Raw genomic sequence first — 55558 nt, forward strand, 5'->3', positions numbered from 1 at the left:
ACGCGTCGGCTGACAAGGCTGCAGCGGCCTATCTCCGTGTCGACAAGATCGCTCGATCGCTCAAGACGGGTGACGAGAAGCGAACTCTCGACCAGCTGCGCGCTGACGTCGCGATCGATCTGCTGCTCAGCGGCAAGGGCGGCGTTCCAGAGCAAACCGAGGTGTACCTCTATGTCGATCTGAAGACATACCTGGGCCTCAACGACAATCCCGCCGAACTGGCTGGTCACGGTCATATCCCCGCCGAGCTCGCACGCCACATCGCCACTGGTCCCGACACGATCGTCCGCCGAGTCATCACCGATCCGCTGACTGGACAAGTGATCGAGGTCGGCAAGTTCCGGTATCGGCCGAGCATCGATGTCGAAGAGTTCGTGCGGGTCCGTGATCGTGAGTGCCGCCAGCCCGGCTGCCCGCGGCCCGCGCAGAACTGCCTCACGGAACCCACCGGTCCTGATTCCGCGGACGCGGACTCGACGTTGAGCTATTGCCTACGCCACCGCCGGCTCAAGAATCGAGCTGACTGGAGCTACGAGATCATGCAGGACGGAAAGCTGATCGTCACGACACCGACAGGTGAGAAAGCTGAGAGCGCACCTCCGCCGCTGCACGATCCCCAACCCACGCCGGATCAACCAGAGGAGGAACGTCTAGGCGCTTAAGGAGATCAGCGCGTGCCAGAAATCTTGGCGCTGCCGAGCACGAGGTCGCCAGCCTGGTCGTCTTGCCGATAAAGGACAACTACCTGACCAGGTGCCACACCGCGCAATGGCTCGCGCAACTGGATGGAGACTCGTCCGTCTTCATCCGCTTCGGCGACTGCATCGGCGATGCCTCCGTGCGCGCGGACCTGAACGGTGCATTCGGTCGGACCGTCCAAGGGTCGTCCGCTCGGCCAGATCGCCCGGTCCGCGTCGATCGCCTGGACACCGAGGTCTGCCGACGACCCGACCTTCACCGTGCCCGAAACAGGTTCGAGCGACAGGACGTACCGCGGTCGCCCATCAGCGGCCGGCGCATCGATACCGAGGCCCTTCCTCTGGCCGACGGTGAACCCGTGCACGCCGGTGTGGTGCCCGAGCACCGCTCCTGTCTCTGCGTCGACAAGTTCACCAGGACGCTCGCCGAGCCGCTTCTCCAAGAACTTCTTGGTGTCGCCGTCCGGGATGAAGCAGATGTCGTGGCTGTCCGGCTTCCGCGCGACGGAAAGTCCACGCTGCTCCGCCTCCGCACGCACGTCCGACTTCCAGGAGTCGCCCAGCGGAAACATCGCATGACGAAGCTGCTCTGGCTGCAGTGAAGCCAGAACGTACGACTGATCCTTACCCTCATCCGCGCTCCGGCGAAGTTCCAGCTCGCCGTCAACAGTCGCTAGGCGCGCATAGTGGCCGGTCGCAACAGCGTCGAAGCCGAGAGCGAGCGCCTTCTCCAGCAGCGCCTCGAACTTGATCTTCTCGTTGCAGGTCACGCAAGGGTTCGGCGTACGCCCGGCCGCGTACTCGCCGACGAAGGTCTCGACGACCTCCTCGGTGAAGCGCTCCGCGAAGTCCCAGATGTAGAACGGGATGCCAAGGATGTCAGCAGCCCGGCGAGCGTCGTGCGAATCCTCGATGGTGCAGCAGCCGCGGGAACCCGTCCGCAGCGTGCCAGGTTGAGCCGAGAGCGCCAGATGCACTCCGACGACGTCGTGGCCGGCGTCCACTGCGCGCGCCGCGGCGACGGCCGAGTCGACTCCTCCGCTCATTGCGGCCAAAACCCGCATTTCCTTACACCTCTTGCTTCTGAGTCTGCTTGCGCATGCCGGCGAGACCGGCCTGTCGGGCACGGGTGACGACGCCGCCGATCTCGCGCGCCAGGGTGTGCACGTCATCCAGCGTCGACGTGTGGCCAAGCGAGAACCGGAGCGAACCGCGCGCTGCGGCGGCGTCTGCCCCCATCGCCAGGAGGACGTGACTTGGCTGCGCGACACCCGCCGTGCACGCCGAACCGGTGGAGCACTCGATGCCCTTGGCGTCCAGAAGCATCAGCAGGCTGTCACCCGCACAGCCGGGGAAAGTGAAGTGAGCGTGGCTCGGCAAACGCTCTCCGTCGCGACCGTTAAGAATCGCGTCCGGGACCTCGCGCAGAACCGCGGCGACAAGTTCATCGCGCAGCTTCTCGACCCGGTCGGCGTACTCCGCGCGCCCGCTGATCGCCGCTTGCACCGCAGCGGCGAAGCCAGCGATCGCCGGGACGTCGAGAGTGCCCGAGCGAACACTGCGTTCCTGGCCACCGCCGTGGAGGACAGGGACGCACGAGGTATCGCGGTCGAGGAGAAGTGCGCCGACGCCGTACGGGCCGCCAAGCTTGTGGCCGGTCAGCGTGAGTGCGGCTGCGCCAGATGCGGTGAAGTCAACAGGAACTGCGCCAACCGCCTGGACGGCATCGGTGTGCAGAGGAACCCCGTATTCGTTGCAGACTTCAGCGAGAGCGGCGACCGGATTGACAGTGCCGACCTCGTTGTTCGCCCACATCACCGTTGCCAGCGCAACGGTCTCCGGCGCCGACTCGATCGCAGCGCGGAGCGTTTCCGGCGCAACCCGGCCCTGGTCGTCTACTTCGAGCCAGGTGATCTCGGCGTCGGAGTGCTGCTCCAGCCACTCGACTGTGTCGAGGACCGCGTGATGCTCGACCGTGCTGCAAAGGATGCGACGTCGAGCCGAGTCCTCGCCGTGGCGGGCCCAAAAGATGCCTTTGACCGCGAGGTTGTCACTCTCCGTACCACCGCCGGTGAAGATAACCTCCGACGGCCGCGCGCCCAATGCGGCGGCGATCACTTCGCGTGCTTCCTCGACCGCGCGTCGAGCTCTGCGGCCCGAAGAATGCAACGCAGAGGCGTTGCCCACGGTGGACAAAGCCTCAGTCATCGCCGCAATGGCTTCGGGCAGCATCGGAGTCGTTGCCGCATGGTCGAGATAGGTCATCGCTCTATCAGGGTAGACCGATGCGGCCTGTGACGAAGCTCGCCCCAGGCCGCGGAGTGGCACGTCACACCTGTTTCGGCCACCTGCTCGTGAGGCGGACGCCGAGCAGCGCCAGCAGGACGAGGGCGATACTGAGCAGTCCCATCGCGGCAGAAGGCTGGGCAGCGGACGCGACGGCGGCCAGAAGCACCCCGCCGAGGCCGATGAGCAGCGCGGATCCGACCCAGTCGGCGAGCTGCATGACGGAGGTATTGAACCCCCGCTCCCCTTCCGGCGAGTAGCGCAGCAACAGGACCGAGATGGCGGGCATGGCGATTCCCATCCCGGCTCCTCCGACCGCGCAAACAGCGAAGGCCACCCAGGCGGGGAACCACGATTGGGCGACAAAACCGAAGCCGACCAGGCCAATCGCGACGAGCGCGAAGCCGGTGCGCAGCGATGCCTCGCGGGACCAGTCGAGGAACCGGCCTTGGAGGGCTGACGCGGCCGACCAGCCAAGCGCGGTGATGGTCAGCGGCAGGCCAGCGAGCGCAGGGCTGTAACCGTGAACGGTGGTCATGGTCAGCGGGAGGTAGGCCTCCATGCCCGCATATGCGCCGGCGATCAGGGCGCGAGAGGCAACCACCGTGGGCAGTCCGGGGCGAGAGGTCATAGTTCCGGCAGGCAGGAGCTTGCGCAATGCGACGGCTAGCCCGACCAGGCCCAAGGCCCCGTACGCGATCGCGGCGGGCGATGGGTGCTGAGCGGCCCAGCTCAGGGCAGCGACTCCAAGTGCCGCGACAACAGCGGCGACGACACCCGCGCGACGTCCGGCTGGCAGCGGCACATGGGCGGGCAAACGGCGAGTGATCTTGCAGAGGAGGACGACACCGATCCCGACCAGCGGAAGCAGCCCGAGGAAGACCCACCGCCAGCCCACGGTCACGGTCACCACGCCGGCGACCGACGGGCCGATGACCGCCGGAAGCACCCAAGCAGCCGCGTTGGCCGCGTAGATGACGGGACGTTCGCGGTCGGTGAACGTCAGGGCGATCAGGAGCGAGACGGACACCAGCAGGAACCCCGAGCCGAAGCCCTGGAGCGCGCGGCCGACCAGAAGCATCGGCATCGTCGTGGCGATACCGGCGACAGCTAGTCCCGCAGCGAACAGCACCGGGCCCACCAGGAGGGCGGGTGCCGGTCCTCGGCGGTCGCCCAGTCGTCCGGACAAGACAGTGGCGACCACGCTGGCCACCAGGAACGTGGTGAACGGCCAAGAGTAGAGCGCGAGACCGTGGAGTTCGGCGACCAGCGTGGGCATCGCGGTGGCGACGCCCATGTTTTCAAAAGCCACCAGCGTGACCACAAGCAACAGGCCGACGGTGACAAGGCGATGTTCGCGACTCCAGAGGACGCTTTTTCGAGGCTGTGCTTCGACGGTCTGGCTCATGATCGCGAGCTTGCAATCTCCAGCGCTATGGAGGTCAAGCCGCCATCTGGCCTTTCGGGGTGAGCGGCGGGGTGCATCGCGTCCAGGTGGAAATTCGAGGCCTCAGGATGATGGTTCGCGGCTCAGGCTGGATCTGTTGATGCCACATCCGGGCAATGGAGGAGCGCTCGCCGCAGGAAGTCGATGACGCGAGGTAGCAGGCGACGTCGTGACGGTCACCAGACCGATGAATCAGCCACTCTTGCGGCTATGGGGCGCACTGTCTGCGTCACAGGGCGGTCGAGCGCGACGGGGGTGCGCGCGTTGCCGTTGACTGGCGAATCGAGCGTGCGGCTCGGAATGCGCCGGAGGCTGGTTGGCTTTAAGTAGGACGTACCGCGACCAAAGGAGAGCGAACCGAGATGCGAGCCATCACATTCGCCGAGTACGGCGGGCCTGAAGTGCTGCAACTGAAAGAGGTTCCGGTGCCGGAGCCCGGCCCGGGGCAGGTCCGGGTCGCAGTCCGGCGAGCGGGGATCAACCCGATCGACTGGAAGATTCGTTCGGGAGCGATGGCCGGAGGTGCGGCGCTCGAAGGTCCGCGGATCCCAGGGCTGGAGATCGCCGGAGTGGTCGACGCGGTGGGCGACGGAGCTGAGTTCAGCGTCGGCGATGAGGTGTTCGGTTGGTCGGCGACTGGCGGATACGCGGAGTTCGCGCTCGGCGGGGCGATCGTTCGCAAGCCGGCCGATCTCTCGTGGGATGACGCGGCGGCGTTGCCGGTTGCTGGCGAAACTGCGTTGCGCGTATTGCGGCTGCTCGACGTCAAAGCGGGCGAGCTGCTGGTTGTCCACGGAGCGAGTGGCGCTGTCGGTCGTTTCGCGACACAGATCGCGGTCGCGTTGGGAGCGACGGTGATTGGAACGGCTGGGCAGCACAATCTCGATGAGGTGAAAGCTCTGGGCGCGATTCCGGTGCGTTACGGCGACGGGTGGCTGGAGCGTGTCCGTGAAGTGGCGGACCGACCGGTCGATGCGGTGTTCGATGCGTCCGGTCATGGTGTTTTGCCGGAATCTATCGAGCTTCGCGGGTCGAAGGATCGCATCGTGACTATTGCCGACGGTGCGGCGTTCCAGCTCGGGCTCCCGTTCTCGTCTGGTGGCCAGGACGGGCAGACCCAAGAGGTACTGAACGAGATCCTCGGGTATGTACATAATGGACTGCGGATTGCGCAGGGGAAGACCTTTCCGCTAGAGGAAGCAGCAGCTGCACAGGAAGAGAGCCGGAACGGCCACCCCGGAGGGAAGCTGACTATTGCCGTTTCCTGACCACGTTCGTCGACTAAGCTGGGGAACGGTGCAGCTTTAGGTACCAGTTGGTGTCGCCATTTCGTGGCAACCGCGGCAAGCGGGTCGTTGCCTCTCAGTGGCGAAAAGGCTGAGCGCCGCGAGCAGACGCGCCGAGGCAACGGTGTCGCCACTCAGCGGCGACAAATCCGGAGCGCAGAAACCAGGCGCGTCGACGTAAGTGATTCTTGTCGCGAGGCGGGCGCGGATGACCCGACGGGTTACCGGCACCGAGCCGGATAGCCGTAGCCATTCAGCGGAGAGGCAAGACGGGTGGCTGTCGCCGCTGAGTGGCGAAAGAGCTGGCTATGGTCAGCCGAAAGGCGAACCGGCGGGGGTCGGAGAGCTGTGGAAGGGTGTCGCCAAAAAACGGCAACACCCGTCCACGGCCCGCTGACCAGGGCGTTCGTCAGTGTGCGACCGGCTGGGAGGACGCCGGACGGCCGACCAGAACCCGGCGACGCTGCGGCGGGATGCGAACCGTGCCGAGGGCCGAGTGGACAGCCGCCTCGGCAAGGGCGGCCAGCGAACGGCGGTCTTCGGCGCGGCCCGGGGCGATCTCCGGGCACACGTGCACTTCCAGGACCAGACCGCGCAGCGCGGCGACCCGGCGCAACGACGCGATGAGCGACTCCGGTCCGATGAACGCCGGCTGGCTGGTTTCGCGACCGTCGGCGAGGCGGTAGCGCAAGGCGATCGGCCGGACCGGCACGCCGCCGTCGATCGCGGCTTGGAAGGTGGCCGTGGTGAAGCGGCCGGAGGCCAGGCCGCACCAGGTGGTGCCCTCCGGGGTGACGTTGACGAGCGCGCCGGCGCGGAGGCTGTCGGCAAGTTCGGCCATGGTGCCTGGCAGGGTGCGCAAACGGTTGCGGTCCAGGAAAATGCTGCCGCCTCGACGCACGAGCGTGCCCAGGACCGGCCAGGAACCGATCTCGATCTTCGCGAGCGCGCGCATCGGGCGCAGTGCATTGATGGCGACGATGTCCAGCCACGAGATGTGGTTGTTCACCACCAGCGCACCGCGGCCTGCCGGAGCGGCGAGGAAGTCCGCACCGCCTACGACAGACATCCGCACGCCAAACGCCCTCAGCACGGCACGGAAAATCCGGCGCACCAAACGTTCCCTGCTCCGGCCGCGGATCACCAACAGCGCCGGCGCGAGCAGCAGCGCCGCGAAGACTACCGAAATCGCTGCGGTGAAACGCAAAATCCGCCGAGGCAAGCCGACTGTCGGCGCGCCCTCGGTGAGGCAGCCGTCACCGCAGGGCGACGTCGGCATCCATGCGTGACTCATCCTTGCGCTCCGAGGAAGAACTTCAAGTACCGCTCGTCGACCTGCTGCAAATCGAGAAGAACAAAGAAGTCCGCGACACCGAAGTCGGTATCGAGGGCCGGCGGGCCGCACACTTTGGCTCCAAGCCGTACGTAACCCTTGATCAGCGGCGGAAGCATGGCCCGGTCAGGACGCGCGATCGCGCTCGGGTCCCATGGGTTCAACGGCGAGACGCGCAACGAGTCGTCGGCGTGATGCTTGGTACGGAGGACATCCCAGACGCCCGCGGCGTAGCTGCCGCCATCGTTCAGCGGGACCGAAGCGCAGCCGGCGAGATAACGGTGTCCGGAAAGGAGCATGTAGCGAGCGATGCCGGCCCACACCAGGCTCACGACGGCACCGCTGCGGTGGTCGGGGTGAACGCAGGACCGCCCGGTCTCGACCAAGGACGGCCGCAGATCGGCGAGCGTCGTCAAGTCGAATTCGCTGTCGGAATAGAGCTTTCCGGCCTGCGCGGCACGCTCCGGCGGGAGCATGCGGTAGCAGCCGACGATCTCGCCGGTGTTGTCGTCGCGGACCACGAGGTGATCGCAGAATTCGTCGAAGTAGTCGACGTCCCGGCCGGGCTCCGGGGAATGCAGTTCCGCCCCCATCTCCTCGGCGAAAACCCGGTATCGCAGTTTCTGTGCGGCGAGCACTTCATCGTTCCCGTTGGCGACCAGAAGCGAATACCGCGGCGCGCCTGCGGGAAGGTCGGCACCCGCCTGATCAGTACTGACGAGGAGCTGTGACGACGTCATGGTCAAGGTGTACCTGCCGGTAAGCGGCCTCGGAGAGTGCCAATCGATGACCGGTCAGTGCACGTTGAGTTAATTGCGGGTTCTCAGGTTCTTCTCAGACTGCCGAGACGCTTCCGGAGAACGCGGAAGGCCGCCGCGTGGCGAGCACGCGGCGGCCTTCCGAGCGAACGAGAACGTCAGCCCTTGCGCTTGTCGACAGCCTCGGTCAGCTGCGGCGCGACGTTGAACAGGTCGCCCACCACACCGAAGTCGGCGATCTCGAAGATCGGGGCCTCGGCGTCCTTGTTGACCGCGATGATCGTCTTCGACGTCTGCATGCCGGCGCGGTGCTGGATCGCGCCGGAGATGCCGAGGGCGATGTACAGCTGCGGCGACACCGTCTTGCCGGTCTGGCCGACCTGGAACTGCGCCGGGTAGTAGCCGGAGTCGACCGCGGCACGGGAGGCGCCGACAGCCGCGCCGAGCGAGTCGGCCAGCTTCTCGACGACGTCGAACTTCTCCGCCGAGCCGACGCCGCGACCGCCGGACACGACGATCGACGCCTCGGTCAGCTCCGGACGGTCCCCGCCGACAACCGGCTCGATGCCGGTGATCTTGGCGGACTTCGCCGGGTCCTGCGCCGGGATCTCGACGGTCTCCTCGGCGGCCGCGCCATCGGCGGCCTCCGCCTCGACCGCACCCGGACGCACCGACACGACCGGCGCGCCCTTGGCGGCCTTAGACTTCACCGAGAAGGCGCCACCGAAGATGGACTGTTCCACGGTGCCGTCGGCGTTCACACCGACCGCGTCGTAGAGCAGACCGGAGCCCAGCCGCAGCGCGACCCGCGCGGCCACCTCCTTGCCCTCGGCGCTGGCGGCGACGAGCACCGCGGCCGGGGAGACCTGCTCGGCGAGCTTCGCGAGCACGTCGACCTTCGGGGTCACCAGGTAACCGGCAGCGTCGTCGCCCTCGGCGACGTACACCTTCGCCGCGCCGTGGCCGGCGAGCGCTTCCTTGGCCTTCGCCGCGGTGCCGGTCGGGCCCACCACGACGGCGGAGGGCTCGCCGAGAGCGCGCGCGGCGGTCAGCAGCTCGAGCGTGACCTTCTTGACATCACCGTCGACGTGGTCGACGAGGACGAGTACTTCAGCCATTTTCCGGAATCCTCCTCGAAACCGTGTCTCAGATGAGCTTCTGCGCGACCAGGTACTCAGCGACCTTCGAGCCGCCGTCGCCCTCGTCCTCGACCTTCTCGCCCGCGGTGCGCGGCGGCTTCGGCGAGGCCTCGACGACAGTCGACCACGCGTTGGCGAGACCGACCTCGCCCGCGTCGATGCCCAGGTCGGCGATGGTCAGCGTCTCGACCGGCTTCTTCTTCGCGGCCATGATGCCCTTGAACGACGGGTAGCGCGGCTCGTTGATCTTCTCGCTCACGCTCACCAGCGCCGGCAGGTTCGCCTCGAGGTGGGTGATGCCGTCCTCGGTCTCGCGGTCGGCCTTCACGGAGGAACCCTCGACGGTCAGCTGGCGCACGTAGGTCAGCTGCGGCACACCGAGCAGCTCGGCGAGGATCGCGGGCACGGCGGCACCGCGGCCGTCGGACGCCTCATTGCCGGCCAGGATCAGGTCGAAACCCTCAACCTTGCCGACGGCGGCGGCGAGGACCTTCGCGGTGGCGATCGCGTCGGAGCCGTGCAGTGCCTCGTCGGACACGTGGATGGCCTTGTCGGCGCCCATGGAGAGCGCCTTGCGGATCGCGTCGGTCGCGCGGTCCGGGCCGACCGAGATCACGGTGACCTCGCCCTCGCCGGCTTCCTTGATCTTGAGGGCCTCTTCGACGGCCTTCTCGTTGATCTCGTCGAGCACGGCGTCGGCGGATTCGCGGTCAAGGGTGTTGTCGGAACCGGAGAGCTTCCGCTCCGAGTAGGTGTCCGGTACCTGCTTGACCAGGACAACGATGTTCGTCATGGGTCTTCTTCGACCTCCCGGTTGGGGCCGGCTCTCGGCCGCGGGACAGTGCTCTACTGAGCGGTAGATTAGGGCCAATTCCGCGGACGGACCCCTCGAGGTGACGGCATTCACCTGGATGAGCAATCTAATGGGACCATCGTCCTAGTATTTGCTCGGTTAGCCCGTCCAGCGCGCCACTCGCCCGATCGGACCAATGGTCGCTTACTCGCAGTAGGCCGTCAGGGGTTACGCTCCGGCACCATGTCCGCGCACATCGCCGTAGTCACCGACTCGACCTCGTGCCTGCCCGAGCAACTCGCCGCTCAGTGGCGAATCAGTGTCGTCCAGGTCCAGCTGCACGTCGGCGACCAGACGGACGACGAGCACCGCTTCGACCGGAGCGAGCTCATCCAGACGATGAAGTCCGGCGCGGCTGTCACGACTTCCCCGCCCGATCCGGGCGCGTTCTTCTGGAGCTACCAGGACGCGGCCTCCGCCGGCGCGTCCGCCATCGTGAGCCTGCACATCTCCGGACGGCTTTCGCAGACCGTCGAAGCCGCCCGCGAAGCCGCCCAGCAGGTCCGGATTCCCGTGCACATCCTCGACAGCGGGACGGCGAGCATGAGTCTCGGCTACGCAGCGGTGTCCGCCGCCCGCGTCGCCGGAGCCGGCGGACAGCTCGAGCGAGTCCTCGACGCCGCGGAACGGCGAGTGCGCAGCTCGACCGAACTGATCTACGTCGACACGCTTGAGTACTTGCGGCGATCGGGACGGATCGGTGCCGCCCAGTCGATGCTCGGCAGTGCGTTCGCGATCAAGCCGCTGCTCACCGTCCGCAATGGAGAAGTGAGCCCGCTCGCCCGCGTTCCCGGCACTAAACGAGCGATGAACCGGCTCGTTGACCTGGCGGTGAAGGCCGCCGGCGACCAGCCGGTCGACCTCGCGGTGACCCGCTTCGGTTCCGACGAGAGCGAGATCGTCCAGCGGCTGCGAGAGCGCGTGCCGGGCGCGGGCGAGATCGTCGTGGGCGATGCGAGCACCGTGATCGGCGCCCACGTCGGCCCGGGTGCGCTCAGCATCACGGTGTCGCCGTCGAACTGACCGCGTTTCGCCGCGCCGGGACCACAAGCACTACGAGCGGCAGCAGGACCGTCACCGCGAGCCCGCCGATGATGAGCATCTGGTCGAGCTGCGGATAGTGCGCGAGGTGCCCCGCGTGGTAGATGAGGTGTGGAACGGCGAACAGCAGCGCCGCGATCGCCACCAGCCGCGCGACAATTGTGGTGCCCATCACGGCAGCGCCGACCAGCATCGCGCCAAGCGCCAGGCTGAGGCCGCCGAAATCGATGATGAAGTGCTCGTTATAGGGCCCGTCCATGGAGACCCAGCCGTGCCGGAAGCCGGGAAAGTCCTGGTAGAACCTCATCGGGTCGAGCAGCGGCCACAGCCCCTGCACCAGGGTGTAGAGACCGAGCAGGATCAGGAGGATGCGCGTGATCGTCCGTTGCATACGGCTGGAACGAGACGGCTGCGCGAAACGTGACAGGCGCTAGGGTCGCGCAGGTGACCAACGCAGCCACCCGGGCCGAGGCACTCCACCTCACCGGCGAACGGACCGTCCCCGGCATCCCCGAGGAAAATTACTGGTTCCGCCGCCACGAAGCCGCCTACCTGGCCCTTCTCCCCCACTGCGCCGACGCGACGGTGCTCGAAGCCGGCTGCGGCGAGGGCTACGGCGCCGGGCTCATCGCCCAGCACGCCCGCCGAGTGCTCGCGCTGGACTACGACGTGCCGACCACCGAGCACGTCGCGCGCCGGTACCCGGATGTCGCCGTCGCGCGGGCAAACCTGGCGTACCTCCCACTGCGGGACGGCACGGTCGACGTGGTCGCGAACTTCCAGGTGATCGAGCATCTCTGGGACCAGGACGGTTTCCTCGCCGAATGCTTCCGCGTCCTGCGCCCGGGCGGGAAACTGCTGGTCACGACCCCGAACCGGCTCACCTTCACGCCGGACAGCGACACTCCCCTCAACCCGTTTCACACGCGCGAACTGTCACCGTCCGAAATGGACGGCCTGCTGCGCGCTGCCGGGTTCACCGTCGCGGCACTGAACGGGCTGCACCATGCGGAATCCCTGCGCACCACGGAATCCCGCTACGGCGGCTCGATCATCGACGCCCAGTTGGACGTCGTCATGGGCTCCCTTCCTGGCCAGGCTACCTGGCCCGCCGACCTCCTCGCGGACGTCGCGGCGATCCGGGCCGACGACTTCGCCGTGCACGACGACGACCTCGACGCGAGTCTCGACCTGGTGGCCGTGGCGGTGCGCCCGTGAGCGCCGGGAACTCCGCCCACGAAGGCACGTTCTGCCTCGTCCTGCACAGTCACCTGCCGTGGCTGCCGCACCATGGCAGCTGGCCGGTCGGGGAGGAATGGCTGTACCAAGCGTGGACACATTCGTACCTGCCGGTCGTCGACCTGCTGCGCCGTTTCGCCGCTGAGGGGCGACGCGACGTCTTGACGCTCGGCATGACGCCAGTACTCGCCGCGCAGCTCGACGATCCGTACGCCATCCGCGCCTGCCACGACTGGGTCGGCCACTGGCAGCTGCGCACGCAGCACGCATCGACGCTTTGGCACGGCGATCCGTTGCTGCGCGACCTCGCCGCCGCCGAGCACCAGGCCGCGATGCGCGCGACCGAGGAGCTGGAAACGCGCTGGCGGCACGGCTTCTCGCCGATCCTGCGGTCGCTTGTGGACAGTGACACGATCGAGCTGCTCGGCGGACCACTCGCGCATCCGTTCCAGCCATTGCTGGACCAGCGGGTGCGACGGTTCGCCCTCCAGGCGGGGCTGGAGGACACGGCGCTGCGCATTGGCCGTGCGCAGGAAGGTATTTGGGCACCTGAGTGTGGTTATGCACCGGGAATGGAACGAGATTATCACGACGCCGGTGTGCGACGCTTCCTTGTCGACGGCCCTTCACTCCATGGTGACACTTCGGCCGCCCATCCCGTCGGCGATTCCGACGTCGTCTGTTTCGGCCGCGATCTCGAAGTCACCTACCGGGTTTGGTCGCCGAAGGCTGGCTACCCAGGCCATGCGGCGTACCGCGATTTCCACACCTGGGCGCACGAAGTCGGCCTGAAGGCATCGCGCGTCACCGGGAAAACTGTTGAGCCACAAGACAAAGCTCCCTACGACCCCACGCTCGCTGCGGACGTTTTGGGTTCGCACGTCAAGGATTTCGTCGAAACAGTCGTCGCGCGGCTGAGGTCTCTCCGCGATCAACACGGCCGCGAGTCGCTGGTGGTTGCCGCCTACGACACGGAACTCTTCGGACACTGGTGGCACGAAGGCCCCGCATGGCTCGAGGGGATCCTGCGCGCACTGCCCGAAGCGGGCGTCCGAGTGACCACATTGCGCGGCGCGCTGGAGGCCGGCCACATAGGCGAACCGGTCCAGTTGCCCGCATCCTCGTGGGGCTCCGGCAAGGACTGGCGAGTCTGGGACGGCGAACAGGTCGCGGACATGGTGCAGGACAACACCGCCCTGCAGACCCGTCTGCTCGACTTGGTCGACAAGCAGGACGGGACCACTCGCGACGCCGTTGCCGATCAAGCCGTCGCCGAGGCGATGATGGCGCTGTCCAGCGACTGGGCGTTCATGGTCACCAAGGACTCCGCCGCCGACTACGCCCGTCGGCGCGCCCGGGTGCACACCGAACGATTCGACGCCCTGGCAGGGTTGCTGCGCAGCGGGGATCGTGCTCGAGCGCTTGCCCTGGCCGAGGAATACCGACGGGCCGACGGCCCGTTCGGACACCTGGACGCGCGCGCCCTGCGCCGTCCTCGCGCATGACGATCGAAGGGAATTCCATGGGAATCCGCGACCTGCCCCTCAAGACCCTGTCCGGCGAAGACGCCACTCTCGAAGGACCGCTGGCCGGCAAGACGCTGCTCGTGGTGAACGTGGCGTCGAAATGCGGGTTGACGCCGCAGTACTCCGGTCTGGAGCGGCTGCAGGAGCGCTACGGCGACAAGGGCTTCTCGGTAGTCGGGTTCCCGTGCAACCAGTTCGCCGGCCAGGAGCCAGGAACGGCGGAGGAAATCCAGACGTTCTGCTCGACCACGTACGGGGTGTCATTCCCGCTGTTCGAGAAGATCGACGTCAACGGTGAAGGCCGCCACCCGCTCTACGCAAGCATCACGGAAACTCCTGACGCGGACGGCGAAGCCGGCGATGTGCAGTGGAACTTCGAGAAGTTCCTGATCAGCCCGGACGGTGAGGTGCTCGGTCGTTTCCGTCCGCGCACGGAGCCGGAAGACGAGACGATCGTCGCGGCGATCGAAGCGGCTCTGCCTGCTTGAGCTTCGGCCTTGCTCTCCGGTCTGCGTTGTCGCGGCCGGAGAGCAGTCGCCGTTTTTCGGCAACTGCCAGCGAACGCAGATGGCGGCTGGCCTCTGACGGAGATAGCTCAGCCGTTGGTTTGCGCCGTTGCCGTCCAGTGGCGAAACGCCGGGCGGTCATTTGCCGTCACTCGCCCGCGGCGTTGTCGCCTCTCGGCGGCGACGGCCGACTTACGACGTGAGTCGCCGCGAGCGGACGTCGCCATGCGCACCACAATGTCAGCCTGGTGCTACCAGCCAAGGATGCTGTCGCCGTCCAAAGGCGAGTTCGACACCACGATGCTATAGCCGCTGACCGGCGACGGTGAAGCAGCAAGTTCGGGCTAGACGACATCGCGCCAGCTTCGAAACGCCGTCGACCAGTTCGTCGCCAGTGAGCGGCGAATCGCAAGTCGGCCTGGTTCGTCCCCCAGGCCGCAGTCCCCGTGCAGAACTGCATATCTCGCGTTGCCGCTCAGTGGCGAATCGCAGGTCAACGGCTGTTCGAAGCCTCGCCAGCCGGCTCGGCAACGGACTTCACCTCGGGGTGCGAACCACGCGCGATCACCGCTCGGTTGTGGTTCGCGGCGTCGGCGAAGTCGAGCTTCTGCACTCGGCGATCGTAGGTGAGGAGGCCGTTCACTTCGTTCTCTACATCAGTGGTCTGAGTATAGATCGCACCGGACAACCCCAGGCCGGAAACCAACCCTTCGAGGCGTTCGCTCACCTCCGCGTACCGGCGAGTGAGGTGCGCGGAATCGATCGTCATCTCGTAGGCATTGGGCGGACCTGGCCAAACGTGGCCTTCGAGGATCAAGCCCAGGCCACCGTATTCGCCGTCCACCAACGCGCGATGGTCCCCCTCGTGCGGCTCGCCCGGTCCGACGTATGTGTGATCGTCGTAGATGTCGCCAGCACCAGTGTCCGGGCGAGAGAAACAGCAGTTCACGCCGCTGTTGGCGATCACTAGCCGCGTCGGGTCGAGTTCTTTTACGAGGGCCGCGATCCGGGCGGTGTCGAATTCTCCCCAGCCTTCGTTGAACGGCACCCAGGCGACGATCGACGTGACATTGCGCAGCTGCGCGATCATTTCCCGCAGCTCGGCTTCGAATCGTTGTTGTCCTTCGGGCAACGGATCCGGCGCGTGCCCGGGCGGCCCGGCGAACGAGACGACCAGCGACGGCATGTCCTGCCAGACAACCAGACCCAGCCGGTCCGCCCAGTAGTACCAGCGCGCGGGCTCGACCTTGATGTGCTTGCGGACCAGGTTGAACCCGAGTTCCTTCGTCTTTTCGAGATCAAACCGAAGCGCCTCGTCGGTCGGCGCGGTGTAGCCGCCGTCCGGCCAGTAACCCTGGTCGAGTGGTCCATGCATGAAGGCGATCCGGCCGTTCAGAGCGATCCGTGGCCGTCCGTTGACATCTGGGACGATTTCTACCGTTCGCAGACCGCAATAACTGGCGACTTCGTCCAATACATCACCGTGCGCATCCAGCAGCCGGACGGTGATGTCATAGAGAACCGGATCGTCAGGAGACCACGGATGCGGCTCCGGAAGGTTGGCCCGCAGCCGCGCGCCGGCGCTGCTTTGAACGCGCGCCGCCTCGTCGCCGTTTGGCGGCGAAACGATCAGCTCCACTTCAGTTCCGCCGGTGACCTGCGGGAACACCGACACACCCGAAAGGTCCGAGGTTATTTCCAGGGACGAAATGCGCTCGTTCGGCACCGGCTCGATCCACACGGTCTGCCAAATTCCCGACGTCGGGGTGTAGCAGATACCGCCAGGTTCGTTGCGCTGCTTGCCGATCGGGTACGGCTCGATGTCCGTACGGTCCTCTGCGCGAACGGTAATTTCCTGCGGTCCCGATGCACGGAGCGCGTCCGTGATGTCCGCGGAGAACGCCGTGTACCCGCCCTCATGGGTGACCACCGACTGGTTGTTGACCCGCACCTCGGCTTTCTGGTCGACTGCACCGAAATGCAGCAGCACCCGTCGCCCGCTCCAGCTTTCCGGGACCTCGAACAGCCGTCGGTACCACAGCACTTCGTCGCGTCGGCCGATTCCAGAGAGCGCTGATTCAGGCGCGAAGGGAACCAGGATGCGCTCGCTGTACCCGACGGGTCGCGGCTCCGCGGGCGAAGCAGGCCATCCTGCGTACTCCCAGATGCCGTTGAGGCTCAGCCATTCCGGCCGGCGGAGCTGGGGCCGCGGGTACTCGGGCAGCACCGCGGCCGGGTCGACCCGGTCGGTCCACGGGGTAGTCAGTGGCGGATCCGCGCACTGCCATTCGGGCTCTGTTGGAGTCATTGCTGGCCATGGTGGCAGAGAATCGCGGTCTGCGGCATAGCTTGCGGGCTGTTCGGGGGCCGGTGAGCGGGTGCTGCTCGACGGTCACGGCGGCTGCTGATCGTCGAAGGCTGGCAACTGGTCGCCGCGGGTTCCCTAGGCGAAGCAGCGGGATGGCCGGCGGCGACCTCTTCGCCGCTCAGTGGCTAATAGCTGGTCAGCCACTGGCGAGCGGGCTCCAGTTCAGGACGCCGAGGGGATGCGGCTGTGCGTGAGGTCTGCTCGTAGCGGCAGAGCAACTCGTGGGTCCGTCTAGCGCTCGCTACTGGTCCGCAGCACGGGGCTGAGCTGCGGGGATGCGATCGTCGCGAGCTGGCGAGACAACCAGGCGGTGCTGTTGCCGTTTTTCGGCAAAACGCTCTGACCAGCTGATTCTTCCCTGCTCATGCCCTCTCTCTCCGGATGGCGGCGACGCTTTCCGCCGGTCGTTCGGGCGGCCGACCCAGGGTAAGCGACTGGCGAGTAACCTCGGGCCATGCGCGTGCTGATGTTGTCCTGGGAGTACCCGCCGGTGGTCATCGGCGGGCTGGCCCGGCACGTTCACGCGCTGGCGAGGCACCTCGCGCAGCAGGGCCACGACGTCGTCGTCCTTTGCCGGCACACCGCGGGCACCGACGCGTCGACGCATCCGCGCAGCGATCGGGTCATCGAAGGGGTGCGGGTAGTTCGCGTGGCCGAGGACCCGATGCACCTGACTTTCGAGCGGGATCTTGTCGCCTGGACGCTCGCCATGGGCCACGCCATGGTCCGGGCGGCGCAGGATTTGCTCCGCACGTGGCAACCCGACGTCGTGCACGCTCACGACTGGCTGGTCACGCATCCGGCGATCGCGGTCGCCGAGGCTGCTCGCGTGCCGCTCGTCGGGACGATTCATGCGACCGAAGCGGGCCGGCATTCCGGTTGGCTATCGCATCCGCTCAACCAGCAGGTGCATTCGGTCGAATGGTGGCTGGCCAATCGCGCCGACGCGGTGATCACCTGTTCGCAGGCCATGCGCAAGGAGGTCGCGCATCTCTTCGAGATCGACCCGGCCGACGTCGCGGTGATCCACAACGGCATCGAAGGACGCAGCTGGCGCGTGTCGACCGGCGAAGTCGCGCGGATGCGGGAGCAGCACAGTCCGGACGGTTCGCCGTTCCTGCTGTTCTTCGGCCGGTTGGAGTGGGAAAAGGGCGTGCAAGACCTGCTGGCCGCGTTGCCCCGGATCCGCCGCCAGTTCCCGGGGACCCGGGTGGTCGTCGCCGGAAAAGGGCGACATCACGACGAACTTGTCGCGCAGGCTCGCAAGCTGCGGATCCGCCGGGCGGTGGACTTCGTCGGGCATCTCTCCGACCGCGACCTGCGAGCTCTCCTCGCAGCAGCCGACGCGGTCGTGCTGCCCAGCCGGTATGAGCCGTTCGGCATCGTCGCGTTGGAAGCCGCTGCCGCAAAAGCACCGTTGGTGGCGTCGACCGCGGGTGGGCTCGGCGAGGTTGTCATCGACGGCGAGACCGGCCTGGCTTTCGAGCCTGGCGACGTCGCTGGCCTCGCGTCGGCCGTAGCGACGGTCTTGAGCGACGTTCCGGCCGCGACCCGGCGCGCGCGTGCAGCGCAGGCCCGGCTTGGCGCGGACTTTGATTGGGGCCGGATCGCAGAGGCGACCGTCGAGGTTTATCGGCGGGCCCGAGTCGGTGAGCCGGTAGAATTGGGGCGACCGAAGATCGCTACTGGCAATGCGTTCGAGGTGTAAGACACGCGTTGGTCAGCGGCTCCTAGGATTCGCCGTTCAGCGGCGAATGCCTGGTCAGAGTACTGTCAGCGAGGGTCGACGGCGGCGATGAGGTCGCGGAAGCCGGGGTCTGCTGCTACACGGTCGAAAGCGCTTGCCAACGCGGCTTCGTAGACTGGAACAGCGTTGCGCAGCATGACTCGGCCGGCGTCGGTGATTCCGGTGTAGACGCCGCGGCGGTCGTATTCGCAGAGACGTCGTTCTGTCAGGCCGGTCCGTTCGAGCCGGCCGACCAGGCGGGTCGCGGAACTCTGGTTGAGTGACGTCGCGTCCGCGAGCTCCTGCATGCGGAGTTCGCCGTCGGGGTGATCGGCCAGCGACATCAGAGCGACGAATTCCGAGAAGCCGAGGTGCAGCTGCCGTTGCAGGGCCTGTTCGACCTCGTGGTCGATGCGGCTGCGAAGTGCCATCATGCGGGGCCACATCGCGCCGAGCGCGGTGAGTCTCGCCCCTGCCTGCTTGCGGCCAGGGGAAGGTGTGGTGGTCACGCGAACGACCTCTCCGGCAAAGCCTTGTCCGGCATCGAGAAATGACGCCGAGACCTCTTGTATAGCACATGTGCGTGCATGCAATTGAGTCCTCGTCAGCCTCTCGTTGTCCGGGGACCGTCGTTGACCTGCACGCCATCACACTGCGGGGAGACGTTCTGTTGCGTAAGAACCTGGACGGCTTGACGGAACCGGTCAGGCCAATGTCCGCAGGAACTGTCGCAGCAATGGGTTGACCTGCTCTGGATGAGTCAGGGTCGGCGTATGGGCCGCGCCGCGGATTACGTGCACGTCGCTGGCGTTCGGGAGGCGTTCGCTCAGCAGGTCCATGCGGTCGCGAGGGAGTGAAACGTCGTGTTCGCCCCACATCAGCAACGTCGGACAGGTGATTTCATTCAGGCGGCCCGAGACGTCGTCTCGCTCGAGCAGGCAGTGCGCAGCAGGGCCTAGCGGGAGCGCGGGTGCGGCACGCCATCGTGCACGTAACTCGTCGCGGAGGTCGGATTCTCCGAGCAGTTGCGTCGACAGGGGTACGGTCAGGTCGTCAATGGGGCCGTATTCGCGCAGAGCTGCGAACATGTCGCCGTAGCCTGCCTTGTCGGCTGGACTGCACGGTGTTGCTTCCGTGTCCCAGAGCACCAGACCGGCGACTCGCTCCGGTGCCAGCAACGCAATCCGTAATGCCGTGAAGCCGCCTTGGGAGAGTCCACCTGCGACGGCGCGTTCAACGCCCAGGTGATCCAGGAGGCCGAGCGCGTCCCGAGCCTGGTCCCAGTAGGTGTATGACGTGCCGGGTTCGGTGTCCGGGGTTTGCCCGTGGCCGCGGGCGTCCCAGGTGATCACGCGCCACTCCGGCGCGAGCATCGCTGCTTGCGGCGAGAAGGTCGAGTGGTCCAGGAAGTAGCCGTGACCTAGAAGCAAGGCCGGTCCGTCTCCCCCGCTGTCCGCGAAGAAGATCGGGCGATCGTTCACGGTCGCGATGGGCATTTGGCTGGCCTCCCGGTTCGTCGCAAACAATGCTGCCGCGCCGGTGCAGCGTACTGACGAAAACGTGAGCACGGTGCCCGCGACCAGGACTAGGCAGGTTCGCCGCCAGCTGGCGAATTCAGCGGGACGCGGGCCGGATACGGTCAGTCGTCGGTCTTCGCCGAGTCGGTTGACCCACCGGCGAGTTTGAGGCAGACGACTCCGGCGATGATCACTGCCAGGAACAGGATTCGCAGGGGGCCCAGACTTTCGCCGAAGATGATCGCGCCGAAGATCGCGGCACCGCTTGCGCCGATGCCGGTCCAGACCGCATAGCCGACGCCGACATCGATGGTGCGCAAAGCCAGGCTGAGCGTGAAAATCGTTGCGGCGGCGGCAATCACGGTGGCGATAGACCACGGCAGGTTGGTGAAGCCGCGGCTGCCATCCGTGCTGACGGCGAACGCGATTTCGCAGGCTCCGGCGAAGAGAAGAATGCCCCACGCACGGCGAGTGGTCTGCATCTTCCCCGGCGCGATGGCCGGTGCTGCTTCGGGCTGAACGGACACGGCGGAATCCTTTCGGGAGCAAGAAGACGAGGGTCAGGCACCGGTCAGCTGGAGGCCGATGATGCCGCAGATCACCAGGCCGAAGCCGATGAGCTTGCGCCAGTTGAGCTTCTCTTTGAAGATCAGCGCGCCCAGCAGCACGATGCCGACCGAGCCGAGACCGGTCCAGATCGCGTAGCCGACGCCGACGTCGAGGGTCAGCAGAGCGCGGCTGAGAAAGAAGATGCCGCCGGCCGCCATGATCAGCGTGAATACCGACGGCCACAGCTTGGTGAACCCGTCCGTGGCGTTGGCTCCGAGCGCGAAGGCGATCTCGAAGAACACGGCGATGCCGAGGTAAAGCCAGTGCATGGTTTCTCCGGGTGCGAGTGAGGTCGGAAGCTGCTCGGCACCCTTGCCGGCGACGCTCCCCCAGGTAGTTACTTGTGCAATATATGTATGTCGAATCAAATAGGCAAGAGGGACGTCGGGGTGCTGGAGCGGCTGACGCGGAACTGAGTTGCGGTGGCCAGCAGAGGGCTGGATGCTCAGAAAGGGGCGTTGACCAGGTATTCGCCACTGAGCGGCGACGGCAGTGCGGGCAGGGCGAGGGCCTGAGAGTTTGTGGTGCGGCCCGTGGCATCAACCGGTTGGAGAGGGCGAGGAGCCGGGCTCTCGGAGGGATCGTGAGGGAGTGCGACGGCTGGGTGTCGCCAGGATCTGGACACCGGCTGGACAGAGCTGGGCGATGTCGACCTAGCTTGGATTTGGCACGGGCCTCGCAGGCGACTGGGCCTGGAGGTCACGTCCGGACCGGTTCATGCGGGCGGGATCGTCTGCAGTGAGCAGAAGGCCCGAGCGAGGGCGGGAGCAAACGAGCCCTAGGGCCATGTAGGGATTTACCACTGAGCGACCACGGCGGCGCGGCTCCGAACAGCAGCCCCGTTCCGCGGGACGCACAGGCACGAACAGCGGCCGAGCAAGCGCGGAAGCGGGCGAGACCCAAGCGAGGCCCAAGCCCGAAGCACTGGAAACTCCGTGAAACCGAAAACCCGCGCCCCTCGCCTCTCAACGGCGAAAGAGCGCGGGTCCGGAAAGACCCGGGCCCGGTGGCGGGGAGCCTCCGCCACCGGACCCGTCCCCCAACACCATCCCAAAATGTGGTGCGGGGTAACCGGTCGCCGGTGGTCAGGTCACTGGCGACCGGAGCCTGTCACCGCTCGGTCAGGTAGCGGGCGTAGGCGACAGTCGTGAGGAAGCTCGGCAGCTTCTCGCCGAGAGCGGTCTCGGCGAAGATCGCGCGAGCGTCGTCGAGGCGGGCCGACGGGCCGAGGTCCGCGCGGACCTTCGCCAGTTCGTCGTCCAGGAATTCGACGGCCAGCTCGCGGGTCAGCGCCGTGCCGTCCTCGAGCTTCGTGCCGTTGCGGATCCACTGCCACACCTGGCACCGCGCGATCTCGGCCGTCGCGGCGTCTTCCATGAGGTTGTGGATCGCCGCGGCACCGGTGCCGCGCAGCCAGGAGTCGATGTAGCGGAGGGCGACGTTGATGTTCGCTCGCACGCCCGCTTCGGTGACCTCGCCGCCGGCGCTCGCGACGTCGAGCAAGTCCGAAGCTTCGACCGTGACGTCTTCGCGCAGCTTGCCGAGCTGGTTCGGCCAGCCGCCGAGGACGCGGTCGAACACCTCGCGGCACACCGGGACCAGGCCGGGGTGCGCGACCCACGAGCCGTCGAAACCGTCGCCGGCCTCGCGTTCCTTGTCCTGGCGGACCTTCTCCAGCGCGTTCTCGTTGGTGGCCGGGTCCTTGCTCGGGATGAACGCCGCCATCCCGCCGATCGCGTGCGCTCCGCGGCGGTGGCAGGTGCGGACGAGCAGTTCGGTGTAGGCACGCATGAAGGGGACCGTCATCGTGACCTGAGCGCGGTCCGGCAGCACGAAGTCGGCACCGTGCGCCGAGAAGTTCTTGATGACGCTGAAGATGTAGTCCCAGCGTCCGGCGTTCAGGCCGGCCGCGTGTTCGCGCAGTTCGTAGAGGATCTCGTCCATCTCGAAGGCCGCGGTGATCGTCTCGATCAGCACGGTCGCACGGATGGTGCCGCGCGGGATGCCGAGCTCCTTCTGCGCCAGCAGGAACACGTCGTTCCACAGCCGCGCTTCCTGGTGGCTTTCCAGCTTCGGCAGGTAGAAGTACGGGCCGCTGCCGCGCGCCAGGAGCTGCCGGGCGTTGTGGAAGAAGTACAGGCCGAAGTCCACGAGGCTCGCCGAAACCGGGCGGCCGTCGATGCGGATGTGCTTCTCGACCAGGTGCCAGCCGCGGGGGCGGGCGACGATCGTCGCCGGGTCGTCGCCGATCGTGTAGCGCTTGCCGGCCTCGGTGGTGAAGTCGATGTTGCGGCGGATGGCGTCGAACAGGTTGAGCTGGCCGTCGATAACGTTGTGCCAGGTCGGCGAGGTCGCGTCCTCGAAGTCCGCCAGCCACACCTTCGCGCCGGAGTTGAGCGCGTTGACCGTCATCTTCCGGTCGGTCGGGCCGGTGATCTCGACGCGCCGGTCCTCCAGACCGGGCGCGACCGGGGCGATGTGCCAGCTCTCGTCCGACCGGATCGACCGAGTCTCGGGCAGGAAGTCCAGCTGCTCCTCCCCCGACTGCAGCCGCTCGCGACGACGGCGGCGTTCGTCGAGCAGTTCGCGGCGGCGTCCGGCGAAGGTGTTGTCGAGTTTGGCTACGAAGTCCAGTGCTGCCGGGGTGAGGATCTCGGCGAAGCGGCCATCGGCGGGCCCGGTGACCTCGATGCGGGTGTTCAACGTGCTAGCCATCTCGTACCTCCGCGAAGGGGGAAAGGAAGGGGCGGGCCGGCGACCGGAATCGCCGGCCCGCGGGTGCGTCAGTGGAACTGGTCTTCTTCGGTCGAACCCTTGAGCGCGGTGGTCGAGCTCTCCGGGTTCAGCGCGGTGGAGACCAGGTCGAACCAGCCGGTGCCGACCTCGCGCTGGTGCTTCGTCGCGGTGTAGCCGCGCTCCTCCGAAGCGAACTCGCGCTCCTGCAGGTCGACGTAGGCGCTCATGCCGTTGCGGGCGTAGCCGTGCGCCAGGTCGAACATCGAGTAGTTCAGCGCGTGGAAACCGGCCAGCGTGATGAACTGGAACTTGTAGCCCATGGCGCCGAGTTCGCGCTGGAACCGCGCGATGGTGTCGTCGTCCAGGTGCTTCTTCCAGTTGAACGACGGCGAGCAGTTGTAGGCCAGCATCTGGTCCGGGTACTGCGCCTTGATCGCCTCGGCGTACTTGCGGGCGACCTCGAGGTCCGGCGTGGAGGTCTCCATCCACAGCAGGTCGGCGTACTGCGCGTAGGCCAAGCCGCGGTCGATGCACGGCTCGATGCCGTTGTTGACCTCGTAGAAGCCCTCGGAGGTGCGGCCGCCGGTGAGGTACTTGCGGTCGCGCTCGTCGACGTCGCTGGTCAGCAGGGTCGCGGCCTGCGCGTCGGTGCGGGCGACGACCAGGGTCGGCACGTTCAGCACGTCGGCGGCGAGACGGGCGGCGTTCAGGGTGCGCTCGTGCTGCTTGGTCGGGATGAGGACCTTGCCGCCGAGGTGGCCGCACTTCTTCTCGGACGCGAGCTGGTCTTCCCAGTGCACGCCCGCGGCGCCGGCCGCGATCATGCCCTTCATCAGCTCGAACGCGTTCAGCGGACCGCCGAAGCCGGCTTCGGCGTCGGCGACGATCGGGGCGAACCAGTCGATGTCGCCGTTGCCCTCGGCCCAGTTGATCTGGTCGGCGCGGCCCAGCGCGTTGTTGATGCGGCGGACGACGGCCGGGACCGAGTTGGCCGGGTAGAGGCTCTGGTCCGGGTAGGTCTGGCCGGCGAGGTTGGCGTCGGCGGCGACCTGCCAGCCGGACAGGTAGATGGCCTTCAGGCCGGCGCGCACCTGCTGCACGGCCTGGTTGCCGGTGAGGGCGCCCAGCGCGTGGACGTAGTCCTCGCTGTGCAGCAGCTCCCACAGCTTCTCGGCGCCGCGGCGGGCGAGGGTGTGCTCTTCGACGACAGAACCGCGAAGCTTCACCACGTCGGCGGCGGAGTAGGTCCGCTGGACACCCGCCCAGCGGGGGTCGGTCTTCCACTGCTCGGCCAGCTCGGCCGCCGCCTGCTCGAGCTGATTGGCCTGCTCGGTCATCGGACTCTCCCGTGTTGCGAAGTTTGCGATTGCTCGCCTTACCTGGTCACGACCCTGACACGAGCCCGAAAACCCGGTCTACCGCTCCAATTTGCCAATTTCTGCGAAGGTTGCCTAGCATGTTGCAAAGGTTGCGAATCTGCGGTTCGCAACCGCAGCGAAAATTCGCGGGCTTGATCGTTCACGTAATCGTTCAGGCCCGGAAACCTTCCGGTCGGACGGAGCACCCATGGACAAAACTTTCGCCGGAGCGCGGCTGCGGCATCTGCGCGAAAGCCGGTCGATGAGCCAGGCGGACCTCGCCCGTGTGCTCGAGATCTCACCCAGTTATCTCAATCAGATCGAGCACAACTCGCGCCCGCTGACCGTGCCGGTCCTGCTGAGGATCACGCAGGCGTTCGGGGTCGACACCGAGTTCTTCGCCAACAACGACACCTCGCGGCTCGTCGCTGACGTGAAAGAAGCCCTGCTCGACGAGGCCGTGGGCATCGAAGCGACCACGAGCGAGCTGAACGACCTGGCCAGCAACTTGCCGTCCATCGCCCAAGCGCTGGTGAAACTGCACCGCAGCTACCGCAACGCGGTCGAGAGCACGGCCGCGCTGACCACCGAAAACGGGCTCGGCCTGCACGGGAGCGCCGCCGCGCCGCTGCCGCACGAGGAGGTTCGCGACTTCTTCTACGAGCGGGAGAACTACGTCGCCGAGCTGGACGAGCGGGCCGAGAAGATGGCCGCGCAGATCCCGCTGCGGCGCGGCTCGGTGCTCGGATCGCTCAAGGAACGGCTGTGGCAGCGCTACGGCGTCGACGTGACGAACGAGGGCATCAACGAATCCGCGGGTGAACAGCATCGGTACGAGCCGGCGACGCGGGTGTTGCGGCTGGCTCCGAGCCTGCGCGTCGGACAGCAGGCGTTCCGGATGGCGTCCCAGATCGCGTTGCTGGAATACGACGACTTGATCACCGAACTCGCCGATTCGTGGGCGTTTTCCGGCCCAGCCGCGCGGACGCTCGCGCGCGTCGGCCTGGCGAACTACTTCGCCGGCGCGCTGATCCTCCCGTATGGCCCGTTCCTGGCGGCGGCGGAGGAGTTCCGGTACGACATCGAGCGGCTTTGCGACCACTTCGGCGTCGGCTTCGAGACCACGTGCCACCGGCTGTCGACTCTTCAGCGGCCAAAACAGCGCGGCGTGCCGTTCTCGTTCGTGCGGGTCGACCGGGCCGGGAACATGTCGAAACGCCAGTCGGCGGCGGGCTTCCACTTCTCGCGCGTCGGCGGTGCCTGCCCGTTGTGGAACATCTACGAGGCCTTCACCTCGCCGGGCAAGATCCTCACGCAGATCGCGGCGCTGCCCGACGGCAAGCGGTACTTCTGGGTCGCGCGGACGGTGTCGCGCAATATCGGCGGGTACGGCAGCCCGGGCAAGACGTTCACCGTCGGCCTCGGCTGCGAGCTGCGCCACGCTGGTCGCCTGATCTACTCGACCGGTCTTGACCTGGACGAACCCGCCGCCGCGACGCCGATCGGCATGGGCTGCAAGGTGTGCGATCGGCCCGCTTGTTCGCAACGCGCGTTCCCGGCAATCGGCAAACCGCTCACGGTGGACGAAAACACCAGCACGTTCGTCCCGTACCCGGCCGTCCCGAAGACGTGAACGCAACCTGTGACCTGAGTGCCCCGGACGTGTTCACCGGGTGCGAAGTACATTCACCCGAGTGCACGACATCGACACGGTGAACGCAGAACTGGTCGAGCAGGCCGCCGAACGGCTCGCGGGCGTGGTCACACGCACGCCCCTCGAGCCCAACGCGCGTCTCTCGTCCCGCGTAGACGCGCGCGTCTGGCTTAAGCGCGAAGATCAGCAGACGGTCCGGTCGTACAAGATCCGCGGCGCGTACAACTTCATCGTGCAGCTCGACGTTGAGACGCGGGCGCGCGGTGTCGTATGCGCGAGCGCTGGCAACCACGCCCAAGGCGTCGCGTACGCGTGTCGCCGTTTAGGGGCGAACGGTCGCGTGTACGTGCCGGGTACGACGCCTCGGCAGAAGCGCGAACGCATTGCGACGCTCGGCGGCGCGCACATCGAGGTCATCGTTGTCGGCGAGACGTACGAAGATGCCTTCGCCGCGGCTAAAGACGACGCCCACCGCACTGGAGCGACGCTCGTGCCGGCGTTCGACGACGTCCGCACTGTTGCTGGTCAGGGCACCGTCGCGCTTGAAGTGGTTTCGCAGCTCGGCTTCGTGCCGGATGTCCTGGTGGTGCCGGTCGGCGGCGGCGGGTTGCTGGCCGGGATCGCGACGTGGGTTCGCGAGCGGCATCCGGACATCCGGGTCGTCGGCGTCGAACCGGCGGGCGCGATGTGCATGGCAGCGGCTCTCGAAGCGGGTGAACCGGTGCGGATCGACGCGGTGGACCCGTTCGTGGACGGCGCCGCGGTGCGTGAGGCCGGTCAGGTCACGTTCCCGTTGATCCGGGACAGCGGCGCGGAGCTGACCTCCATCGCCGAGGGCGCGGTGTGCACGGAGATGCTGTCGATGTACCAATCGGACGGCATCATCGCTGAACCCGCGGGTGCGCTCGCGGCCGCTTCGCTCGGGGCGAGCGTGCAGGTCGAGCCTGGGCAGACCGTGGTGTGCATCGTGTCCGGCGGCAACAACGACGTCAGCCGGTACAGCGAGATCCTCGAACGCTCGCTGATGCACGAGGGGTTGAAGCACTACTTCCTCGTCAGCTTCCCGCAGGAACCTGGTGCGCTCAGGCGGTTCCTTGACGAAATCCTCGGGCCAGAGGACGACATCACGCGGTTCGAGTACGTGAAGCGCAACAACCGGGAGATCGGTCCGGCGCTGATCGGCGTCGAGATCCCGCGGCGCGCGGATCTGCCGGGGCTGTTGGCACGACTGGAGAAGAGCCCGCTGCAGGTGGAGCAGGTGGAGCCGGGGAGTCCGTTGTTCCACTTCCTGCTCTGAGGTGTCCCTGGTCTGGCCTGCCTCGGCAAGACGGTTGAGCACCTGCGCGGCTGCGGCTTGGCGGGATTTGCCCGTTGGCCGACCACGCAGTGGCAAAGGCGCTGCCGGAACCGTCTGACTGCGGCGTCGAGTGAAGTGTTCAGACGGTTCGATCCCTGCCGAGGACCGGCTCACCGAGCCCTGCAAGGGGTCGTTTCCGCAGGTCAGCGCGATTCGCCAAAAAACGGCAACAGCCGCTCAGCCGAGTTCGGCGCTTCCCTCGCGGTAGATCTTCGCCGACTTGATGCGGTCTCCGGCCAGCTGATAGAAGCCGGCGATGGCGAAAACGTGCTCCTCGCCGTTGTGGGTGAGCCGCTCGGTCAATTGGGCGGCAACCTGGTCACCGTCCGCCAGAATGTTCTCGACCGTCAGCGTCGGGAGAAGTTGTTCCATGGCACCGCTGAACAGCTCGGTCAGTTCGTCGCGTCCGCGCGCGACGCTGTTGCCGGTGATCCAGACCGCGTCCTCGGTGAAGCCGTCGAGGAGGGCTTGAAGGTCACGATTGTTGAAGGCGGCGACGTGCCGATGGAGGGCTTCGCTCATGAGGCGAGGTTATCGGCGCTGTCAGGTCATTTTCGCCGCCGAACTCAACGTGCGGCCGCGCGGACGTCAGCTGTCGCCGAGCGTTTTCTGCAGTGCCTTGTTCGCCTTGCGCGCCATGTCGGCGACAGCCTCGCGCCGGGCCGCATCCGCGGCGTAATCGTCCTCGCGGTTGCGGACCACGCGGGCCGGTGAACCGACCGCGATCGAGTAGTCCGGGATGTCACCGCGGACCACCGCATGCGCGCCGAGCACGCTGCCGCGGCCGACGCGCGTGCCCTTGAGGACGCTGACCTTCGTGCCGAGCCACGTGTCCGGGCCGATCCGGACCGGCGACTTGACGATGCCCTGGTCCTTGATCGGCACGTGGATGTCCGCGGTCACGTGGTCGAAGTCGCAGATGTACACCCAGTCGGCGACAAGCGTCGCGGCGCCGAGCTCGATGTCGAGGTAGCAGTTGATCACGTTCTGCCGCCCGAACACCGACTTGTCGCCGATGCGAAGGGACCCCTCGTGACAGCGGATGGCGTTGCCGTCGCCGATGTGCACCCAGCGGCCGATCTCCATCCGGCCGTAACCGGGACGGCAGTGGATCTCGACGTTCTTGCCGAGGAACAGCATGCCGCGCAGGATGATGTGCGGGTTCGCGATGCGGAATTTGAGCAGCCGGTAGTACCGCACGAGATACCAAGGCGTGTACGCGCGATTGCGCAGTACCCAGCGCAGCGAGTCGGCCGTCAGGAACTTCGCCTGGTGCGGGTCCCGCCGGGCCCGCCGCCAGGCGCGCACGCGCGACAACGCGGGCGCACCCCACATCGACGTCATGCCCTTGACCGTAACCTGTGGACGACGGCCGGCCACACGCAAGGGGAGCAGGATGGGGACCAAGCTGATCATCGACACCGACCCCGGAGTCGATGATGCTTTCGCGATCGCACTGGCCGCGAGGTCGGCGGACGTCGACCTGCTGGCCGTGACAACCGTCTTCGGCAACGTGCCGCTGACCACGACGACCTCTAACGCGCGCCGGCTGCTGCAGTTGTGCGACCGCCCGGACGTGCCGGTCGCCGCAGGCGCCTCGCGGCCGCTCCTCGCTCGCGAACTGCACCGGTTGAGCACCGTTCACGGCTCCGACGGGCTTTCCGGGCACGCCGCTTCGCTGCCCGACGCCACCCGCCCGCTCGAGGATTCCGACGCGGTCAGCCTGATGGTCTCGCTGCTCGAAGCCTCGGACGAGCCGGTGACCATCGCGCCGATCGGTCCGCTCACGAACATCGCCGCCCTGCTCGCGGCCCACCCCGGCGTGCGTTCGAAGATCGCGCGCATCGTCCTGATGGGCGGCGCGATCACCCTCGGCAACTCGACCGCCGTCTCCGAATTCAACATCTGGGCCGACCCGGACGCGGCGCGGCGCGTGATCGCCGAGGATGACGTCCCGTGCGTGATGGTCCCCCTCGACCTCACTCACCGGTGCGCGGTCGACAGCACGTGGCTGGCGAAACTCGCCGCGTCCGGACCGATCGGGCAGGCGCTGAACTCGTTCACTCCGGACTACCTCGCGCACTACCGTCAGGTGCTCGGCTATGAAGGGATCGTCATGCACGACGCGGTGGCCGTCGCCGAAGCGATCCGCCCAGGCATCTTGCGCACGGAGACCTACCCGGTCGACATCGACTCCGGCCACGGCCCGACCCGCGGCATGACGATCGTCGACCGGAGGGCGGTCCCGAACAGGTCGACGGGGCGGCCGATCGAGGTGGGGGTCGACACGGAGCTGGACGTGCTGCGCGAGTTCGTGTTGTCCAGACTCGCCGGGGGCCGGTGATGGACGGGGCTGGGCGATCGCCGCTGGATGGCGAATCGCAGGTCACGCCTGGTGCGGGAGCGGACGTGGGCGGCGAGGAGCCTCGGGAGACGGGTTCGTTGCCGGTGAATGGCGAATCGATCAGCTCCGGTGAGCCGTCTGCTGGCAGCGCGTCATCGACGAGCGGCGAATCTGTCAGCTCCGGTGAGCCGTCCGCCGGCAGCGCGTCGCCGATGAGCGGCGAATCGGCTCGCTCCGGTGATCCGTCCGTGGACGGCGCATCGGCGGGGAGCGGCGAACCGGTCAACTCGGGCGAACCTTTCGCGAGTGGAGCGTCGCCGATGAGCGGCGAAACGGCTCGCTTCGATGATCTGTCCGCGAGCGAGGAGACGTCGGCGGGCGGCGGATCGGCCGACTTGGGTGATGCGTCTGTCGGTGAATCGTCGTCGGCGGGCGGCGAAAATCCTGGGTCGACCGGGGTGTCGCCGCTGAGTGGCGAAACCTCCGGGCGGGCCGATGAGTCGTCGCGGGGTGGAGACTCGCCCGAGTTGACCAGCACGTCGCCGCTGAGTGGCGACGCAGCAGACTTGGCCAGCGTTTCGCCGTTGAACGGCGACGCGTCCGAGCCGGGCGATGTCTCGCCGGTGAATGGTGGTGCGACCTCGTCTGGTGTTTCGCCATCGAATGGCGAGACACTCGAGCCCACCAGGGTGTCGCCGCTGAGTGGCGAAACTTCCGGGGTGGCTGATGAGTCGTTGCGGGATGGAGGCGCGGCCGCGTTGACCAGCGAGTCGCCGTTAGATGGCGACGAGCTCCAGCCGTCGGGGCGAGAGGGTTCTGCGGGGCAGGGTTTTCTCGCGCGGAATCGGCGGGTTGTGGTGGCGTTGGCGGCGGCTGTGGTGGTCGTTGCGGCGTTGGTCGTCGCGGTGCAGGTTTTGCCGGGTGGCGGTGCCGGGGACGCGAATTCCGGGAACGTGGCGGCGACGTCGTCATTGGTGCCGGGTACCTCGAAGACGGCCGCGCCGGCGTCGGTGGTGCCGACTCAGCCTGGGGTGCCGCGGGCTGGGGAGTTCGGCGCTTGGGCGTCGCGGACCAGTCAGTGGCTTGACATTCCGTTGCGGGCGATGAACGGGTACGCGCAGGCGACCGTCACGCTCGGCAAGGAACAGCCCGGCTGTCACCTGTCCTGGATCACTCTCGCTGCGATCGGGAAGATCGCCAGCGACCATGGGCGGGCACAGGGTAATCGAGTCGGGGAAAACGGGACGCTCGCGAAACCGCTTGGCACGGTGGAGGTTTTCGACTTCTATCACCGGCCCGTGTCGACGCCGGGAGCGGCGGGGCCGTTGCAGCTCTCCCCCGCGGTGTGGAGCAAGTGGCAGCGCAGTGCGTCCGGCGGTAAGCCTGACATTCAGAACATCGATGACTCGGCGCTCACGGCCGGGCGCGCGCTCTGCGCGAATGGCCGCGATCTGGCGACGGACTGGTGGAACGGGGTCGCCACGCTGGAGCCGGCACCGGTCGTTCTGCATCGGACGTTGGCGACGACCAACGTTTACGGCACGGTCGGCCAGAGCGATCAGCCGCCCAACCCCGCGGTGCTCACGGCGGTCGACTTCGCGATTGACCAAATTGGACTGCCGTACGTCTGGGGCGGCAACGGCACTCGCGATGCCGACCCTGGGTTCGACTGTTCCGGTCTGACGACCGCGGCTTACGCGAGCGCTGACATCAAGCTGATGCGCACGGCGGACACGCAATTCCGCAGCGTTGCCCATGTGAGCGAACCCCAATTGGGCGATTTGATCTTCTACGGGGAGCCCGCTTCGACGATCCACCACGTGGGGATTTACATCGGAAACCAGCAGATGATCGACGCGCCGCAGACTGGGCAGGCGGTGCAGGTTCATCCGTATCGGAAGCCTGGCGACGATTACGCGGGGGCGGGCCGGCCGACGGCGTGATCTGTGCCGCAGCTTCCGCTCAGGACTGTGGGTGCTCCCGGATGGATCCCGAGTCGGGGCGGCGCTTTCGCCGTTCAGGGGCGAGGGCGTGAGTGATCGTGATCGCCCGGGTTGGTCAGCGGCGGCAAGCTGCTTTGCGTTGGCTGTGTTGGGGAGTGGACCTGCTCAGGGTTGGCGGACGAGGTCGAGGGACAGCTCCCACAGTTGCCGCGCGGCCGCGCCGTCGCGCGCCCAGCGTTTGACGGCGTGGCTGTTGCCTGCCAAGTCGACATCGTCGGGAACTGTCGCGGCTTCGTTGCCGTCGTCCAGGTAATGACCACCGTTATGGGCGAATTCCGGGGCGGTCGCGGCGACGAGAGTGGTGGCCGCGCCTTGCCCGATGGTCTTGTACGCGAAGACTCCGGCGGCTTCGAGCCGGGCTAGGTGATCCTTCATGTCTTGGGTGAAATCCCGTTGCAGGCCAGTGGAAACTCCGCCGGGGTTCACCGCGTTGGCGACGATTCCGTCGGCTGCCCAGCGGCGAGTCGCTTCCACGGCGAACAGCGAGTTGGCCGTTTTCGACTGCCCGTAAGCCAATTGGGGGTCGTAGGCGCGCCGGGTAAAGTGGATGTCATCGAAGACAACGGGTGAGTACATGTGCGCGCCGGAGGTCACCGCGACGATCCGGGCCGCTCCACGCTGATTCGCGCCTGCGGCTAGGGCCTCGTGCAGGCCCAGCGCCAGCGCGAAATGGCCTAGGTGATTGGTCGCGAACTGCAGTTCCCAACCCTGCGGAGTGCGACCCAGGATCGGACGCATCACGCCGGCATTGTTGATCAGCAGGTGCAGCGGGCCGTCCCAGCCGTCGGTGAAGCGGGTGACCGTGGCGAGGTCGGCCAGTTCGAGGTGTGCGGCGCGGACGGCGCGGTTTCCGGTGGATGCGGCGATGTCATTGGCGACGCTCGCGCCGAGAGCGATGTTGCGTACGGCCAGGGTGACATCGGCGCCAACAGAGGCGAGCGCGCGGGCTGTTTCGCGGCCTAGGCCGGACGTGGCACCGGTGACGACGGCGCGAACGCCAGTGAGATTGAGGCCTGCGACGACGTCGTGAGCGGTGCTGGCGGCGTCGAAGGCCGTACGGATCAGGGATTGCTGAGGCACCCTGCCGACTATACGCACTGAACCAAGTTTGTATAGTGTGTCTATGGGCAGCGATCGGCGCACGCAGGTACTGGACTCGGCCTTGGAGGTGTTCGCGCGCTACGGCTATCGCAAGGCGTCCATGGACGACGTCGCGAAGGCGGCGGACATTTCGCGTCCCGGCCTGTACTTCTACTTCTCGTCCAAGCCGGAGCTGTTCCGCGCCACCGTGCAGCATTCACTCGAAAGCAGCATCGAGGCGGCTCGGCTCGCTCTCGCCGATTCACGGCAACCGCTTCGCGAGCGGTTGATCAAGGCGTTCGACCACTGGGCCGGCCGCTACGCCGGGCCGATGGCCGCGGAGATCGACGCCCTGATCGACTCGAACCCCGACCTGCTCGGCACCATGCCAGTCGAATATCCGAAACGGTTCCGTGCGCTCGTCGTCGAGGCGATCGGCGGCCGCTCCCCTGCCGACGTCGCCGGGACACTGATCAGCACCGCGATCGGGATCAAGCACGACGCGGAGACCCCCGACGAGTTCCGCGCTCGGATGACCATCGCGGTCGACCTTTACTGCAGTCACTGAAACTCAGACAGGCGGCCAATTGTGCATGGCCGCGTCGGCGACTTCCTGTAGCTCTTCCCGGCTCGCACCGCTGGCAGCTTCGACGGCGATTCCGAACGCGACCGTCATAATGTAGCGGGCCAGCCGCGCCGGATCGGCATCCGGCGGCAAATCGCGCTCGTCGACGGCTCGCTGGAATCGCTCTTCGAGGGCTCGACGAGCAGCGTTGCGCCACTCGACCAACAGTTCGCGCGCAGGATGGCCGAGTTCGCCAGCCGCCAATGAGCCTTGGACGCCCAGGCATCCCGCCGGACAGTCCGGGTCGGTCGTCGCTCGGACGGCCCCGTTGAGTATCGCGGCGGCCACCTTGGCGGCGGTCGGCTCCGCCCACGCTCGCGGGCCATAGGAGGCGGGGCCTTCGTCGTAGAGCGCCAAAGCCTTGCGGAACAACTGCTCTTTGTTGCCGAAAGCCGCGTACATGCTGGTTTTCGTGATGCCCATGGCCTCGGTCAGGTCGGCCAGGCTGGCCCCTTCGTAGCCCTGCTGCCAGAAGACCAGCATGGCGCGCCGCAGCGCCTCGTCGGCGTCGAATCCGCGCGGCCGGCCGATGTGCGCCTTCTCCTGGCTGGTCATCGTGCCAGCATACCTCTTCGGTACCGATCGGTTCAGAAGTGCTACGGTCATCCTTAGGTACCGATCGGTACCGAATTATCCGGAGGTCAGCAATGGGACAGCTCGAGGGCAAGACAGCGGTCGTCACCGGCGGCAGCAGCGGGATCGGCCTGGCCGCCGCCGAACGGCTCGCCGCCGAGGGCGCGCACGTCTTCATCACCGGCCGGAATCAGGACGCGCTGGACACCGCCGCGAAGAGCATCGGGGCGGCCACTGCGATAACAGGCGACATCGCCAATCTGGCCGACCTCGATCGGCTCTATGACGCGGTTCGCGCCCGCGGCAAGGGGCTCGACATCGTTTTCGCCAACGCGGCGGCGGGATCCTTCGCAACCCTCGAAGAGACCACCGCAGAGCACTTCGACCAGATCTTCGACACCAACGTTCGCGGCACGCTCTTCACCGTGCAGAAAGCGTTGCCGCTGCTCAACAAAGGCGCGTCGGTGATCCTGAACTCGTCGGTGCGCGCGGACGACGGCCTCGAGTCGTTCGGGGCGTACTCGGCGTCCAAGGCCGCCGTCCGGTCCTACGCCCGGACGTGGGCCAATGAACTGAAGGACCGCGGCATCCGGGTCAACGTGGTTTCGCCCGGCTCCATCGACACGCCAGTGCTCGAAAAGTCGCTCGCCGCGGACAAGGTCGACGCGGCCCGGGCGAGTTTCGCGGCGCGCGTTCCGCTCGGCCGGATGGGAACGCCGCGAGAGGTCGCCGACGCCGTGCTGTTCCTCGCGTCGGAGCAGAGCAGCTTTATTCTCGGCGCGAACATCTACGTCGACGGCGGCGAAAAGCAGTTCTGAACCAGCATCCGCGCGGGGACAACGACGTTCCTGCACGGTTTCGCCCTGGCGCGGCGACTATACAAGCGTATAGCATGCTGTTCATGCGTATAGCGACGACGGCATGACCGACCCCGAGGACCTGACCGCACGCGCCCGCATCCGCGACGCGGCGATGCGGCATTTCGGCGAGCACGGCTTCGAGCGCGCCACGATCCGGGGCATTGCGGTGGAAGCCGGGGTGTCCCTGGGATTGGTGCGGCACCACTTCGGGTCCAAACAGGCACTCCGCGAGGCGTGCGACGCGCACCTGATCAAGCTCCTCCGCCAGCTCAACGACCAGGTGCCGGACGACCTGTCGGCCAGCGTCACCGCGAACCCCGTCGCGGCAGCGCGAATCGCTGTCGGGCCGTACCGGGACTACCTCGTCCGTGCGCTGGTCGACGGCGGGGTCGCGCCGTTGTTCGACGAAATGGTCGAACTCGGCACGCGCCAGCTCGTCGCCGCTGATCGGCAACGGACGGATCCGCCGACGGTCGAGCCCAAGGTCCGCGCCGCGATCGGCACCGCGATGGCGTTGTCGATCACTGTGCTGCACCAACACATTTCCCGGGCGGCCGGCGTCGACATCCTCAGCCCGGCGGGCGACACCATGCTCGCCCGCGCGCTGATCGACATCTACTCGCACCCACTGCTCAGCCTCGACGACGCGCGGGCGGCGCTCGATCGCCTGCCCGCGGAAGGAAACTGACATGCCGCACGCGACGATTCCCCGTATCCCTCCCCTCGAACTCGACGAGATGGATCCCGAGCAGCAGAAGCTGGCGAAACTCGGCGCGGACACTGTGATCCAGGTTCTCGCCCGCGCACCGGAGGTGCTGCGGGCGTCCGGCGCGTTGGGCAGTTACCTGATGAGTCAAGGAAAACTGCGTCCGCGGATCCGCGAGCTGGCGATCCTGCGCGTCGCGCTCCGGTGCGACGCTCCGTACGAATGGGCGAACCACGCGCCCGCCGCGCTTGGCGGTGGCGCGACCGAAGCGGAGATCACGGCTCTCTCCGACCCGGACGCCACTTGGCCGCCCGAGGACGACGCGGCGCTGCGCGCCGTCGACGAACTGTGCGCGAATGCCTTTGTGTCCGACGAAACCTGGGCAGCTCTCGCCGCGACTCGCGATCATGCCGAGATCATCGAGATCCTGTTCCTCGTCGGCTATTACCGGATGATGGCGGGATTCCTGAATTCCGCGGGCGTTCCGGTGAAACCCGGGCAACCGGCCCTCGGCGAACCACCGGTGCCAGTCGCTCGCCCGGACCAGCAGGTTCGGCACGCCAGCGGGAAAACCGGTCCGGACGGAAGCTGGAAAGTCACGTTCACCCATCCCACGGGAAGCAAAGATCTGCTCCTCGACCTCGCCACCGACGGCACTCAGGTGTCCGGGTCCATCTTCGACACTCAGCTGAAGGTCACAGTCCCCATCGTGTCGGGAACCGTCGACGGCCAGGAGATCGCTTTCACGGCGCTGGTCACCGATCCAGTGCGCTTCGAGGTGAGCGTGACCGCCACGGTCGACGGCGACGCGTTCTCCGGCTCTGTCACGGTGTCCGGCGGCGGCACCTTTCCGCTGTCCGGGCTTCGGGAGGTCAGTCCCAGTAATTGAACAGGGCTTCGCCGAGCGTCGCCGACTTCCAGTAGGCGACGTCGGACCGAGTGCGGTGTGGCCAGTTTTCGGCGACAAAGGAACGCTCGAGGTCGGCGGGGGTGAGCACCTAGAACTGACCCGTTTCCGCCAGCACGGCGGCCAGTTCCGGTTCGTCGGCGAACTTCAGCGACCCCTACTCGCGTGCTGGCGCGAAGGCGAACGCGCGAGGACGGGCGAGCGCGACCACCGGCACGTCGTTGGCAGCGACGACCGAGAGCCTGCGGTCGGGATACTCGATGACAGCTTGCCAGAAGTTCGGAGTGACAGTCGGAACGCGGAAGTCGGCCAAGATTCCGCCGGTGCGACGGGCGAAGCCGTAACAGAGACGGCGAACCTCGCGAACCTCGACGACGTCGCATTTTACACGGCCAGTCCCCCGGCGGTGGACGCGGAATTGCGACGGACGAGGCCGGATGGTCTTCTTGGCGCGAGATCGAAAGGGTGAGCCCGCCATGCCGTACGCGTACACATTCGACCAGATCCGCGACCGGCCGGTCACCGTGTTCGGTGCCGGAACGTTGGGCAGGCGCATCGCGCTGATGTTCGCCTCCCGCGGCGGGACTGTGCGGATCAGCGACCCGAGCTCCGAACAGGTCGACGCGGCGGCAAAGTACGTGGCGGAGACGTTGCCCGTCCTGATCGAAAAACGCGGCAGCGGCGAGATCGGCCGGGTGGAGGACGCGACGTCGATCGAGGAAGCGCTGCGCGACGCGTGGCTCGTCGTGGAGGCGGTGCCCGAGCGGCTCGACATCAAAATCCCGCTGTGGGGCGACATCGACAAAGCCGCGCCCGCCGACACCATCTTCGCCACGAACTCGTCGTCGTATCCGTCGCGGATGATGGCCGAGAAGGTGCGCGACAAATCGCGGCTGTGCAACATCCACTTCTACATGCCGCCGACGGCGAACGCGGTCGACCTCATGTCCGACGGCGAAACCGGCCGTACCGTGCTCGACACCCTGCTCGGCGTGCTGCCGGAGTTCGGCATTCATCCGTTCGAGGCGCGGAAGGAAAGCGTCGGCTTCATTTTCAACCGCGTGTGGGCGGCGATCAAACGGGAATCGCTGGCCGTCGTCGCGGAGGGCGTCGCCCGGCCGGAGGACGTGGACGGGATGTTCAAGATCAACTGGCATCTGCCGTACGGGCCGTTCCAGATGATGGATCAGGTCGGCCTGGACGTCGTACTGGACATCGAAAACCATTACGCGGACGAGAATCCGCACCTGCCGACCGGACCCCGGGAGCTGCTGCGCAGCTACGTCGAGGCGGGGAAACTGGGCATCAAGACCGGCGAGGGCTTTTACTCGTACGGCTGACTCGGGACAGCCCGCGCTGGTGCGGGCGGCCCGGGCAGGGGAAGACCGGGCCGCCGCCCCGGGACCGTTCACTCCAACGAGACCGCGACTTCCTCCAGTGCGTCCATCGACTCCTGCATGCCGCCCTCCATGCCGGATTCCAGGATGGCGTCGCGGAGTTCCTTGCTGTGCGTTTCGGTCAGCATGGTCACTCTGGTGCGGTCGCCCGATTCGGCGAACGTCACCGTGACCACGGGTGCGCCGACGTCCGAGGCACCTGGGGTTTCGTAGACCTCGGTGTGGACCAGGCGTTCGTTGGGCGTTATCTCTCGATACTCACCGTGGAAAGCGACCTCGAAATCGCCGTTCGCGATCATCACGTAGCGCCATTGGCCGCCGACGCGGAGGTCGATGTCCACCGACGTCACCGTGCCCCGCTTGCCCGCCCACCAGCGCTTCACCAGGTCCGGCGTGGTCCAGGCGCGGTAGACGTGCTGCCGCGGGGCGGCGAAATCCCGGGTGATCAGGATCTGGTCGTCAGCGGGCAGCGTCACCTTCGCCGTGCCGGTCGTCGTGTCCGTCATGGTCTTCCTCCTCGGTCGAACCCATTTCTTCCAGCACGGCGTCCAGCGAGGCGAACCGTTCCTCCCAGGAACGTTCGTACCGGCGCACCCAGTCGTGGATCGGTTTGAGGGCGCGGCCGTTCAGCCGGTACAGGCGTTGCCTGCCCTCGTCCCGCACCTCGACCGCGCCGACCTCGCGCAGCACTCGCAGATGTTTCGACACCTGCGGTTGCCCCAGGCCCAGCAGACGGACGAGGTCGTTCACCGGCCGTTCGCCCTCGGCGAGGACGTCCAGGATTTCCCGGCGCCGTGGTTCGGCGACGGCGTTGAAGACGTCCGCGGTGGTCGCTGCCCGTGCCATGCGGCAATCATATGCCGATATGGGTATGCGTCAAGAGGCAGGCCGGGCTCGGACGTGGAAGCGCTCGCCTTGCGGACCGAAAAGCGCCAGGACCTCGCAGACCTGGTCGCCGGCGTTGCCGAACCAGTGCGGAACGTGGGTGTCGAACTCGGCGACCTCGCCCGGCCGGAGGGTTACGTCGTGCTCGCCGAGCATCAGGCGCAACTGTCCGGACAGGACGTACATCCACTCGTACCCCTCGTGGACCCGCTGGTCCGGGGGTTCGGCGGAACGCTCCGGCGGCAGGATCATCTTGTAGGCGCGCAGGCCGCCCGGACGCCGGGTGAGCGGCACATAGGTCCGGCCGTGCCGGACGAACGGTTTCGGGTGCAGGCGCGGATCGCCGGTCGGGGGCGCGCCGACCAGTTCGTCCAGCGGGACCTGGTAGGCGCGGGCCAGCGCGAGCAGCAGTTCCAGGGTGGGTTTGCGCTGCCCGGCTTCGAGCCGCGACAGGGTGCTCACCGAGATCCCGGTCGTTTCCGAGAGACCGGTCAGCGTCGCGTTGCGCTGCTTGCGCAGGGCGCGCAGCCTCGGGCCGACCGAGTGCAGGATCTCGCCGAGGTCCTGATCGTCTTCGCTCATGCCGCTCAATTTGCCACTTCGGCAAAGAACTTTGTCAAGTCGGCGCGTTCTCCGGATAGTCCGAAGGCACGGGGACTACAGGAGGATCCAGTGGACGAGAAGTACGACGTGGTGGTGGTCGGCGGCGGTGCGGCCGGGCTGAGCGGAGCGGTGGCGCTCGCGCGGTCCCGGCGGTCGGTGCTGGTCGTGGATTCCGGCGAACCGCGCAACGCGCCGGCCGGGCACGTGCACAACTACCTCGGCCGCGAAAGCACACCGCCTGCCGAACTCCTCTCGCTCGGCCGCGCCGAGCTCGCCGGATACGGCGGCGAGGTCGTCGCGCAGACGGTGACGTCGATTGCCAAGGGAGACAACGGGTTCGAGATCTCGCTGGCCGACGGGCGGCGCACGCACGCGCGGCGGGTGCTGGTCGCGACCGGTCTCGTGGACGAACTGCCCGACGTCGCCGGGCTGGCGGCGCGCTGGGGGCGGGACGTCCTGCACTGCCCGTACTGCCACGGCTGGGAGGTGCGCGACCGGGCGGTCGGCGTGCTGTCGAGCGGTCCGCTGACCGTGCATCAGGCGTTGATGTGGCGGCAGCTGACCGACGACGTGGTCGTTTTCCGGCACACCCACGGCGATTTCGACGAGACTCCGCTGCTGGCCCGCGGGGTCCGGATCGTGGACGGCGTGGTCGCCGCGGTCGAGGCCGAGGACGACCAGCTGACCGGGGTCCGGCTCGAATCGGGCGAGGTCGTCGCGCGCGAGGCGCTGGCGGTCGCGGCGCCGGCCAAGACGCGGGCGGACTTTCTCGCGCCGCTCGGGATCGAGCCGGAACCGGTGGAGTTCAACGGGTTCGTGATCGGGACGCGGGTTCCCGCGGACGCGACCGGACGGACGTCCGTGCCCGGCTTGTGGGTGGCGGGGAACGTCACGGACATGCGGGCGCAGGTCGTGGTTTCGGCCGCCGCGGGGTTGATGGCAGGGGCGGCGATCAACGGCGAGCTGGTCGAGGAGGAGGCCGAGGAAGCCGTGCGGCTGCGGGAAATGCCGTTCTCGCACGAGATGGAGCGGGAGGTCGCGCGGGCCAACCACGCGGACGCGCCACCGTTCGACCGTGCCTCCTGGGAGGAGCGGTATCGCTCGCAGGACGAGATGTGGAGCGGGCGGCCGAACGATCAGCTCGTGACCGAGGCTCGCGACCTCGAACCGGGCCACGCGCTGGACGCGGGCTGCGGCGAGGGCGGCGACGCGATATGGCTCGCGCAGCAGGGCTGGCGCGTGACGGCGGTCGACTTCTCCACGACCGCCATCGAACGAGGGCGCGCGCAGGCAGGGAAACTCGGGGTCGCGGACCGCATCGCCTGGGTCGCCGCGGACTTGGCCGAATGGGTGCCGGAATCGAAGTTCGATCTGGTGACGACGCATTTCCTGCACGTGCCGTCGGCGGCCCGGAAGGTGGCGTTCGCGCGGCTCGCGGACGCGGTGGCACCGGGCGGGACGCTGCTGGTGGTGGGCCACGACCCCGCAGATCACCACGCCGGGCGGCCGCACATGCCGGACATGATGTTCACGGCTGAGGAAGTGGCGGAGACGTTGGACCAGTCGTGGGCTTCGGTGGCCGCAGAGGTCCGGGAGCGGACGGCGGCGGAGAGGTCCGTGCGGGACACGGTGCTGGTGGCCCGGAAGAAGTGACGGCGCGACGACCCCAGCTTGGTCGGGACGACTCGGCCGGGCTGGGGTTCGCCGCTGGTTGAGCCAGCAGCGGGGCGCAGCCGTCTCGCGCGAAGGTTTCGAAACGGTCCGGACCGTCAGCTGCGAGCAGACGCGCAAGGGTGAGAAGCCCTCTGCCTGGGAGCCGAAAAAGCGGCTAAAGTCTCCCTCCTGCTCCGCAACCGCGGAGCAATCGCAGCAGAGGAGACGCGGATGCGCAGGACCATGCTCGCTCTCGCGATGGTCGGCTTCCTCATCGGAACCGCTGGAGTCGCGGAGGCCGCCCCCGGGGTCGAGGTCGGCGGGACTGTCGCGAAGCCCGGGGACCGGACCGCCGCGCAACTGGACGGGGCACGGCTTGACCAGGTCGTGAACGACGCGGCTCCTGTGTTGCCGCCCGGGAAGAACACCGCGTTGCGGGTAACGGTGCGAGTTTACGGGGCGGGTCATCGGGCCGTGACGTTCGCGCTCGCCGAGCTGAGTCCGTCGTTCGGCAATCATCCAGCGGTCTTCCGGGGCGGGCGGCGCGGTGTCGACCTGACCGTGCCGGGCGACCGCGACGGGTCGCGGACGATTCGGGACGTGCGAAGTGTTTCCGTCGCGGTTTCCGCCGCACAGCCTGCCGCACAACCGGTGCGGATCACCGCGCACGGCCGTTCGGTGACGCTGCCGCCCTCGTTTCTGGCGAAGCTGCCACGGCAGACGGTGACCGCGCGGTTCGGCTCCGACGCAGGGACGCAGACCCACCAGGAGTCCGGGCCGCCGCTAGCGCTCGTGCTCGCGCTGGCGTGCGTGTTTCCGAAGTCGGACACTCCGGTGGTCGCGGTGGGAGCGGACGGCTACGGCGCGGCAGTAACGCTCGCCGAGGCGCGGACGGGCGGGCGACCGCTGCTGCTGTCCACCGTGGAGGACGGGAAACCGCTTACGGCGCCTCGTTTGGTGCCACTGGGCGACGTGAAGGGCGGACGCTACGTCTCCGGGGTCACCGCGCTGGCGGTCGGCTGACCACCAGGTCAGGCGTGGTGCACAGACTCCACCGTGTACAGGTGCGGGTCGTGCTCGGCCAAGGCCGCGGCGGCGGACAGGTGTTCTCGGCATTGCGGGTCGGCGAGCATGGATTCGAAGGCCTCGACGCTGGACCACTGGACGTAGTTCACCACGCGGGTGCAGTCGGTGCTCGCGTGAATGTTCGCGGACAAGGGCCTTGTGTGTAAGGCTCCTGTCATGGGTCAAGAGACGACGCGTCGGCCGGGGTATCTCGTCAAGCGGGTGCAGCAGGCGTTCCGCCAGGCGTCCGACGAGTTGTTGCGTCCGATCGGGTTGTCGATGGCGCAGTACGCGGTGCTGGTGGCCCTCGCGGAGAACCCGGGGGCGTCGTCGGCCGAGTTGGCGCGGCAGTGTTTTGTGACGCGGCAGTCGTTGCGAGACGTGTTGACCGGGCTGAAGACGGCTGGACTGGTCGCGGTTGCGGAGGTAGCGCCGACGGGGCGGGCGCGGCCGGTGCGGCTCACGGCGTCCGGTGAGGCTCGGTTGAGCGAGGCGCATCGGGCGGTCGGCGAGGTTGAGGAGCGCATGCTGGCCGGGATGTCGGAGCCCGAGCGGCGGCGGCTGGCTGGGCTGTTGAGCACCTGTGCGGAGAACCTGACGCCTGCGGACCGATGAGTTTTCGCGACTCCGCCGGTCTACCTCGTATCAAGCGAACGAGGAGGGCTCATGGGCAAGGTGTTGTGGCACGTCGCGATGTCGCTGGACGGGTTCGTCGCCGCGGACGGGCATGCGATGGACTGGATGTCGGGCGTGCACGTCACGCCGGGAGTGCACGAGGAATCCATCGCGCGGGTCGGGGCGATTTTGGGCGGGCGGAGCGGGTTTGACGCACTTGCCGCACGCGCGCCCGGGAAGGTCGCCAGGCAGCCGTACGGCGGAGCGTGGAGCGGCCCGGTTTTTGTGCTCACTCATCATCCCGAGGACGCCCAGCCGGAGGACGGGGTCACATTTCTCGACTGCGACGTCCGGGAAGCGGTCGAGATCGGGCTCGCGGCGGCGGCCGGGAAGGATCTTGAGCTGCACAGCCAGGATATCGCGCGGCAGTGCGTTGAGCTGGGGATTGTCGACGAGTTCGTCGTGCACCTCATGCCGGTGATGCTCGGCTCCGGGGTCCGGCTGTTCGACAATCCGGGCGGGAAGCCGGTTCGGTGGGACCGGGTGCACGACGGGGATCCGGCACTCGCGGTCGACCTGCGGTACCGGCTCGCCGCGAAACGCTAAATCCCGGTCAGCGGGACGGATCGGCCTACTAATGGCGTATGGCGACCACGGAGTTATTGGTCTATACCATTTGGACAGGGGTTCACCGCCCCTCGGTCCTCACCGTGGAGGTTCCACCCATGCGTCTGTCCTCACCCCGGAAACTGGCCGCCGCGCTCGGCGGGCTGCTGGCCGTCGCCGGACTCGCGATGCCGCAGGGCACCGCGGCGGCAAGCGGCTCGTCGATCGCGCTCGCGCCCTATGTGGACATGGGCGCGTGGCCGTCGCCCGTGTTGTCGTCGATGTCCGAGCAGAGCGGCATCAAGAGTTTCACCCTCGGCTTCGTCACCGGAGCTGCGTGCAAGGCCAGCTGGTTCGCTGCTTACGACCCCCGCCAGGGCTGGCAGTCCGATGAAATCGCGAAGATCCGCGCGGCTGGCGGCGACGTCAAGGTTTCCTTCGGCGGCGCGTCCGGCGTCGAGCTCGCACAGGCGTGCAGCGACGTCACTTCGCTGGCCGGCGAGTACGAAGCGGTGATCAACGCCTACCACCTCAAGTACATCGACGTCGACATCGAGGGCTCGGCGGTCGCCGACCCCGCTTCGATCGCACTTCGTTCGCAGGCACTGAAAAAGGTGCAGGACGACAATCCCGGACTCAAGATCTCCCTGACGCTGCCGGTGCTTCCCACCGGCCTCACGTCTGACGGCCTGAACGTCGTGACCTCGGCGCGGGACGCGGGCGTCGACCTCGACCTGGTGAACGTCATGGCGATGGACTACTACCAGGGCTCCGGCGATCAGGGGGCCAAGGCGATCCAGGCGGCGCAATCCACGCAGGCGCAACTGAAATCGGCTCTCGGACTGTCCGATGCGGACGCTTGGCGCAAGGTCGGGCTCACGCCGATGCTGGGCGTCAACGATTCGCAGAACGAAATCTTCTACCAGAAGGACGCCAGCGCCGTGGTGAGTTTCGCGCAGAGTGTCCACCTGGGAATGCTGTCGTTCTGGGAACTCGGCCGCGACGCGAACGCGTGCAGCGGACCGCTTTACCGGTGCACCGACGTTTCCCAGCAGCCGTACGAGTTCTCGAAGATCTTCGCCGGGTACTCCGGCTGACGAATACGGAGCAGCCCGGGCCCGGCGCGGGACCCGGGCTGACTCCGGCACGAGATCAGGGCAGGTAGTACATCGGGTTCGGCAGCTTCACCGGGTGATCCGCGTAGCCGCCTTCGAGGTCGCTGAACTGGTCGCCGTAGTACGCCTTGACGTCGTTCTTCACCTGGCCGATGTTGGCCGGTTCAACCCGCAGAACTTACGCCGCGCTCCCCGGCTTGAAAACCCTCCGATGGGATGCGTTCGGCCCGGCAGACGAATGCCACCGGCGACCGGCCGATCCGCGTCAGCACCACAGTGGACTCTTCGCGCCCGCGCGGTTTCAACTTGCGACGCAAGGCGTCCGGGTCCACGTCGAGGCCGCGGACGAGGATTTCCAGCCGTCCGACGTCGAGCTTCTTCAACGCCTGCCCGAGCGTCTTTTCGCGGTACGGCAACTGGTCCAGCACTCGGAAAGCACGCACCCCGGGCGGCGGCGTGTCGCCGGTGAGGTAGGCGATGCGTTCGTCCAGTTGCCACAAGCCATGCCGCGCTGCGTAATGGCGCACGAGACCGGCGCGTACGACCGCGCCGTCCGGGTCGACCAGCCACTCCCCCGCTGCTCGCACGGGAATGTCGTCCGGCTCCGCGTCAGTGAGAGTCCACTGTGCACCGTCCGAACGCAACACGGTCGCTCGCCGGGTGACGCCGGACGAAAGCCCTCGCCACAAGCAAGCCTCGCGGACTTGGCCGTCGAGCGACACAAGTTCCACCTCGTCCGCCCACGGCGCGATGGAGAAATCCATACCAGGCGCGCATTTCACCGACAGGATCCGGCCGGGATAGGCAGCCACGAGTTCGTCGAGCGGCGGCAGGAAGTCGGCCGGACGCCACACCCGGCGGCCAGCGGAGTCGCGGCGAGCGGGATCGGCGACCACGGCTGTGTCCCGGGAAACCGGACGCAAGGCGTCGGCCCGCCCGACGAGCGGTGTGACTCCAGCGACGGAAGCGTTGTGCCGGGCCATTTCCAGCCGTACTGGGTCCACGTCGGACCCGATCGCCGACGAAGCGACCCGGGACAGCTCGACCAGGTCCGCGCCGACCGAGCACGTGACGTCGTGCACGGCGAGACCGGCCAGCCGGGAGGCCCGATGCCGAGCCACTGGAGTAGCACTCGCCTGCTGCAAGGCGTCCGCGGTGAACAGCCAATCAGCGGAAGCAGCCAGTTTCAGAACCGATTTACGCCGCAACGCAACGGTTTCCAGCACCGGTGCGGCGTGCTCGCCGACCAGGCGACGAGCCGCGGTGACGTCCGCGATCCGCGAACCGTCCAAAGTGGAGCACTCGGCGAGCGCCGCCCGTCCCGCGGCGGAGCGCAGGAAGGCGACGTCGTCGAGCGTGAAACTGTAGGGCAAGTCAGGACGGCCGCTTGGTCCCGGTGATCATCACGTTGTAGAACAGCTCGCGCGGCAGCACCTTCGACAGCACCTTCTTGTCCAAAGCGGACAGTCGCAGCCACAGGTGGTAGGCGAACAGCCGCCAGCGCACGGTGAGCTTCTCCTGCGGCACCGCGGCCTCGAAGGTGCGGATCGGCCAGCCGGCCAGCGCCGCCGAGAACTCCTCGGTGACCGCGCGGACGTCCTGGGCTCCGGCGCCGCGAGCCATCGCTTCCAGCTCCGACGGGTCGAAGGTGTGGATGTCGACCACGGCCTCCAGGGCCGCCGCGCGCGAGGATTCGTCCAATTCGGACTGCGGACGCCGCCAGCCGCTCAGCGCGGGCAGCTTGGTGATGTTCGTGGTGAGGTACCAGGTGAGCTGGCCGAGCCGGCGCGCGTAGCGGTCGCCGATTTTCGTCGGCTCGCCCGCGAACACGAACCGCCCGCCCGGCTTGAGCACGCGCAGCACCTCGCCGAACGCCTGGCGCACGTCCGGGATGTGGTGCAGCACCGCGTGCCCGACCACGAGGTCGAACGTGTTGTCGTCGTACGGGATCCGCTCCGCGTCGGCGACCCGGCCGTCGACGTCGAGGCCGAGGCCCTCGGCGTTGCGCAGCGCGACCTGCACCATGCCCGGCGACAGGTCGGTGACCGAACCCTTCTTCGCGACGCCGCCCTGCATCAGGTTCAGCAGGAAGAACCCGGTGCCGCTGCCCAGTTCCATCGCGTGCTGGTACGGCTGGCCGTCCTCGCCCGCCACCGCGTTGAACACGTCGGTGGCGTAGGAGATGCAGCGCTCGTCGTAGGAAATGGACCACTTCTCGTCGTACGTCCCGGCTTCCCAGTCGTGGTAGAGGACGTTCGCGAGCTTCGGGTCGGCGTAGGCCGCCTTGACCTCGTCTTCGGTGGCGTGCGGATTCGGGGCCGGGTCGGACACGGAAGTCACTTCCCCTCGAAACTGGCTTTGCCGGGACCGTTGTCGATGAACGACTGCATGCCGTTGCGCTGGTCCTCGGTCGCCCACAGCGCGGTGAACAGCTGCGTCTCGATCTTCAGGCCGGTGGCCAGGTCGACGTCGAGGCCGGAATCGATCGCGGTCTTGGCCGCCCGCAGCGCCACCGCCGGGCCGTTCGCGAACTGCGAGGCCCACTTCCGCGCCGCCGCGTACACGTCGTCCGGGGCCACGACCTCGTCGACGATGCCCAGCTTGAGCGCCTCCTCGGCCTTCACGAACCGGCCGGTGAAGATCAGGTCCTTGGCCTTGCTCGGGCCGATCAGCCGGGTCAGCCGCTGCGTGCCGCCCGCGCCGGGGATGATGCCGAGCTGGATCTCCGGCTGGCCGACCTTCACGTTGTCGCCGGCGATGCGCCAGTCCGCGGTCAGCGCGAGTTCGAGGCCGCCGCCGAGGGCGTAGCCGGTGATCGCGCAGACGACCGGCTTCGGGATGTTCGCGACCCGGGCGAGCGACGCGGTCAGCTCGGCGCCGAACTTCGCGATCTCCGGGTACGTGCGGGAGGCCATCTCCTTGATGTCCGCGCCGCCGGCGAAGGTCTTCTCGCCGCCGTAGAGGATCACCGCGCGCACGTCGTCGCGGTCGGACGCCTCGCGCGCGGCCTCGGCGAGCTCGGCCTGCACCTGGTTGTTCAGCGCGTTGACCGGCGGCCGGTCCAGCCGGATCGTGCCGACCCCGCCCTCGACCTCCAGGGTTACGAACTCTCCCACGGGATTCCTCCTCCTAGACAAGCGCTGTCGAACTGTCGGCACGCTACCGGCCGGTAAAACACCCTAGTCAAGCTACCTGCGGCGGGCGAAGAACCGCTCGCCCGAACGCTCCAGCACCAGGTCCTGGTCGAAGGTCTTGGACAGGTTCTCGCTGGTGATCACGTCGTCCACCAGCCCGGACACCACCGCGCGGCCCTCGCGCAGCAGCAGCGCGTGGGTGAAACCGGGCGGGATCTCCTCGACGTGGTGGGTGACCAGCACCATCGCGGGCGCGTCCGGGTCCATCGCGAGCACCGACAGCCGGGCCACGAGGTCCTCGCGGCCGCCGAGGTCGAGGCCGGCGGCGGGCTCGTCGAGCAGCAGCAGCTCCGGGTCGGTCATCAGCGAACGGGCGATCAGCACGCGTTTGCGCTCGCCCTCGCTGAGCGTGCCGAACGTGCGCTCGGCCAGGTGCGCGATGCCGAGGGTGCCGAGCAGTTCGGTCGCCCGGTCCAGGTCCATCCGGTCGTACTGCTCGCGCCAGCGGCCCATCACCGCGTACCCGGCGCTGACCACGACGTCGGCGACCCGCTCGTCGCCGGGCACGCGCTGGGCGATGGCGGCGGAGGTGAACCCGATGCGCGGGCGGAGGTCGAAGATGTTCACCTTGCCGATCCGGTCGCCGAGCAGGTCGACGGTGCCGGAGGTGGGGTGCAGTTCGGCGGCGGCCAGGCGCAGCAGGGTGGTCTTGCCGGCCCCGTTGGGCCCGAGCACCACCCATCGCTCGTCCAGCTCGACCGCCCAGTCGAGGGCCGCGAGGAGGTCGTTTCCGGTACGGCGGACGCCGACACCGGACATCCGCACGACGAGGTCGTCAGGATCGCTGGGCAGGATCGGCTCGCTCACGCGCCCATTGTGGCGGTCGCCCGGGCGCGGGCGCGCACCCGCCCGGGGGTAACGGCGCGCCGGGTGTCCAGCGGATGGGACGAGCGGCCGTGATCTCGAGGCTGTGGCAGCATCCCGGGCATGTCCAGGTCCGCGCGCCCCGTGTTCTGGCGCCGTCGCGCGATCGACCTGCTCCTGGTGGCTTCCAGCGGATGTAGCCGGGCGCGGCACGCACGCTGATCCTTCGTCGGCGTGCCGCGTCGCTTCGCGTCCCGACCCCGACTCGTCCCAGGAGCATCTCCGTTGACCACGTCCATCGTCCGTCCGGATGTCGAAATCCACCCGCAGCTGACCGATCCGCTGCTGCCCGAACTGCTGCACCCGTCGCGGCTGCTGTGGACGCCGCGCGAGCTGGCCGACCTGACCCGCACGGTCACCACCGAACTGACCACCGGCCTGCGCGACGTCCTGCGCTTCGACGAGGACCGGCGCTGGTGGGCCCGCCTCGCGCTGACCGACGGCGTCGAGCTGTGGCTGCTGTCGTGGCTGCCCGGCCAGAGCACGAAACCGCACGACCACGGCGGCGCCTCGGGTTCGTTCACCGTGCTGCAGGGCGAACTCGGCGAGGAGTACCGCTACCCCGGCGGCCCGGTGCGCCGCCGCACGCACCTCGCCGGGCAGGGCATCGGCTTCGGCGCCGGGCGCGCACACCAGGTGCTCGGCGTCGGGAGCGAACCGGCGGCCAGCGTCCACGCCTACTCGCCGCCGCTGGTGCCGACCCGCGAATACGCGAGTCTCGCCGACGTGCCGAACGAGATCCCGCCGCTGCCTGCCATTGTGCGGTCATGACCGCACTTGACCGCTTTCTCGCCGATGCCCGGTCCACCTTGGACCGGGCGGACCCGGCGCGCGCCGCCGACCTGCAGGCCGAGGGCGCGCTGATCGTCGACATCCGGCCGTACGCCAACCGGGTCGCCGAGGGCGAGATTCCCGGGTCGGTGGTCGTGGAGCGGATCCACCTGGAGTGGCGGCTGGCCCCGGAGAGCGAGTGGCGGCTGCCGGGCGTTTCGGCGGAGACGGTCGCGGTGGTGGTGTGCAACGAGGGGTACGCGTCGAGCCTGGCGGCGGCGGATCTGCGGCGGCTGGGGCTGACCAAGGCGACGGATCTCGCGGGCGGCTTCCGGGCTTGGGCGGCGGCCGGGCTGCCGGTGCGAAAGGGCGGCTCCCCCGCGGTCGACTGAGCTCTTGGGGCGTCCCGACGGTCCGTGAAGGACTCCTTGAGGGAATCTGATTCCCTCAAGGAGTCCTTCACGGACCGACTCTGGGGTGTTCGTGAGTCAGGCGAGCACGACGCGCGCCAGCTCCGCCGGGCTGGCCAGCAGCGGGTGTTTCGGCAGCACCCGCACCGTGTAGCCGACCGAGCCCGCGCGCGGCAGGCGCAGGGTCGCGGCGAACGCGCCGATCCCGTCCGGCACCATCGGGACCAGCACCGAGTCCGCGAGTTCGTCCCCGTCGCCGACCTGGCCCACCACGGCTTGGATGTCCACTTCGGACGGTTCGAGTCCGGCAAGGTCGATCCGGGCGCGGATGGTGACCTCGGTGCCCACCACGAGCCGTTCGGTGTGGTCGTACTGGAGTTCGGCGTCGAAGATCCGCACGCGCGGCCACGCGACTTCCAGTTTGGTCCGGTAGTCGGCCAGCGAAAGCGCGCCCTGGTGGCCGTTGTCGGTGGCGGCGGCGACCATCCGCGAGGCGGGCAGGTAGCCGGAATCCACGTACTCGCGCACCATCCGCGACGCCTGCACCCGCGGGCCCAGCGTTTCGAGCGTGTGCCAGACCATCGCGAGCCAGCCGGTCGGCACGCCGTCCTCGCCGGTGTCGTAGTAGAGCGGCGCGATCTGCTGGCCGAGCAGGTCGTACAGCGCCGCGGCTTCGAGGTCGTCGCGGCGGAGCGGGTCGGTGACGCCGTCCGCGGTGGGGATGGCCCAGCCGTTCGAGCCGTCGTAGCACTCGTCCCACCAACCGTCCTTAATAGACAGGTTGAGGCCGCCGTTGAGCGCCGACTTCATCCCCGACGTGCCGCACGCCTCCAGCGTCCGCACGGGGTTGTTGAGCCACACGTCGCAGCCGCGGTAGAGGTAGCGGGCCATGGACATGTCGTAGTCCGGCAGGAACACGATGCGATGGCGCACCGCGGGATCGTCGACGAAGCGCACGATCTGCTGGATCAGCTGCTTGCCGTTCTCGTCGGCGGGATGCGATTTGCCGCCGATCACGATCTGGATCGGCCGCTTCTCGTCCAGCAGCAGCGCGCGCAGCCGGTCCGGGTCGCGCAGCATCAGCGTGAGCCGCTTGTACGTCGGGACGCGACGGGCGAAGCCGACGGTCAGCACGTCCGGGTCGAAAACGCGGTCGGTCCAGCCCAGTTCCAGCGCTGACGCACCGCGCTGCATCCACGCCGCGCGCACCCGTCGCCGGACCTCGCCGACGAGCTTCTCCCGCAGTTCCCGGCGCAGCGCCCACAGCTGCTCGTCAGTGACGCCGTCGCGCAGCGAACTGTCCGGCGTGCGGCCCTCGTGGCCGAACTCCTCGTGGTTGCCGCCGAGCAGCGCGCTCAGCTCGCGCGCCACCCAGGTCGGCCCGTGCACGCCGTTGGTGATGGACGCGATCGGCACCTCGGCGTCGTCGAAACCGGGCCACAGCCGGGAAAACATCCGGCGCGTGACGCGGCCGTGCAGTTTGGAGACGCCGTTCGCGCGCTGTGCCAGCCGCAATCCCATGTGCGCCATGTTGAACAGGCCCGGGTTGTCCTCCGCGCCGAGCTGCAGCACGCGGCGGACGTCGACGTCCGGGACGAGCCTGCCGTCGGAGAAATAGCGCTGCACCAGGTCGACCGGGAAGCGGTCGATGCCCGCGCTGACCGGCGTGTGCGTGGTGAAGACGGTCCCGGCGCGGACCGCGGGCAGCGCCTCGTCGAAGGCCAGGCCATCGGACTGGATGATCTCGCGGGCCCGCTCCAGCCCGAGGAACCCGGCGTGACCCTCGTTGGTGTGGAACACCTTCGGCTGCGGATGCCCGGTCAGCTCGCAGAACTTCCGCACCGCGCGGAACCCGCCGATGCCGGCCAGGATCTCCTGGCGGATGCGGTGGTCGGCGTCGCCGCCGTACAGCCGGTCGGTGACCGAGCGGAGGTCCTCGTCGTTGGCCTCGATGTCGGTGTCGAGCAGCAGGAGCGGGATCCGGCCGACGCGCGCGCGCCACATCTGCGCGCGCAGGTCGCGCCCGCCCGGCATGGCGACCTCGACCAGCACCGGACGGCCGCCCTCGGTGACCAGCTCCAGGGGGAAGGCGTTCGGGTCGATCACCGGATAGTGCTCGACCTGCCAGCCGTCCAGCGACAGGCCCTGGCGGAAGTAGCCGGACCGGTACAGCAGGCCGACGCCGACCATCGGCACGCCGAGGTCCGAGGCCGCCTTGAGGTGGTCGCCGGCGAGCACGCCGAGGCCGCCGGAGTAGTTGGGCAGCGCCTCGGTGACCCCGAACTCCATCGAGAAGTACGCGACCGCCTGCGGCAGGCCCTCGTCGGTGCGCCGCTGGTACCAGCGCGGTTCGGTGAGGTAGCGCTCGAGGCCGGCCGCGGCCTCGCGGGTGCGGCGCAGGAAGTCCTCGTCCTTCGCCAGCTCCTCGAGCCGCTCCGGCGGCAGCGCGGTGAGCATCCGGAGCGGGTCGCGGATCTTGTTGAACAGTTCGGCGTCCATCGAGGCGAACAGGTCGCGCGTCGGCGGATGCCAGGTCCAGCGAAGGTTGGTCGCGAGGGCGCCGAGTCCGGCGAGCGGCTCGGGCAGGCTGGCGCGGACGGTGAACCGGCGGACTGCACGCATGGTCAGCGACGATATCCGGCCCGCTCCGCGCGCGCTCGCACCCCACTTCGGGGATTGTCCGCACACTGCGCCATCCGGGTCAGTAATGTCCCGGTTCGTTGTCGGACGCGGAAGTGGAACGAGGGAACATGAGCCGAGGGGGACGCCGGTACGCGCTGGTCGCGCTGGTCGCGGCGACCGTGCTGGGGACAGCCGCGTGCGGGGACAAGGCTCCCGCGGCGACGCCGGGCGCCGGGAACGTCGCCGGGCTGCCGGTCACGCATTTCGACAGCGGGCTGCGCACCGGCGCGCCGAGTCCCGATCTGCCGGTGAAGAACGCCAGCGGCGGCGAGGACGACCAGCTCGCCACCGCCGCGATCGCGGACGTGCAGGCGTACTGGAGCGAGGCGTTGCCCGCGGAGTTCGGCGGCAAGCGGTTCGAGCCGGTCAAATCGCTGCTGTCGTACGACTCGAAGCGCGACACCGAGGACACCGCGTGCGGCAGCGTCAAGCAGCTGGTGAACGCGTTCTACTGCGCGGGCGACGATTCGGTGGCATGGGACCGCGGCGTGCTGCTGCCGATGCTGCGCAAGCGATTCGGGCCGATGTCGGTGGTGACCGTGCTGGCGCACGAGTTCGGCCACGCGATCCAGTACCGGCTCGGGTCCGCGGCGGGGATCTCGAAGTCGACGCCGACCGTCGTGAAGGAACAGCAGGCGGACTGTTTCGCCGGTGGCTACTTCCGGTGGGTCGCCGAGGACAAGAGCAAGTTCTACCGCGTGTCCACCGCGGAGGGGCTGGACCAGATCCTGGCGGCGATGTTCTTCATCCGCGACCAGGCCGGGACCAGTGCGACGGACCGGCAGGCGCACGGCACGGCGTTCGACCGGACGTATGCGTTCCAGGCCGGGTTCGAGAAGGGGCCGAAGGAATGCGCGGGGATGAACGCGCAGAACGTGCAGAAGCGGCTGACTGAGCGGCCGTTCGACTCCGGGGACAAGGGGAAGGGCGACGCGAAACTCGACGAGACGACGCTGTCGGACCTCAAGGCCAGTCTCGACGAGGCGTTCAAGGGCGCGGGGGTGCAGGGACCGCGGTTCGCCGCGGGCTCCGGCAGCTGCCCCAGCGGGCCGAGCACGCCGCCCGCGTCTTATTGCCCCAACGACAACACGGTGAGCTTCGACCAGCAGGCGCTGGAGAAGCTGGCCGAACCGGTGGACCAGGAGGCCGAGATGGCTGGCCGGGCCGGGGGCGGATTGGGCGACTTCGCCGCCTTCGCCGAGCTGGCGTCGCGGTATGCGGTGGGGATTCAGAAGGGGGTCGGGGCTTCGATCGACACGCCTAACGCCGGGCTGCGGACGGCTTGTCTGGTCGGGGCATGGGCGGCGTTCTCGAACCATCCGACCGGCGGAGTGAAGCTGCGGTTGTCGTCCGGGGATCTGGACGAGGCGATCGCGGACCTGCTGCGGCCGGACGGGCTGGTGTCGGCGAATGTGAACGGGGATCGCCCGGACAGCGGATTCGACCGGGTCGAGGCGCTGCGGCGGGGGTATCTCGAGGGGTCGTCTTCCTGTTCGAAGCAGTACGCCTGAGCCTTTGGCGGGGCGGCGTCCGGTGGTCCGTGAAGGGCTCCTTGCGGGAAACAGATTCCCTCAAGGAGCCCTTCACGGACCTACGAACAGGCGGCTCAGAACAGGGCGCTCGCCAGGTCCCGGCGGGCCTTGGCGACGCGCTCGTCGGCGGGGTCGAAGAGTTCGAACAGCGCGACCAGGTGTTCGCGGACCCGGTTGCGGTCGTCCCCTGCGGTGCGGCGGACGACGTCGATCAGGCGGCGAAACGCGCCTTCCACGTCCTGCTCCGCGATGTCCAGGTCGGCGGCCGCGAGCTGGGCGTCGAGGTCCTTCGGGTCGGCTTCGGCCTTGGCGCGGGCGCTCGGGTCGATCGACTCGGCGCGGGCGGTGAACTTGACCTGGGCCAGGGCGTTCTTCGCCAGCTCGTTGGCCGGTTCGGCGTCCAGGATGCGCTCGTACGCGGCCTGTGCGGCGGCGTAGTCGCCCCGTTCGAAGGCTTCCTCGGCCTCGGTGAAGCGCGGGTCTTCCGGCTCTTCCACCGGGCCTCGGGCTTCCTCGGCGGCGCGGATGCCGGGCAGGCGGTCGCGCAAGGCGTCGAGCAGCGAGCCGAGCCACTTGCGGATTTCCGGCTCCGGCAGGGCGCCGGAGAAGGCGTCCACGGGCTGGCCGCCGGCGATCGCGACGATCGTCGGGATCGACTGGGCTCCGAAGAGCTGCGCGATGCGCGGGTTGGCGTCCACGTCGACCTTCGCGAGGACCCAGGCGCCGCCCGCTTCGCCGGCCAGGCGTTCCAGCACCGGGCTCAGCTGCTTGCACGGCCCGCACCATTCGGCCCACAGGTCGACGACCACGAGCTGGTTGAGCGAGCGTTCGACGACGTCGGCCTGGAACGTCGCCTCGGTGACCTCGAGCACCGCGTCCGACGGCGGCCCGGAGGCACCCGCCTCGCCGCCGGCCGCGGGCGCGGGCGGGGCCTGCGGCTGGTTCCGGTTCGCCTCCGCCCTGGCTTTGAGCGCGGACAGATCGACCGCGCCGGACAACGCGGCGGACATCGCCGCTGAGTTCGCTGCAGATCCGCGTGGGTGTGTCACGCCCTCCATCCTGGCACGCCTCGCCGCGAGAGTTCAGCAGCAGCCCCGGGGTTCGCTTTTGGCAAGCGCACTCCGCTGAGGCATGCTCTCGGCGAGGACAACGAGGAGGCCCGAGGATGCTCAGCCGGCGCAATGCCACGGTGGCCCTCGCGGTGGTGGTCGCGGTGGCGTGGATCGCCAGCATCACGGTGACCGTCTCGCACCAGGACCCGCCCGGCGCGGCGTCCCCGCCGGAACTGCGCACGGAGCTCGCCGCCGCGCTGAGCGGGCGGGACGCAGACACGCTCGCCGGGCTCTTCGACGTCCCCGGCTCCGGAGGCGACGACCTTGCCAAGGACTACGTCAGCGTCCTCAAGGACAGCAGCGCGCGCGACATTTCCGTGCAGCTCGCGCCGGACGAGCGCTCCCCCACCACGGCCGTCGTGCGCGGGAAGACCGGCACGGGCGAGCAGTTCAGCTACCCGCTCGCGGTGACCAGCTCCAAGGGCCGCTGGACGATCGCGTTCACGCCGCCGATCCCGTAGCTCAGTCCTCGCGCAGGTGCGCTTCGACCCGCTCGACCTTCGCGGCCAGCTGGCCGGA

55 protein-coding genes and 2 pseudogenes (1 of these 57 cut by a window edge) are annotated in these 55558 nt (G+C 68.0%); 25 read left to right on the top strand and 32 right to left on the bottom strand.

Annotation, left to right across the window (positions count from 1 at the left end):
* Nucleotides 1-662: pseudogene (locus H5411_RS27475) on the top strand (HNH endonuclease); the annotation flags it as partial.
* A gap of 5 nt (nt 663-667) precedes the next feature.
* On the opposite strand, the gene mnmA reads toward H5411_RS27475, so the two are convergent.
* The 3 genes from mnmA to H5411_RS27490 form a co-directional block, all read right to left on the bottom strand.
* The gene (mnmA, locus tag H5411_RS27480) at nt 668-1762 is read right to left on the bottom strand and encodes a tRNA 2-thiouridine(34) synthase MnmA (RefSeq protein WP_101435319.1); all 1095 of its coding nucleotides are present in this window, start codon (nt 1760-1762) and stop codon (nt 668-670) included.
* Between the two features lie 4 nt (nt 1763-1766).
* Nucleotides 1767-2963, bottom strand: a complete 1197-nt coding sequence (locus H5411_RS27485; RefSeq protein WP_101435320.1) for a cysteine desulfurase family protein — start codon at nt 2961-2963, stop codon at nt 1767-1769.
* A gap of 64 nt (nt 2964-3027) precedes the next feature.
* Nucleotides 3028-4392, bottom strand: coding sequence for an MFS transporter (locus H5411_RS27490; RefSeq protein WP_183125483.1), 1365 nt, complete (start codon nt 4390-4392; stop codon nt 3028-3030).
* Between the two features lie 401 nt (nt 4393-4793).
* Between H5411_RS27490 and H5411_RS27495 the strand changes: the two genes are divergently transcribed.
* Entirely contained in the window at nt 4794-5699 is a 906-nt protein-coding gene (locus H5411_RS27495) for an NADP-dependent oxidoreductase (protein WP_101435322.1), read from the top strand.
* Between the two features lie 427 nt (nt 5700-6126).
* On the opposite strand, the gene H5411_RS27500 is transcribed toward H5411_RS27495, so the two are convergent.
* The 4 genes from H5411_RS27500 to H5411_RS27515 all read right to left on the bottom strand — a co-directional run bounded on the left by H5411_RS27500 (nt 6127) and on the right by H5411_RS27515 (nt 9740).
* The gene (locus tag H5411_RS27500; protein WP_183125484.1) at nt 6127-7011 is read right to left on the bottom strand and encodes a lysophospholipid acyltransferase family protein; all 885 of its coding nucleotides are present in this window, start codon (nt 7009-7011) and stop codon (nt 6127-6129) included.
* Entirely contained in the window at nt 7008-7790 is a 783-nt protein-coding gene (locus H5411_RS27505) for a GNAT family N-acetyltransferase (protein ID WP_183125485.1), read from the bottom strand. Before H5411_RS27505 ends, H5411_RS27500 begins: the two co-directional genes overlap by 4 nt.
* Before the next feature lie 176 nt (nt 7791-7966).
* Nucleotides 7967-8926 carry an electron transfer flavoprotein subunit alpha/FixB family protein gene (locus H5411_RS27510; protein WP_101435325.1) on the bottom strand — a complete coding sequence of 320 codons (960 nt, stop codon included), beginning with the start codon at nt 8924-8926 and terminating at the stop codon, nt 7967-7969.
* A 28-nt stretch (nt 8927-8954) separates the two neighbouring features.
* Nucleotides 8955-9740 (bottom strand): electron transfer flavoprotein subunit beta/FixA family protein, encoded by a 786-nt coding sequence (locus H5411_RS27515; RefSeq protein ID WP_101435326.1) that lies wholly within the window; start codon nt 9738-9740, stop codon nt 8955-8957.
* 243 nt (nt 9741-9983) lie between these two features.
* On the opposite strand from H5411_RS27515, the gene H5411_RS27520 reads away from it, so the two are divergent.
* Nucleotides 9984-10823 (top strand): DegV family protein, encoded by an 840-nt coding sequence (locus H5411_RS27520; protein WP_101435327.1) that lies wholly within the window; start codon nt 9984-9986, stop codon nt 10821-10823.
* Here the strand turns inward: H5411_RS27520 and H5411_RS27525 are convergent.
* Nucleotides 10801-11232, bottom strand: coding sequence for a hypothetical protein (locus tag H5411_RS27525; protein WP_183125486.1), 432 nt, complete (start codon nt 11230-11232; stop codon nt 10801-10803). The genes H5411_RS27520 and H5411_RS27525 overlap by 23 nt on opposite strands.
* Before the next feature lie 53 nt (nt 11233-11285).
* Here H5411_RS27525 and H5411_RS27530 point away from each other — a divergent pair, with 53 nt between their 5' ends.
* The 3 genes from H5411_RS27530 to H5411_RS27540 are packed head-to-tail and all read left to right on the top strand — an operon-like array spanning nt 11286 to nt 14094.
* Complete coding sequence (locus tag H5411_RS27530) at nt 11286-12059, top strand: class I SAM-dependent methyltransferase (protein ID WP_183125487.1); 774 nt, start codon at nt 11286-11288, stop codon at nt 12057-12059.
* Nucleotides 12056-13585, top strand: a complete 1530-nt coding sequence (locus H5411_RS27535) for a 1,4-alpha-glucan branching protein domain-containing protein (protein ID WP_183125488.1) — start codon at nt 12056-12058, stop codon at nt 13583-13585. Before H5411_RS27530 ends, H5411_RS27535 begins: the two co-directional genes overlap by 4 nt.
* A gap of 17 nt (nt 13586-13602) precedes the next feature.
* Nucleotides 13603-14094, top strand: coding sequence for a glutathione peroxidase (locus tag H5411_RS27540; protein ID WP_183125521.1), 492 nt, complete (start codon nt 13603-13605; stop codon nt 14092-14094).
* A 511-nt stretch (nt 14095-14605) separates the two neighbouring features.
* On the opposite strand, the gene H5411_RS27545 is transcribed toward H5411_RS27540, so the two are convergent.
* A complete protein-coding gene (locus H5411_RS27545) occupies nt 14606-16420 on the bottom strand; it encodes a glycoside hydrolase family 2 protein (RefSeq protein ID WP_183125489.1) in 1815 nt (604 codons plus the stop codon).
* Nucleotides 16421-16934: 514 nt separating this feature from the next.
* Between H5411_RS27545 and H5411_RS27550 the strand changes: the two genes are divergently transcribed.
* Nucleotides 16935-18188: a glycosyltransferase family 4 protein gene (locus tag H5411_RS27550; RefSeq protein ID WP_101435333.1), complete on the top strand. Its 1254-nt coding sequence runs from the start codon at nt 16935-16937 to the stop codon at nt 18186-18188.
* 65 nt (nt 18189-18253) lie between these two features.
* Here H5411_RS27550 and H5411_RS27555 read toward each other — a convergent pair whose 3' ends face one another.
* The 6 genes from H5411_RS27555 to aceA form a co-directional block, all read right to left on the bottom strand.
* A complete protein-coding gene (locus H5411_RS27555; RefSeq protein ID WP_183125490.1) occupies nt 18254-18715 on the bottom strand; it encodes a MarR family winged helix-turn-helix transcriptional regulator in 462 nt (153 codons plus the stop codon).
* 195 nt (nt 18716-18910) lie between these two features.
* The gene (locus tag H5411_RS27560) at nt 18911-19702 is read right to left on the bottom strand and encodes an alpha/beta fold hydrolase (protein ID WP_183125491.1); all 792 of its coding nucleotides are present in this window, start codon (nt 19700-19702) and stop codon (nt 18911-18913) included.
* Between the two features lie 143 nt (nt 19703-19845).
* Nucleotides 19846-20250, bottom strand: a complete 405-nt coding sequence (locus tag H5411_RS27565; protein WP_183125492.1) for a DMT family transporter — start codon at nt 20248-20250, stop codon at nt 19846-19848.
* Between the two features lie 33 nt (nt 20251-20283).
* The gene (locus H5411_RS27570; RefSeq protein WP_183125493.1) at nt 20284-20601 is read right to left on the bottom strand and encodes a DMT family transporter; all 318 of its coding nucleotides are present in this window, start codon (nt 20599-20601) and stop codon (nt 20284-20286) included.
* Nucleotides 20602-21442: 841 nt separating this feature from the next.
* On the bottom strand, nt 21443-23047 hold the full coding sequence (gene aceB / locus H5411_RS27575) for a malate synthase A (protein WP_183125494.1): 1605 nt from the start codon (nt 23045-23047) through the stop codon (nt 21443-21445).
* A gap of 68 nt (nt 23048-23115) precedes the next feature.
* A complete protein-coding gene (gene aceA, locus H5411_RS27580) occupies nt 23116-24405 on the bottom strand; it encodes an isocitrate lyase (RefSeq protein WP_100266719.1) in 1290 nt (429 codons plus the stop codon).
* Nucleotides 24406-24634: 229 nt separating this feature from the next.
* Between aceA and H5411_RS27585 the strand changes: the two genes are divergently transcribed.
* Both H5411_RS27585 and ilvA read left to right on the top strand, forming a co-directional pair.
* Nucleotides 24635-26059 carry a short-chain fatty acyl-CoA regulator family protein gene (locus H5411_RS27585; protein ID WP_101435338.1) on the top strand — a complete coding sequence of 475 codons (1425 nt, stop codon included), beginning with the start codon at nt 24635-24637 and terminating at the stop codon, nt 26057-26059.
* A gap of 61 nt (nt 26060-26120) precedes the next feature.
* Complete coding sequence (gene ilvA / locus H5411_RS27590; protein WP_183125495.1) at nt 26121-27377, top strand: threonine ammonia-lyase IlvA; 1257 nt, start codon at nt 26121-26123, stop codon at nt 27375-27377.
* A gap of 237 nt (nt 27378-27614) precedes the next feature.
* Here the strand turns inward: ilvA and H5411_RS27595 are convergent, their stop codons facing one another.
* Together H5411_RS27595 and H5411_RS27600 are read right to left on the bottom strand one after the other, a co-directional pair.
* Nucleotides 27615-27959 (bottom strand): nuclear transport factor 2 family protein, encoded by a 345-nt coding sequence (locus H5411_RS27595; RefSeq protein ID WP_183125496.1) that lies wholly within the window; start codon nt 27957-27959, stop codon nt 27615-27617.
* A gap of 66 nt (nt 27960-28025) precedes the next feature.
* The gene (locus H5411_RS27600; RefSeq protein ID WP_101435341.1) at nt 28026-28781 is read right to left on the bottom strand and encodes an acyltransferase; all 756 of its coding nucleotides are present in this window, start codon (nt 28779-28781) and stop codon (nt 28026-28028) included.
* Between the two features lie 52 nt (nt 28782-28833).
* Between H5411_RS27600 and H5411_RS27605 the strand changes: the two genes are divergently transcribed.
* On the top strand, nt 28834-29781 hold the full coding sequence (locus H5411_RS27605) for a nucleoside hydrolase (RefSeq protein WP_183125497.1): 948 nt from the start codon (nt 28834-28836) through the stop codon (nt 29779-29781).
* Between the two features lie 854 nt (nt 29782-30635).
* Nucleotides 30636-31724 (top strand): C40 family peptidase, encoded by a 1089-nt coding sequence (locus H5411_RS49825; RefSeq protein ID WP_101435344.1) that lies wholly within the window; start codon nt 30636-30638, stop codon nt 31722-31724.
* A 165-nt stretch (nt 31725-31889) separates the two neighbouring features.
* Here H5411_RS49825 and H5411_RS27615 read toward each other — a convergent pair whose 3' ends face one another.
* A complete protein-coding gene (locus tag H5411_RS27615; protein ID WP_312878630.1) occupies nt 31890-32927 on the bottom strand; it encodes an SDR family NAD(P)-dependent oxidoreductase in 1038 nt (345 codons plus the stop codon).
* Between H5411_RS27615 and H5411_RS27620 the strand changes: the two genes are divergently transcribed.
* Nucleotides 32908-33432, top strand: a complete 525-nt coding sequence (locus H5411_RS27620; protein WP_101435346.1) for a TetR/AcrR family transcriptional regulator — start codon at nt 32908-32910, stop codon at nt 33430-33432. The two genes, H5411_RS27615 and H5411_RS27620, sit on opposite strands and share 20 nt — an antisense overlap.
* A gap of 3 nt (nt 33433-33435) precedes the next feature.
* On the opposite strand, the gene H5411_RS27625 is transcribed toward H5411_RS27620, so the two are convergent.
* Nucleotides 33436-34044: a TetR/AcrR family transcriptional regulator gene (locus H5411_RS27625; RefSeq protein ID WP_101435347.1), complete on the bottom strand. Its 609-nt coding sequence runs from the start codon at nt 34042-34044 to the stop codon at nt 33436-33438.
* A 92-nt stretch (nt 34045-34136) separates the two neighbouring features.
* Between H5411_RS27625 and H5411_RS27630 the strand changes: the two genes are divergently transcribed.
* The 3 genes from H5411_RS27630 to H5411_RS27640 all read left to right on the top strand — a co-directional run bounded on the left by H5411_RS27630 (nt 34137) and on the right by H5411_RS27640 (nt 36517).
* Nucleotides 34137-34880, top strand: coding sequence for an SDR family oxidoreductase (locus tag H5411_RS27630; RefSeq protein ID WP_101435348.1), 744 nt, complete (start codon nt 34137-34139; stop codon nt 34878-34880).
* 103 nt (nt 34881-34983) lie between these two features.
* Complete coding sequence (locus H5411_RS27635; protein ID WP_101435349.1) at nt 34984-35610, top strand: TetR/AcrR family transcriptional regulator; 627 nt, start codon at nt 34984-34986, stop codon at nt 35608-35610.
* A gap of 1 nt (nt 35611) precedes the next feature.
* The gene (locus tag H5411_RS27640; protein WP_101435350.1) at nt 35612-36517 is read left to right on the top strand and encodes a carboxymuconolactone decarboxylase family protein; all 906 of its coding nucleotides are present in this window, start codon (nt 35612-35614) and stop codon (nt 36515-36517) included.
* Here the strand turns inward: H5411_RS27640 and H5411_RS48565 are convergent.
* A complete protein-coding gene (locus H5411_RS48565) occupies nt 36501-36626 on the bottom strand; it encodes a hypothetical protein (protein WP_279629988.1) in 126 nt (41 codons plus the stop codon). The two genes, H5411_RS27640 and H5411_RS48565, sit on opposite strands and share 17 nt — an antisense overlap.
* Nucleotides 36627-37011: 385 nt before the next feature.
* Here H5411_RS48565 and H5411_RS27650 point away from each other — a divergent pair, with 385 nt between their 5' ends.
* Nucleotides 37012-37875: a 3-hydroxyacyl-CoA dehydrogenase family protein gene (locus H5411_RS27650; RefSeq protein ID WP_101435351.1), complete on the top strand. Its 864-nt coding sequence runs from the start codon at nt 37012-37014 to the stop codon at nt 37873-37875.
* Between the two features lie 68 nt (nt 37876-37943).
* Here H5411_RS27650 and H5411_RS27655 read toward each other — a convergent pair whose 3' ends face one another.
* The 3 genes from H5411_RS27655 to H5411_RS27665 are packed head-to-tail and all read right to left on the bottom strand — an operon-like array spanning nt 37944 to nt 39399.
* Complete coding sequence (locus H5411_RS27655; RefSeq protein WP_101435352.1) at nt 37944-38438, bottom strand: SRPBCC family protein; 495 nt, start codon at nt 38436-38438, stop codon at nt 37944-37946.
* The gene (locus tag H5411_RS27660; RefSeq protein ID WP_101435353.1) at nt 38392-38778 is read right to left on the bottom strand and encodes an ArsR/SmtB family transcription factor; all 387 of its coding nucleotides are present in this window, start codon (nt 38776-38778) and stop codon (nt 38392-38394) included. The genes H5411_RS27655 and H5411_RS27660 overlap by 47 nt, the downstream gene beginning before the upstream one ends.
* Nucleotides 38779-38808: 30 nt before the next feature.
* Nucleotides 38809-39399 (bottom strand): helix-turn-helix domain-containing protein, encoded by a 591-nt coding sequence (locus H5411_RS27665; RefSeq protein ID WP_183125498.1) that lies wholly within the window; start codon nt 39397-39399, stop codon nt 38809-38811.
* A 90-nt stretch (nt 39400-39489) separates the two neighbouring features.
* Here H5411_RS27665 and H5411_RS27670 point away from each other — a divergent pair, with 90 nt between their 5' ends.
* Together H5411_RS27670 and H5411_RS27675 are read left to right on the top strand one after the other, a co-directional pair.
* Nucleotides 39490-41073 (top strand): bifunctional NAD(P)/FAD-dependent oxidoreductase/class I SAM-dependent methyltransferase, encoded by a 1584-nt coding sequence (locus H5411_RS27670; RefSeq protein WP_101435355.1) that lies wholly within the window; start codon nt 39490-39492, stop codon nt 41071-41073.
* 231 nt (nt 41074-41304) lie between these two features.
* Nucleotides 41305-42096 (top strand): hypothetical protein, encoded by a 792-nt coding sequence (locus H5411_RS27675; RefSeq protein ID WP_101435356.1) that lies wholly within the window; start codon nt 41305-41307, stop codon nt 42094-42096.
* Between the two features lie 8 nt (nt 42097-42104).
* Here H5411_RS27675 and H5411_RS27680 read toward each other — a convergent pair whose 3' ends face one another.
* Nucleotides 42105-42290: a hypothetical protein gene (locus tag H5411_RS27680; protein WP_183125499.1), complete on the bottom strand. Its 186-nt coding sequence runs from the start codon at nt 42288-42290 to the stop codon at nt 42105-42107.
* 25 nt (nt 42291-42315) lie between these two features.
* Here H5411_RS27680 and H5411_RS27685 point away from each other — a divergent pair, with 25 nt between their 5' ends.
* The 3 genes from H5411_RS27685 to H5411_RS27695 all read left to right on the top strand — a co-directional run bounded on the left by H5411_RS27685 (nt 42316) and on the right by H5411_RS27695 (nt 44456).
* The gene (locus H5411_RS27685; RefSeq protein WP_101435357.1) at nt 42316-42753 is read left to right on the top strand and encodes a MarR family winged helix-turn-helix transcriptional regulator; all 438 of its coding nucleotides are present in this window, start codon (nt 42316-42318) and stop codon (nt 42751-42753) included.
* Between the two features lie 51 nt (nt 42754-42804).
* Nucleotides 42805-43359: a dihydrofolate reductase family protein gene (locus H5411_RS27690; RefSeq protein WP_101435358.1), complete on the top strand. Its 555-nt coding sequence runs from the start codon at nt 42805-42807 to the stop codon at nt 43357-43359.
* A gap of 119 nt (nt 43360-43478) precedes the next feature.
* Nucleotides 43479-44456 (top strand): chitinase, encoded by a 978-nt coding sequence (locus tag H5411_RS27695; protein WP_167441875.1) that lies wholly within the window; start codon nt 43479-43481, stop codon nt 44454-44456.
* A gap of 55 nt (nt 44457-44511) precedes the next feature.
* Here the strand turns inward: H5411_RS27695 and H5411_RS49830 are convergent.
* From H5411_RS49830 to H5411_RS27720, 5 genes and pseudogenes are all read right to left on the bottom strand, one after another.
* A pseudogene (locus H5411_RS49830) lies at nt 44512-44592 on the bottom strand (HAD family acid phosphatase); the annotation flags it as partial.
* 46 nt (nt 44593-44638) lie between these two features.
* Nucleotides 44639-45847: a class I SAM-dependent methyltransferase gene (locus tag H5411_RS27705; protein WP_101435360.1), complete on the bottom strand. Its 1209-nt coding sequence runs from the start codon at nt 45845-45847 to the stop codon at nt 44639-44641.
* A gap of 1 nt (nt 45848) precedes the next feature.
* Nucleotides 45849-46814 (bottom strand): class I SAM-dependent methyltransferase, encoded by a 966-nt coding sequence (locus tag H5411_RS27710; protein ID WP_101435361.1) that lies wholly within the window; start codon nt 46812-46814, stop codon nt 45849-45851.
* On the bottom strand, nt 46811-47590 hold the full coding sequence (locus tag H5411_RS27715; protein ID WP_101435362.1) for an enoyl-CoA hydratase/isomerase family protein: 780 nt from the start codon (nt 47588-47590) through the stop codon (nt 46811-46813). The genes H5411_RS27710 and H5411_RS27715 overlap by 4 nt, the downstream gene beginning before the upstream one ends.
* A 72-nt stretch (nt 47591-47662) precedes the next feature.
* The gene (locus H5411_RS27720) at nt 47663-48475 is read right to left on the bottom strand and encodes an ABC transporter ATP-binding protein (protein ID WP_101435363.1); all 813 of its coding nucleotides are present in this window, start codon (nt 48473-48475) and stop codon (nt 47663-47665) included.
* Nucleotides 48476-48757: 282 nt separating this feature from the next.
* On the opposite strand from H5411_RS27720, the gene H5411_RS27725 reads away from it, so the two are divergent.
* Nucleotides 48758-49303, top strand: coding sequence for a cysteine dioxygenase (locus H5411_RS27725; protein ID WP_101435364.1), 546 nt, complete (start codon nt 48758-48760; stop codon nt 49301-49303).
* Nucleotides 49300-49695 carry a rhodanese-like domain-containing protein gene (locus H5411_RS27730; RefSeq protein ID WP_101435365.1) on the top strand — a complete coding sequence of 132 codons (396 nt, stop codon included), beginning with the start codon at nt 49300-49302 and terminating at the stop codon, nt 49693-49695. The genes H5411_RS27725 and H5411_RS27730 overlap by 4 nt, the downstream gene beginning before the upstream one ends.
* A gap of 96 nt (nt 49696-49791) precedes the next feature.
* On the opposite strand, the gene glgP is transcribed toward H5411_RS27730, so the two are convergent.
* Nucleotides 49792-52335, bottom strand: a complete 2544-nt coding sequence (glgP, locus tag H5411_RS27735) for an alpha-glucan family phosphorylase (RefSeq protein ID WP_101435366.1) — start codon at nt 52333-52335, stop codon at nt 49792-49794.
* A gap of 128 nt (nt 52336-52463) precedes the next feature.
* Here glgP and H5411_RS27740 point away from each other — a divergent pair, with 128 nt between their 5' ends.
* Complete coding sequence (locus H5411_RS27740; protein WP_101435367.1) at nt 52464-53906, top strand: neutral zinc metallopeptidase; 1443 nt, start codon at nt 52464-52466, stop codon at nt 53904-53906.
* 95 nt (nt 53907-54001) lie between these two features.
* On the opposite strand, the gene H5411_RS27745 is transcribed toward H5411_RS27740, so the two are convergent.
* Nucleotides 54002-54976, bottom strand: a complete 975-nt coding sequence (locus H5411_RS27745) for a tetratricopeptide repeat protein (RefSeq protein ID WP_101435368.1) — start codon at nt 54974-54976, stop codon at nt 54002-54004.
* A gap of 116 nt (nt 54977-55092) precedes the next feature.
* On the opposite strand from H5411_RS27745, the gene H5411_RS27750 reads away from it, so the two are divergent.
* Entirely contained in the window at nt 55093-55500 is a 408-nt protein-coding gene (locus tag H5411_RS27750; protein ID WP_183125500.1) for a hypothetical protein, read from the top strand.
* A 1-nt stretch (nt 55501) separates the two neighbouring features.
* Here H5411_RS27750 and H5411_RS27755 read toward each other — a convergent pair whose 3' ends face one another.
* A protein-coding gene (locus H5411_RS27755) for a thiamine-binding protein (RefSeq protein WP_101435369.1) crosses the window boundary here: on the bottom strand, nt 55502-55558 show its 3' portion. 249 nt of this gene lie beyond the right edge of the window; only the last 57 of its 306 coding nucleotides appear in the window; its start codon lies off the right edge, out of view; it ends in the stop codon at nt 55502-55504.

The sequence above is a fragment of the Amycolatopsis echigonensis genome, from assembly GCF_014174495.1.
Lineage (GTDB): Bacteria > Actinomycetota > Actinomycetes > Mycobacteriales > Pseudonocardiaceae > Amycolatopsis > Amycolatopsis echigonensis.

What these genes read in the sequence shown, in the direction of transcription:
- H5411_RS27485 (WP_101435320.1), bottom strand. Translation starts at nt 2,963, where the DNA reads ATGACCTATCTCGACCATGCGGCAACGACTCCGATGCTGCCCGAAGCC.
- H5411_RS27605 (WP_183125497.1), top strand. Translation starts at nt 28,834, where the DNA reads ATGGGGACCAAGCTGATCATCGACACCGACCCCGGAGTCGATGATGCT.
- H5411_RS27540 (WP_183125521.1), top strand. Translation starts at nt 13,603, where the DNA reads ATGGGAATCCGCGACCTGCCCCTCAAGACCCTGTCCGGCGAAGACGCC.
- H5411_RS27490 (WP_183125483.1), bottom strand. Translation starts at nt 4,392, where the DNA reads ATGAGCCAGACCGTCGAAGCACAGCCTCGAAAAAGCGTCCTCTGGAGT.
- H5411_RS27650 (WP_101435351.1), top strand. Translation starts at nt 37,012, where the DNA reads ATGCCGTACGCGTACACATTCGACCAGATCCGCGACCGGCCGGTCACC.
- H5411_RS27505 (WP_183125485.1), bottom strand. Translation starts at nt 7,790, where the DNA reads ATGACGTCGTCACAGCTCCTCGTCAGTACTGATCAGGCGGGTGCCGAC.
- H5411_RS27520 (WP_101435327.1), top strand. Translation starts at nt 9,984, where the DNA reads ATGTCCGCGCACATCGCCGTAGTCACCGACTCGACCTCGTGCCTGCCC.
- H5411_RS27690 (WP_101435358.1), top strand. Translation starts at nt 42,805, where the DNA reads ATGGGCAAGGTGTTGTGGCACGTCGCGATGTCGCTGGACGGGTTCGTC.
- H5411_RS27640 (WP_101435350.1), top strand. Translation starts at nt 35,612, where the DNA reads ATGCCGCACGCGACGATTCCCCGTATCCCTCCCCTCGAACTCGACGAG.
- H5411_RS27510 (WP_101435325.1), bottom strand. Translation starts at nt 8,926, where the DNA reads ATGGCTGAAGTACTCGTCCTCGTCGACCACGTCGACGGTGATGTCAAG.
- H5411_RS27675 (WP_101435356.1), top strand. Translation starts at nt 41,305, where the DNA reads ATGCGCAGGACCATGCTCGCTCTCGCGATGGTCGGCTTCCTCATCGGA.
- aceA (WP_100266719.1), bottom strand. Translation starts at nt 24,405, where the DNA reads ATGACCGAGCAGGCCAATCAGCTCGAGCAGGCGGCGGCCGAGCTGGCC.
- H5411_RS27585 (WP_101435338.1), top strand. Translation starts at nt 24,635, where the DNA reads ATGGACAAAACTTTCGCCGGAGCGCGGCTGCGGCATCTGCGCGAAAGC.
- H5411_RS27635 (WP_101435349.1), top strand. Translation starts at nt 34,984, where the DNA reads ATGACCGACCCCGAGGACCTGACCGCACGCGCCCGCATCCGCGACGCG.
- H5411_RS27495 (WP_101435322.1), top strand. Translation starts at nt 4,794, where the DNA reads ATGCGAGCCATCACATTCGCCGAGTACGGCGGGCCTGAAGTGCTGCAA.
- aceB (WP_183125494.1), bottom strand. Translation starts at nt 23,047, where the DNA reads ATGGCTAGCACGTTGAACACCCGCATCGAGGTCACCGGGCCCGCCGAT.
- H5411_RS27630 (WP_101435348.1), top strand. Translation starts at nt 34,137, where the DNA reads ATGGGACAGCTCGAGGGCAAGACAGCGGTCGTCACCGGCGGCAGCAGC.
- H5411_RS27685 (WP_101435357.1), top strand. Translation starts at nt 42,316, where the DNA reads ATGGGTCAAGAGACGACGCGTCGGCCGGGGTATCTCGTCAAGCGGGTG.
- H5411_RS27550 (WP_101435333.1), top strand. Translation starts at nt 16,935, where the DNA reads ATGCGCGTGCTGATGTTGTCCTGGGAGTACCCGCCGGTGGTCATCGGC.
- H5411_RS27515 (WP_101435326.1), bottom strand. Translation starts at nt 9,740, where the DNA reads ATGACGAACATCGTTGTCCTGGTCAAGCAGGTACCGGACACCTACTCG.
- H5411_RS27570 (WP_183125493.1), bottom strand. Translation starts at nt 20,601, where the DNA reads ATGCACTGGCTTTACCTCGGCATCGCCGTGTTCTTCGAGATCGCCTTC.
- H5411_RS27545 (WP_183125489.1), bottom strand. Translation starts at nt 16,420, where the DNA reads ATGACTCCAACAGAGCCCGAATGGCAGTGCGCGGATCCGCCACTGACT.
- H5411_RS27525 (WP_183125486.1), bottom strand. Translation starts at nt 11,232, where the DNA reads ATGCAACGGACGATCACGCGCATCCTCCTGATCCTGCTCGGTCTCTAC.
- H5411_RS27500 (WP_183125484.1), bottom strand. Translation starts at nt 7,011, where the DNA reads ATGAGTCACGCATGGATGCCGACGTCGCCCTGCGGTGACGGCTGCCTC.
- H5411_RS27600 (WP_101435341.1), bottom strand. Translation starts at nt 28,781, where the DNA reads ATGACGTCGATGTGGGGTGCGCCCGCGTTGTCGCGCGTGCGCGCCTGG.
- H5411_RS27595 (WP_183125496.1), bottom strand. Translation starts at nt 27,959, where the DNA reads ATGAGCGAAGCCCTCCATCGGCACGTCGCCGCCTTCAACAATCGTGAC.
- H5411_RS27740 (WP_101435367.1), top strand. Translation starts at nt 52,464, where the DNA reads ATGAGCCGAGGGGGACGCCGGTACGCGCTGGTCGCGCTGGTCGCGGCG.
- H5411_RS27625 (WP_101435347.1), bottom strand. Translation starts at nt 34,044, where the DNA reads ATGACCAGCCAGGAGAAGGCGCACATCGGCCGGCCGCGCGGATTCGAC.
- H5411_RS27620 (WP_101435346.1), top strand. Translation starts at nt 32,908, where the DNA reads ATGGGCAGCGATCGGCGCACGCAGGTACTGGACTCGGCCTTGGAGGTG.
- H5411_RS27665 (WP_183125498.1), bottom strand. Translation starts at nt 39,399, where the DNA reads ATGAGCGAAGACGATCAGGACCTCGGCGAGATCCTGCACTCGGTCGGC.
- H5411_RS27695 (WP_167441875.1), top strand. Translation starts at nt 43,479, where the DNA reads ATGCGTCTGTCCTCACCCCGGAAACTGGCCGCCGCGCTCGGCGGGCTG.
- H5411_RS27655 (WP_101435352.1), bottom strand. Translation starts at nt 38,438, where the DNA reads ATGACGGACACGACGACCGGCACGGCGAAGGTGACGCTGCCCGCTGAC.
- H5411_RS27660 (WP_101435353.1), bottom strand. Translation starts at nt 38,778, where the DNA reads ATGGCACGGGCAGCGACCACCGCGGACGTCTTCAACGCCGTCGCCGAA.
- glgP (WP_101435366.1), bottom strand. Translation starts at nt 52,335, where the DNA reads ATGCGTGCAGTCCGCCGGTTCACCGTCCGCGCCAGCCTGCCCGAGCCG.
- H5411_RS27750 (WP_183125500.1), top strand. Translation starts at nt 55,093, where the DNA reads ATGCTCAGCCGGCGCAATGCCACGGTGGCCCTCGCGGTGGTGGTCGCG.
- H5411_RS27730 (WP_101435365.1), top strand. Translation starts at nt 49,300, where the DNA reads ATGACCGCACTTGACCGCTTTCTCGCCGATGCCCGGTCCACCTTGGAC.
- mnmA (WP_101435319.1), bottom strand. Translation starts at nt 1,762, where the DNA reads ATGCGGGTTTTGGCCGCAATGAGCGGAGGAGTCGACTCGGCCGTCGCC.
- H5411_RS27560 (WP_183125491.1), bottom strand. Translation starts at nt 19,702, where the DNA reads ATGCCCATCGCGACCGTGAACGATCGCCCGATCTTCTTCGCGGACAGC.